Genomic DNA, 57387 nt, shown 5'->3' with positions numbered 1-57387 from the left:
GTACAATCACTGTTGCGATAATTACATAAATAAGTGCTGAGTTTTGTTTTCCTTCAAATACAACTTGATGGAATAAACCTGCAAGTGATCCACCTAAAATTGGACCAACTACTGGAATCCATGCATACTTCCAGTTTGAACCGCCTTTTCCTGCAATCGGAAGGAAGAAGTGTGCGATACGCGGACCTAAATCACGAGCCGGGTTAATCGCGTATCCTGTCGTTCCACCTAATGATAAACCAATACTTACAATTAAGAAACCTACGATAAATGGATTTAATCCATCTGCAAATTTATTTGCTCCAATTGCTAATATACCAAATACTAAAACGAATGTTCCAATCATTTCACTTAAAAGGTTTGTAAATGTGTTCGGAATTGCTGGGCCTGTTGCAAATACACCTAATTTTGTTCCTGGATCTTCTGTTTCTTTCCAGTGTGGTAAGTAATGTAAATATACAAGAACTGCCCCGATAATTGCCCCAATCATTTGTGCTGCGATATAACCTGGTACGTCACTCCATGGGAACGCTCCCTTAAATGCTAATCCTATCGTTAAAGCCGGATTCAAATGTGCCCCACTAATTGATCCAACTGCATACGCTGCCATAGCAACTGCTAAGCCCCAGCCCATTGTAATAACAATCCAACCAGAATCTTTCGCAAACGATTTCTTTAAACTTACACCAGCGCAAACGCCGCCACCAAGTAAGATTAACAACGCAGTCCCTACTAACTCTCCTAAAAATGCTGACATAGTATCCCTCCACAATCAATTTAAACGCTTCCAAATGTGATAGAGGTAAAATGAATGGCCATTCGTTTTTGTCAAAAGAAAAAGACCCACAGCTTTGCACGCTTCTATATAAATTTATATAGAAACAATGAAATGTGGATCTCTTCTTTTCTCCGTCACGTTTATTAACTTGTCTATAATGTTAACCTTTCATGAAAGCGGTGTCAACAGAATTTTTTCACATTTTCGTCACTTTTTTTGGTAATGTTTCCATAGTTCTTTTTTTGATGTCGTAATTGCTGTCGCACCAGCATTTAAAGCTCTTTCAACATCTTCCACTGTACGAATGAAACCACCCGCCAAAATCGGTACACCAGTACGCTCTTTCACTTCAGCAATCACATCCGTTAGCGCACCAGGAAGCACCTCTATATAATCCGGCTTCGTCTTCTCTAGCAAATTACAGCTCTTTTCCATCGCGCTAGAATCAATTAAAAAAATGCGTTGAATTGAGACGACACCCTTTTGCTTCGCCTTCATAATCACGCTCGCCTTTGTCGAAAGTAACCCGTACGGTTTATATTCTTGGCATAAAAACTCCGTCGCATGCCCATCACTTTGTAATCCATGGATCAAATCAACATGTAAAAACACCTTTTTACTATGCTGCTTCGCAAGTGACACAACACTCTTCAATTGACCGACATGAATATCTAAAATAACAATATACTCATACGAACTATGTAATAGCTTTTCCAAATCTTTAATTTGCCTCACTGCCGGCAAAATCTTTTGTTCATGAAATTCCATTCTAAATGTCCCCTTCTTTATGTCATCCTATCCTTTATAGTACACAATTTGAGTAGAAAGAACAGCTAGTGCGGGGAAATTATTTCCTCTATCTATATATTTTCTTCAACTTATCAGAAGCCGTGCCACCTATAACCATTAATATGAGGGGTAAAAAATTCATTACATACGGTGCATCTGCTACAAGTGTAATGCTCGCTCCGGCAAACTTATTTAACATCCATACAACGATTTTTGTAACAAATAAAAATACGCCCATCATAAATAAACTATCGAAAAACACCTTCCATTTTGGATATGCTAAATGTTTACTATCTTCAATTACTTTCTGCGTCAACTCTTCATCACTCCTTAGCAGTTCATCAATCGTAATACCGAACAGATCACTTAAATGAATAATAATTTCAATGCTCGGATAGTTCTTTCCCGTCTCCCATTTCGAAACAGATTGTCTACTTACATGAATTTTTTCAGCCAAATCATGTTGCGACCAATTTCGTTTTTCTCGTTCTCGTTTCAAGCGTTCACTAAAAATCATACTGTGTTTATCACCTCTCTACGTCTAGTATGGGCAAATAACTGATGAAGAGTAAAGCTAGTTGTCGTTGCGTCGGCTGTGCAACTTATGCGTTACAGGTTGTAATGGCGCTATGTAGTGTGTATATGGGGTTCGACCGAGATACGTGTAAAAATAGGTCATATCCTTACTTTTATTTCCAGGAGTAATTTATCGAGCTTATAAATATAGTTTCGTCTATTTTGCCGAAAGAAAAATAAAAAGGGGCAATGTTAAAACATCTAGCGCTTAACCATAAATACACATAAAAAGAAACCAGGCGGTAGTGAATATCAAAAATATTACGGAAAAGTGTATATTAGGAACCAAAATTTTTGCGTAATCTTTATTTTTTTTCAATGCCATAGTTGAAGAAATAATGGCGCTAACTAATGGGAGCATTAAAACATAAATTATATATGTAAGATCACGTCCAGTATCTAAATATGGTTCACCAGAGTGAATATAAATAAGTTCATAATGATAAGCAAAATAAATATACAAGGCTATACAAAATATGAAATTTGCTCCTACGGCAATCCAAAAAGTTGTATTGTTTAATCTTTTCATCTCTCTACTCCTTATATGGTTTATAAACTACATTAGTGGAATAGGAAATTTTATAATTGGGGTCTCGCCAACATAACGCGAATTTCGTACGCTAAGGAATTTCTAAGTTGAAAAACTTGGTTTTACCGTATGTTAACAAAGTACCATAAACGACATTTAATGTTTGTTTTGGTACTCTGTTTTTGATAATGAGTTTTGGAACTGGTTTTTGACCGTATTTCTTTCAGTTATATTAGAACTAAATAGAGTTCCTTAAACGATCGTTTTCGGTTCTTATTATACAATCCTTGTAACATCATTGTAGCCTTAGCGTACAGAATTTGCGATTGGTGTTATCCCATAGTGAAAAAATCCTTAATATTTAAGGCTTTAAGCAATCACTTTGCTATCAACTCAAAGGCCTACTGTTATAGAAGTATATTAGGCTTTTATATATCAGCCTGAGTAACTGGAATGCTTAGTTCAATAAAAGCCAGATGATAAAAATTACTCCTATAACTGCTAAAGTTCCAAAAAAACCTACCAACATTTTTCCCTCAGGACCATTAATAAGCTCTTTTAAAACTTCTTTTGCTATTCGCTGACCTTTACCACTTAAAGATATCGAAAGAATAAAGAATATTACCACTAATACAAATGAAAAAATTATTAGTTCCATGACTTATGTACCCCCTAATTTATGCGCGCTATTAATTAACCAATAATTTCCTTATACATTATATCAGCTAGGGTACACGGAAGTATAACAAATTATTTTTATAATTTAATGTATTAATCGGAACAGCATTAATACAGGATAGTTCAAGTCGGAGGAAGGCACCTTAGGGTGTCTTTTCTTTATTTGAATTCGACAAAATATGACAATATACAAATAATATGTTTGCTACTATGAGTTGAGAAATCTTACATTTTAGACGCTGGGGGATACATAGTATGAACAATAAACTATTAAAAACACTTACTTGTTGCACTTTATTTATGGGATTAGCAGCATGTTCATCTAATGAAACCGCAAGTACTTCTAATGACTCTAAAGCTGAAGAAAAAGCGAAACAAGAAGAACAACAACATCAAGAGCAGGAACAAGCTCGTAAACAACAAGAAGCACAAGCGCAAAAGCAAAGAGAGGTAAAGCAAAAGAAAAAAGAGAAAGAAGAACCTAAATATTGTGGTTCTCCCGAAGCTGAAATCACGTGCGAACATCTTCAAAAAGAATGGGAGAATGAACAGAAAATCGAAAAGGAACTCAAAGAAAAAGAAGAACGTGAGGAACGAGAAGGTTTAGAGTATGCCAAAAGGAGAGCACAATCATTTGAAGATAAAGAACGAGAAAAAATGAGTTGTGACGACGCGAAAAATGTTCTTAAACAATTAAAAAATGCCGAACAGAATCCGGCTACAAGAGAGAGCATTGTAAAGTATCAAGAAAAAGTAAATATGTGTAGCTAGTAATAAAATAACTTAACATGGTAAAATAATATATCCATAAAAAGGGGATTCGATATAATATTATTTATATGAACTATTAAAATGTAGATAGGGGAAGTGAACATGGACAAGAAGCTAACGTATTGGCTCGGATCTATTATAGGGGTAATAGTACTTGCATCTGGCATGACTTATGGAATGTTACAGTTTGCTGAAATACCAATGGGTAGTGAGAAGCATGCTTTTGCAGAGTCTGATTATAAAGAAGCACCACCATCGAATGCAGCAGAAATTGAAGGTTCAAATGCACAACTTCACATCACTAAAAGTTCTACTGAAGAAGAAGTTATTTCAGCAATGCATAGCATGTCTCATCAAAAAGTAAAAGCAAATGACGGACGGGGAGCAACTCCTATGTCTAAAAAGAATGCAGAAAAAGTAAGAAGCATTCTAAACCAAAAAGATTTTAAGAACAAAGAAGAACTATTAGCAATCACTGAAAGATGGGTAAATAGAGATTTTAGTAAAATCGTAGAAGAACATAACTATTTCTGGGAACTTCAAGACGGCAAGATAGGTGAAGCTACAGAAATGGATCCAATAGAAGAGCAAACATTCTCTTTAAATAATTTCGGTGATGAAGTAACAGCTGCATTACATAAATCAGGAGATCTTCAGTACGTCGGAGAATAATAAACATCTATAAATTATAGTTAGAAGCTTTCCTTTTAATATTTACCTTGTCTAAATTTCTTCAATACATAGATGTGATTCTCAAGTCAGAGGAAGGCACCTTATGGTGTCTTTTCTTTATGGGGCACGGTAACGATTAGATCTTCTGGTTATAAAATAAAACAGGCTCCATAAAAGAGCCACCTTATCACGGACATATTATTCTACTTTTTTTCTTCTTTGTAATTCCATGCTATTTCTACTACTTCTTCGGGAGTCAATTCTTCATCATTCCAAAAAATTAAATCACTTGGAGCAGGGTGAGGTACACCAGAGTTATTAAATTGATGAACATAGTTACTGTGTTCATCTTCAGGTAAATCAAGATCATAAATTTTTTTTACAAGCTCAAGCAGTTCTGTTTTCGTCATTTTACATGTCATATTTTTCATCCTTCCATTCAATTTATAGCCCTTTGTTCCCGAAATGGTATGCGGGATCTAAAACGTTTTGATGCATTTTAGGAGATACAATTATTAGATTATCAAGATTATAGACATCTCCACCTTTATCAATAGGCTGTTTATGATGTAGTATATATTTATTATGGTTACCATAATGTTCTGTTCTTGGTGAGTAAGGTGCCTTACCTTTTTTCATAAGTTTTATATTCATAGGACTAAATTCTTTAGCATAGCTCGAATCAGAAAGTGTTTTCCAAAATTCCTCTCTAAAATCGTCAAAAGATTTGAATTCTCTTCCTACTAATTTTTCTCGAACTTCTTGCGGAATAATACCAATAGCACCATCATTATACATTAACTTCTTTTGGGTACCTAAACTTCGTTCGAGGTTAAAACTTGAGGTCACTGTACCTGGTGTCTTTCTTTTTACTGTACTTGAAGTTTTTGCGAACATATATGTATCTACTGGTTTAATAGTATCAACTTTATAATCTATCTTACCATAAGCAAGAGCTGGTTCTAAACGACTTCCTAACTGCAATTCTGACATAGAAGGTAAACTTCTTCCCCATTTCACGCCATTGCCTACAGCACCGGCACCTCTTGTGACAAGCCCAAAGAACGCTAGATTGGTCGCTCCGTATGCTACTGATTCCGTGATACTTTCTGCATCTCCATATTCTATGTTCTCCACATACCAATCTGATAAAACATTTCGTATAGCATACATCTCTTGGACTTTCTCGTCCAACTCATGTTTTAATGTTCCAATAGGATTATTCCACATGTCTTTCATAAATTCGTATTTATCTCTAAATTCCTCTTTCGTATCATCAATAGAACTCTCCACAAAGTCCGTAAGTCCATATTTTGCATCCTCAAATGTACCTTTTGGATCATCAATCAAGTGTCCAAAAAAGTCTAATGCTTGGTTTCCTACTTTCTTAAGTGGTTCAAAAAGAGTATCGCCTGCTGCTCTCCCACTCCCTCGCTGAAAGGCATCCCATAGCTTGTCCATCTGATTAAAATCCCCATAAGCCTTCTCATCCATTTCACGAAATGTTCTTGCAGCTTTCTTTACTTCAAGTTCAGTATGTTGTAAATGTTTAACTAAATCATCCATACTCCTCTTTTTTGAGAAAAATTCATCGAAAAACCGTTGATATGCCATGCCTTCCCAAGACATCTGCAATTCGAACGTGACTTGTAAAAGTTCTCGAATTACTCTTTCCATAGCTTCTCTATTTCCTGACATGGAATTCGCAGCTGCTTCTAATTTGTCTGGATCAACACGTACTTGCCCCAACTAATCCCCCCTCCTTTACTTTTATGTATAAAACTTCCAATATAAGTATAGCAAATTGATAGGGTTGGTCCAGGCATAATTCGTAAATGTGTACTTTTTAACATATTGGCGGGCTCATTATTATTAAAATTAAAGTGGTTCAAGTCGAAGAAAGGCACCTTTGGGTGTCTTTTCTTTATGCATAAAAAAGCCTTATCTTCCTATAAAAAGATAAGACCTTTATATACTACCTATTATCCGATTCTCCACCATAATACGCATACTTCCCAGGTGAACCATTATCTCGTATACTTGGATATGATTTTAGTTTATATTCATAAACCTAAACCATAAAAATATAAATAGATTACCAGGATTAGAATTCCCATAACAGTAACTAATAGGAGTTTACCATCCGCACCTGTAATAACTTCTTTTAGATTTTCTTTTGCTTGTTGTTTCTTTTCTCCACTTGAAAAAAGATAAATAATGAAATAAGTAACCAATAAGAAGAATGAGAATATTATATCTATCATTACTTATGTACCTCCCTAATGCGTGCTATTAATTTCCTTATACGTTTTAAACTAAGATATCTGAAATCATAATGTTAATAAATATATCCCCCCGATTAAAAGTGCCGCAGCAACGATTAATATTATTATTCCATCAGGACTATTAAGAATTTCTTTTATATGTTTTTTTGCTATTTGCTTAGTTTCTCCACTTGAAAAGAGATAAACAATGGAATGGATAATTAGTAAGAAAAATGCCGTAACTAACTCTATCATGGTTTATGTACCTCCTAATATATATGTACCTTTAATTAACCAATAATTGCCTTATACATTATACCAACTAGGGTACATGGAAGTATAACAAATTATTTTTATAATTTAATTTATTAAATGGCACCGCAGTAATACAGGATAGTTCAAGTCGGAGGAAGGCAACTTTAGGTATCCTTTTCTTTTATACATTAAAAAACTCACCATCCAACAGAGATGGCGAGATCCTTATATATTATTTAATATCTTGTTTTCTCTAATACTTTTCTTCTTAGTTAAAAATTTATTTGCGTCATAAACCAATAACCAAAAATTATTACAGCCAGTCCCATTGCAGCACCTAATAGTATTTGTCCATCAGTATCAGTCCAAAATTCTTTTAAATCTGCTTTTGCCTTTTTCCTATTTTCACCTGTTGAAAATAGATAACGAATAGAATATATAACTAGTAAAAAGAATGACTGGATTATATCTATCATGACTTATGTACCTCCTAATATATATGTACCTTTAATTATCGAGTAATTTTCTTGCACCTTGTATCAGCCAGAGTAACTGGAATGCTTAGTTCAATAAAAGCCAAATGACAAAAATTACTCCCATAACTGCTCCAGTTCCAAAAAAACCTACCAACATTTTCCCCTCTGGGCCATTAATAAGCTCTTTTAAAACTTCTTTTGCTATTCGCTGACCTTTACCACTTAAAGATATCGAAAGAATAGAGAATATTACCACTAATACAAATGAAAAAATTATTAGTTCCATGACTTATGTCCCCTCTCAAATATATATGTACTATTAATTAACCAATAATTGCCTTATACATTATATCAACTAGGGTACATGGAAGTATAACAAATTATTTTTATAATTTAATGTATTAATCGGCACCGCAGTAATACAGGATAGTTCAAGTCGGGGGAAGGCACCTTTGGGTGTCTTTTTATTAATTTTCGACATAATATGACAATATACGGATGTTAATTTTGATATGATTATCCAGGAATCTTACATTTTAGATGCTAGGAGGATACATAGTATGAACAATAAACTATTAATCGCACTCACAAGTTGCGTTTTAATTATGGGATTAGCAGCATGCTCATCTAACGAAACAGCAAGTACTTCCAAAGAATCTAAAGCTGAGCAAGAAGCACAAAAAGAAGCTGAAAAAGCGAAGAAAGCTGAAGAAATAGGGAGAGCGAAAAAGGAGAAAGAAGAACAAGAGGCAGCTGAAAAGCAACGCAAACAGCAAGAAGAGGCTACAAAAAAGGAACAACCAACAACTACTTCTGGTAACACTATTAAAGGCTTAAAAGACGAACTATCCATTGGTATGCCATTTAAAGATTATCTTGCTAAAAAGAAATCATTAAATGTAGAGAATCCCTTCAGTATTTCACTCGGAAAAGGTAATGTAGGTAGTGTTCTTCAAGCTCAGGATGGAGTATTAGTTGTATGTATTGATGGAGAAAAGATATTTGATTTAAAAACATTTAAAAATGTTGATGAAGCTAAAGAATACGAAAAGAGCTTAAAAGTAAAACAATAGATTCGATTCATATTTTTCAATGGCCAACATTACTTAATGTGGTAAAATATTATTCGGATGGAAGCCCAATACATATTATTAAAATTAAAGTGGTTCAAGTCGGAGGAAGGCACCTTTGGGTGTCTTTTTTTACATACATCGCATTTTTTAATAAAATGATATGGTTCATTTTATATAAAAATATTATAATATTAAATGGTTTCATTAGAATCATACAATCGGGGAGGATACACCATGTTGAAACATAAGATTTTTACGGAGTTTACAAACAGTATTTCGCTGCATATAGTCTATTGCTAGCTATGATTATGATGACTGGCTGCGAAGAAAAAGAAGATGCAGCGAATCATCGACATTTAATTTGTTTATCCTTATATAAGGAAAATACATATAAAAAGGTGGGAGAAATTTGAAAAAATTCTTGATGAGTTTTTCTATTTTATTAATCGCAACCTTATTATTCGGTTGCAGTAACGAAACATTCGATAAAGCGGTAGAGCAGGGAAAATTAGCACTGGCAAATAAGGAATATACAAGCGCAAATGCTTCCTTTGAAATTGCATTAAAAGAAAAAAAGGACGAGGAAGTTCAAACTTTGCAAAAGCAAGCATCTAAAATGGAAAAAGCGCTGATTGCAAAAGAGAAACTCGACATCGACAATGCAATTAAGTTATTCGACCAAGTTTCAACCATGAAAGACGGTTTAGAGACGGTGAAAAATGAGGCGAAGAAGGAGAAAGAAACACTCACTCAATATAAAGATAAACGTGAGAATTACAATAAAGAATTACAAACAGCTCAAGACCTTCTAAGCGAAAAGAAATTTGATGAATCAAAGGTGATATTGACAAAAGTACAACAAGAAACAACTTCAGATAAGATGTTCACGGAACAAAATCACAAGGTAACGGAACAGTTAGAGAATCTGGAAAAAGAGAAAAATGCAGCTGTGGAAGAAGAAAAACGACAAGAAGAGCAGAAAAAAGCAGCGGAGCAAAAGAAGAAACAACAAGCAAAAGAGCAGCAAAAGCAAATCGCTCAAAGCAGTAAACAAAAGCTCTCTCCTACAGATGCGGAAAACAAAGTTAGAAAAACTTTAAACATTACCAACAATTCTAAAGTTTACTGCGAATACGAAGGCGTTGAAGGTGAAGAGTATGTCATACATGTATATCAAATTGTGTCAGACGAAGAAGGCGGACATACAGCAACTTATGGTTGGTTCAATGTGAATTCTAATACTGGTGAAGTTCGTAAAATGTAATTTTAAATCAAAATGATTACATTTTTTATGGTGAAGTGGAAACCAGATGGGAGTCCAATACATATTATTAAAATTAAAGTGGTTCAAGTCGGAGGAAGGCACCTTAGGGTGTCCTTTCTTTATGGAATGAATAATAAAAATTATGATATAATAGAATTGTCGAAACACATATGTGTCCAATGGAATTGGCTTACCATTGCTGATGATGACTGGCTTACTAATTATTTCATTTTCCGTTTTTTGTATTATTCGTGATTTTAAGGGAGTGAAGCCTATGACAAAAATTAGTAACTTTTTAAATCTAACATACGCTACTAGCGCAAGCATCATCACATTTATGACAGCCATTCCTTCTTATAGGTTCTAACCTACTGACGAACTTGTGAAACTCAAGCGAAAAGAAGGATATATAATATTTCTATCAAGTCGGAGGAAGACACCTTAGGGTGTCTTTTCTTTATGACAAAAGACCCACACAATGTGCAAGTATTCTGGGGTTCAGCCGAGATACGTGTAAAAATGGGTCATAGACTGGTTTTTATTCCCATGTTATGACCCGTTTATCTTTTATACAGGTATATTCTCTTCTATTGGTTGTGGAATGTTTTGTAAATCAATCACATAATCGCCAAAACGTTTTATATGTTTCGTCATATATGGACTTAACATCACCAGATCTTCTCGTGAGAATCGATAACCTTCTCTTTTGAGTTGCCATAAAATCATGGTAATATCAACGACATTTTGAAAAATGACTGCATTGGCAACGAGATCATTATATTTAATACGTTTTTCTTGTTCTACTGGATCATTTTCAGTAATAATCCCATCCCCACCAAAGAATAACCACTTTGAAAAACCATTATATGCTTCCACTTTATTTGTACTAGCTGTAATTTGCTCTCTTAATTTCATATCTGAGATATATCTAAGAAGAAATATCGTTCGAATGACTCTGCCTAGCTCTCGAAATGCTTGGTACAGTCGATTCTTTTTACTATTACTTCTCAGTTTTCTAAGAAGAGTTGAGGGTAGTATCTTTCCAACTTTTATAGACAAAACAACTTGAAATAAATCTTGCCAATGAGTCTCAATTAACTTCCAATCGATTACATCACTAAATAAAGGATCTATATGTTTATATTGAATATGTTTGCTTGGTCTAAAAAATTTTAAGTCCTTCCAATTCCTAATTCTAGGCATTAAATTGATTCCTAATAGATAAGAAAGTGCAAAGACAGGAGTAGACTGACCTTGTGTATCAGCATGAATCGTATCGGGTTGGATATCTGACTTATTTTTTAGCAATCCATCAATAATATAAACAGCTTCCCAAACCCCACAGGGGATAAAATGGCTAAATAGCGCAATATAATTATCCGAAACATGATGATAAGCTATTCCTCCATAGCCCCCATATCTGATGTGGTATTCTGACAGTAAGTTTTCTTCATATAAATCGTATTTTGTTCCATCAGCCGCGGCTGTTTTTCCACTCCCCCATAGCTTTGGAAGGCTAAAGAGGTTGTATGGATTTAAAATGTCTTGAATTGAGGCATCTAATTTTTGGGCACTGATATGTCTACGATTCACAAAAGAAATCATATGAGGTGTTACTATATTTCGCATATGTTTAGCGGTTTGGGCTGATCCTAAATTACAGCCATATCCAAATGAAGTAATAATATAACGTTCAATTGGATGCTCTAATTTAGGTTCAGATCCTGAAAATGGGCCGAAATGTCTTGTACAATGAGTCCAGTGTTCAACGTTACAAAGTATATCGAGAATTGTTCGTTCCGGTAGTCGTTGTATAATTTCTTTTTCTAACATTTTACTACTCTTGGAAGACTCTTTTCGTACCAAACGTTTCAGGATTGGTTCTCCATCTTCAGTTATGATAACTTGTCCATTATTAGGATAGTTTAGGTCAACAGTTTTTGCAGCGGATGTGAGCCAACTTTTTAACCGATTAACAAAATCAGTAGGTGAGGAAGGTAATTCTAGTTCATTACAATAATCTTCAACCATCGGTTGGCATTCTTCCCATGGAAGTAATTAATGAATATCTAAAGTGGCGAATTTCTTTAGAACTTGGAGACAAAGCAAGGGAAGGAATAAAAAAGCAATCTTTAGATTATTATTTGAATGAATTATCACAAGTTAGAGAAAATACACTAACATATCTGAAATCAAAACAAGATAGCTGGTTATTCGAGGAAAACAAGTGGGATAATGGTGTGCCTTATAATAATTACTACTTGTGGTTTCACGTTATGGAAGACGAAATTAATCATCGTGGACAAATAAGAACAATTAAGCGATTGATGGGAATGAATAAATAAATCTTATTCAACCAAAGGATGCTTTACTTGAGAAAGTCACTAGAAGAGTCAAATGATAACCATGAACTGCCCCCAATTGCTAGGTTTTGTTTAACAATTGGGGGCAGTTCATTTATAGCGCATAGGTAATAAGCTTTTTGTTAATCATGAGGTAGATATTTTTAACTAAAAAACCAATAATGGAAATATATTACAGTTTATGACCCGTTTTTACACGTATCTCGGCTGAACCCCTATATTTCATATGCTATGCTCCTATAATAATTTCCCGAACAATAATCGTGCTTCTTAACATTGTCGCTTTGTGTCGGTAAGTCGATATATTGAAAAAATCGTTGATATATTTTAGGAAATAAAAAGTGGATAACAAGACGTTATCCACTCTTCTCAAATTATAATAAAACTGAATCTTTATCACTATCCTGATTGCCCTCCTTATCATTCTCCAAAAAGAAAATCGTTTTGTTGACTTCTCAACTTATACTAGGAATTTAATGAAGAAATACAATTAGAACGAACAAAAAACCCTGTAAAATTTCTTACAGAGTTTTTTGCCAACTATTTATTGTTTTGCATAACGAATACGAACATTATCATCCATATGATAAATTTGTAATGTGTTTCCATCATAGTTTTGTAATTTATACATCATACTATCATTTGTTAACTTTACTTCTTGACCGTCTTTAACTGCTTTTGTTACTTTTAAGGATAACTGGAATGACGGAACATCTACCGCATATGTCCCTGTTAAGTAGTTATCTTGATTCGGATAAGAACCGTTCGCATAGGACTCAAATGTTTTATCACCTTTTAATACTAACGTAGTTTTTATGCCACTACCGTAATCAATACCCCAGTTACCAATAATCTCAGTCCCATCTTTGATGTTCTTCTGCATGTTTCCATAACTAATTCCTAACTCTTCACTTGTACCAACTGTACCTACAAATACCCCCGTTTTAGCTTGGCTTTTATCTGTTTGAGCCTGACTATCAGTATTTGGGTTTGCCTGTGTAGAACTACTTGTTGTACTAGTAGATTTTTCTGTGGCTGTATCACCTTTTATTTCGGATCTTAACTTATTGAATGTAGGTTTCCAAATACGTTTTGCTTCCTCTAGTTTTGCATTTGCTTTATTTAAGATTTCCTTATCGGTCTCTAAGCTGAAGCCTTTATCGTTGAATAACTTCTCTATTTCACCGAATGTCTCTCTTAGTTTACCTGTCGCTCTTTCAATCTCTTTTTGTTCTTCTTTATGTTTTTGCGGTGCGTAAATCTTCTCTATCTTATCAAATACTTTATAGATGTCTTTAATACTATCTAATACCTCAGCTTTTGATTTACTTCCATTTCTCAAATCTCTTACAGAAGCATCATAGTAATCAAATCGTCTTAACATATCCTGTTCAATATCTAATAAATATTGTGCATAATCTTCATCTAAAACTCGAACCTTTTGAACATCTTTACTTTCTTCTTTCGAATTAGTTGATTTTTCTTTCGTTTCAGCAGCTTTTGATTTACTCGTTTCTTCTGTCTTTTCTTCTTTATTTGCCGAATCTTTTACTGTAACACAACCACTTAGTAATATGGCAACTGGAACTGCAGCAGCTATTAGTTTCTTCACTTTCATACCTCATACCCCTTTAAGTCATTTATTCTTAGTTGGTTTTGCTACCGATACTCTTCGCTGCTTCTTCAAACAGTTTTGAACCTTCTTGTGCTTTACTTAATGATTGATGCATTTTACTCTCGTCTTCTTGGTCTAATGCATCAAAGAGAAGTTGAAAACAATCCGCATACAGTTCCATCGACTGCTTTATCTTCGCCTGTTCTCCCTGTAATTCAGGAGGCGCTTGTAGATTCTTCAGTTTCGTTGCGGTTGCCTTTGCTCCACCTAAACTCAGTTGTACTTCACTTTTCTTTTGTTTGTATGATTTTACGTCTGAATCTGCTATTCCTTCAATTAATTTCATTGTATCTTCAATTTGAGTGGCACTGTTTATAATATCTGCCTTGTATCTTTCAACATCTGAACCAGTTACCTTACCAGTTGAAGAAGTAGAATTATTTGAAGAAGAACTTTGTTGACTACTTGATGAACCACTGTTTGTACCTTCACCTTTCGCTACAGATAAGCTATCCTCTTTCTTGCTATCAGTTGACTTACTCTCTTTTTCAGCAGTCTTACTCTCTTTCTCTACCTTTTGCGTTTCTTCTTTCTTTGGTTCGGCTTTCTTACTATCAGTTTCAATTGTAATACAACCACTCAATAACATAACTGGTAACGCTAAACTTACTAATTTCTTTGCTTTCATGATTACTAATACCCCTTTATTTGTAAAATTCAGTGCAAACAAGTTAATATACTTAACTAATAAATTCCCCCCCGAATAATTTATTAGAATCTACTATCCATAGATTTCCTGTATATTCATAATCTTTCCATATATATTATTTTACAGAGAATTACATATTTGGTCAAAGAGATTTATGAAGTCTTCACAGGGAAATTTACTAAACGAAAAGAAATTTTATTCACAAAGAAAAGAAGCTAACAATAAATTGTTAACTTCTCAGCTGAAAGTAAAATATTATCTTTCCTTATCTTCTAATATCTAGGTTGTGATTGAATATTTGTAAGATAAACATCAAACATATCAATGATTTCAAGAAATCTATCAGCTTCACGGAAAACATGGTCTGCTAATAATGGATGAATGATACTCTTTATTTTACATTGCTCAATTAAATCACGTGCTGTTTTCTTAAAATCCCGAAGAGATGCAACCGACACACGATTTTGATCTAAAAATCGATCTAAAAGTGGGACTGTTTGAGATTGTGGTTTCATAGATTCTAAGTCAATTGCTTGATACATCAATTCATCAAAATCATTGCTAAAATTCCGCGCTGTGTCTACAAGCTTTCTTTCCGATGGATCAAGAAGATGACCAATAAATTTAGCATGATCTGCCATAATCCTTAAAAAGAAAACATTTTCTTTAATAATAGCATCAGGAAGAGCATCTAATTTACCTTCATTTAATTGTATTAAACGTTTTCTAAAATAATCAGCCTCCCTACTTGTATGGTCAACTAACAGCGGAAAATTATTTTGTCCTGGCAATTTACATGTGAGAATTAATCCTAAAATTTTTCGTTTAAATCCCCAAATATTAGTTGCGGCTTGTTGTACTTCTGAATTAAATCTTTTTATTTGCTCAGGATCTGTTTCATTTGTATAGGAATGCGCTATTTGTTCGATATGTTCAAACAATCGATAAAATTGATTCGCCTCTTCGATTAGTTGAGTATCCTCACATCTAAACCCTAAGCGAAGAAAAAAAGAATGCTCCTTCATGATTCTAGACCAAAAACGAATTTCATTTAATGAACGCTCAACAAACATTACAGATGTAACACCTGTATCAGGATGTAATGATGTTTCATCCCTATGCATTGTTAATCCCCCCCCAGTAAATACTGCGCTAGTTCCATTCTTATGAGTAAAAAAATATATAAATACCATCAATAAAAGTTCATGATGAATATCATATACATGTAAAATTAAGCTTAGCTTGATGAACATATACTGCTCCTCCAGCAAAAAAAGGCTACCAGCTAGATGTAAAGTTCTACTAGTTGGTAGCCTTTCAAAATTTCTATTAAAGCAATACCGAATCCTTATCACTATCCTGATTCCGTTTCTCTCGCTCTTCTTCTAAACGTTTCATATACACTTCGCCTTCTTTTTCGATAAACTCATTATCCATATCTTGCTCTTTTTTTGAAGTATATAAAACCATGTAGCCACTTAATACGATCCCGACGATTACAAGATACACCCACCATGGTAAAGTTTCCACTGTACTTCATTCCTTTCCTTAGACAAGCCTTATTAGTTTCACTGTATGAGGAAAGAAGTGGATTTATGCTTAAAATTTATTGTGGATTCTTCGCGAAGAACGCTTGTACATATTCCATAAACTCTATTGGTTCCTGGCGAAACGGTGCATGGTATCCTTTTTCAATGATATGGAACGTACTATTCGCAAATAGCTCATGATACAGTTCACCATTTTTCCAAGAAACGCTCTTATCGTGTCGTCCCCATATAATTAAAGTCGGCACCTTAATTTTATCGGCTTCCATCGCAATGCGGCGCTCTCTCATTTTCGTCAGTTGATCATAATGCTCTTTATCATCGCGACTATTTTTCACTGCATTTTTATTATAATCTGTAATCTCTGTTACAGTTTGTAAGTCCGTTGATAGCGGCGGCACTTCATAGCTTTCTTTTTGCTGGAAAGACTCGATCCCTGTAGAATCCGCTAAAACGAGATGCGTTACTGCATCCGGATATAAATACGCTAAATTTAGAGACATCTCTCCGCCCATCGAATGACCAAGTACTGCGAATTGATCGTATCCGAGTTTCTTCATTAACTTATAATATAAATTCACTTGCGCAGGAAACGAATACTGAAAATCAACCGGCTTCGAAGAACGTCCAAATCCTAAAATATCAACCGCTATAATCGTGTGGTCTCGTGCAAGTTCTGGATAAATATCACTAAACCCATCTGAAGAACCACCAAATCCGTGAAGCATAAGTAAAGGTGGCTTCCCCTCACCAATTTGCTTAAAGTAAATCGTCTGCCCATCAATCTGCGCCATACTCTCTTTCGTATTCAGCTTCATCATAACAGTATTTTTCACTTCTCCAACCTTTGCAATCGGCTTATCAACGAAGTTACATACGATTAACAAAACGAGCACAATACCGCTAATAAAATAAAATTTAAACCGTTTCAAAATTCACGTCTCCTTTCTCTTGTTGCTATTTAAAGTTTTTACATTATTTGGTTGTTTTATGATTAATTTTAATTGTAACTATGTTAGTTACAATTAAACTAAAAAATATTACTTACTTCTATTAATGATGGCCGTTTTGTAACTATTATAGTTACACTTTTAAAGTAAGTCAATTCTTTTCTCTACATGGCCTAATAACAAAGAAAAGGACTTCTTTTTTCTATACTTCTCTATATCAAAGAAAAGGACTTAATATGACTTCAGTCCTTTTCTTTGTTATTATAGTTGGCTTACTCCGCCGCCGTCACCTTTATTATTTACTGGCGCTCCACCATCTCCTTTATTGAAATTGGCTGGCGCTCCTCCTGTATCTCCTATATTAACGTAGTCTGGTTTTGCTGGTGCTGGAACATCACCGTGCTCCGCTTGTTGTACAAAAGAACTATTTAAACCGACAGATACAATACCAACTAACACTATACCAGTTACAGTCATACCTATTTTTTTAAACATTATTTTAATGCTCCTCTCTCTATCTTCTTCTCTTTTGCCTGTAATGCTTTGTAAAAATAATCACTTGCTTTCATGTAATTAGCATCCTCACGAAACTTTATTGCAAGTTTTTCCACATATTCCTGAGTGTAACTATATAAAGATTCTTTATCAAAATAAGTAATTCCTTTAAGGATAATCTGCTCTAATTCTTTAATAGGAACATTACCATTTACTGCTTTTAAAATACTAAAATGATGTATATACTCTTCATTTTCTAACTCCATACAAATATTTAATCCTCTATCAATTAATTCTTCAGCAATGTTTGTTTCTCCCAGTTTAAAATGTTCCCTAGCTTGTAGGAAAATCGCTTTGAAATGCGCTGGGAATTTCTCTGTTACTTCCGAAAGATGTCGAATAGCTAGTGCAGAAAGGTTTTGACTTGCGTATAGCCATCCTAAATTATGACGTACCCTTAAAAGCAATATAGCGTTATCCTGTTTTTGTAGAATATCTATCGCTGAATTTAGACACTCTTCTGCTTGTTCATATTGCTTTATTTGTATGGCAGTTAGTCCTAAAAGATTTTGAGATAAAGCAATATTCATATCTTGTCCTGCTTGTTTTGAAAAAATTTCTTTAGCTTTATTTACATATTTTATTGTATTCATTGGTTGCCTTGTATTGTAGAAAAATGCAGAAAGACGATAACAGAATTCCCCATATTCTAATTCATCAGGAATATATTTTATTAGTGTTTTGGCCTTCTCATAACATCTACTTGCATCATTGTAATTTGATATTAGAGTTGCATGCATTGCCTTAAAAAATAATAGTAATATGACAAACGATTTTCAGACGTTTTATAAATTTCATCAATTTTATCAAAACTATTTTTAGTAATTTGTAAGCCATCCGCCAGCACTTTATATCTAAAATCTAATAAAGAGTAATATAGCCATAAATCCCCATCCTCTTTTACATTAGAAAACTCACTCTCGATATCTTCCTTCATTTCCCTAGCTTTCTCTATATTTTGCTGCAACATTACACGATACCAATCATCTAAAGAATGTTTCATTTGCTCCCGCGTTACTACATCTGCTCCCATACACTCGCATCCCCTTTTCTCTAAACTTACAAAATTAGGATTTTTATACAATTATCCGAATTGTATATTATCACCTCTTTTCTATGTATTGAAAAACAATTGTCAGAAAATTTATAATTTAAATGAATTATACTAAAGTTTTCCTTTTTGATAACTTGAGAAACAATTGTCAGAAAACTTAATGGAACAAATAAAAAAGCAAGCAATTTCAGCTATCAGCTAAAACTACTTGCTCTACTATCTCTACTTTTACTCTTTAATAAATTCCTTCGTACTTCTCACTGTATCAATTGGACGAACTAATTTTTCGATTTCTTCACGTTTTGGCTCTAGGAATGGAGGTAAAGATAATTTTTCGCCAAGTGTTTCGTATGGCTCATCTCCCATAAATCCTGGGCCATCTGTTGCAAATTCAAATAAGATTTGTGGTGCAACTCTTGCATATAATGACTCGAAGAAGTGACGATCTACATAGCCAGATGAAGGGAGTCCTACGCTACTGATTCTCTCGATCCATTCTTCTAATACAGCACGATTTTCTACGCGGAATGCGGCATGGTGCACTGTACCAAAGCCTTGTTGTGCTTCTGGAAGAACCGTATTATGTTCTACAATAACAGATGCACCATTTCCACCTTCGTTTACTTCAAATAAATAGAATTCTTCTTCTTGCGCAATCTCTTTAAATAATAGAACTTTTTCTAACACTTCTTTAAAGAAACTAAAGTTTGAAATGCGGATAAATACAGGGCCTAAGCCAGTAATTGCATATTCTAATGGAACTGGACCGTTTTGCCACGGTGTACCTGATTCTATCCCGTTATCTAATTCATCTGAGATTAATTGATAGTGTTGGTCATCAAAATCAACGAAAGAAAGAGTTTTCTTACCAAATTGCTCTTTAATGCCTGTATGTTCCACTTCAAGACGGTCAAAGCGTTTCACCCAATACGCTAACGCTGCGTCAGTTGGAACACGAAATGAAGTTTTTGAAATTTCATTTGTACCGTGTACTCCTTTTGGAACACCTGGGAAGTCAAAGAATGTCATATCTGTTCCTGCACTACCTTTATCATCTGCAAAGAATAAATGGTATGTTTGAATATCATCTTGATTTACTGTTTTTTTAACTAAACGCATTCCTAAAACGTGAGTGAAAAACTCATAGTTCTTTTCTGCACTACTTGTAATTGCTGTAACGTGGTGAATTCCTTTTAATTGGTTCATTTTATATTCCTCCAATGGTTTTAAAGTTATATTTTCTCTTCTATTATTTCTCTTCAATAGGTACTAATTTCGCTTCAATCTCTGCACGCTGCTCTTCTAAGAACGGCGGTAAATCAAGTTTTTCTCCTAAATGTTCTACATCTCCATCAACTGTAAATCCTGGTCCATCTGTCGCAATTTCAAATAGGATTCCGTTTGATTCACGGAAGTATAAGCTTTTAAAGTAGAAACGGTCGATAATGCCTGAAGAATGGAAACCTTTTTGTATTACCTGTTCTTCCCAGTAAGCAAGCTCTGCATCGTTCTTTACACGAATTGCTAAATGATGAATACTACCGCGGCCTGGCTTTTCAGTAGGACCATCTAAATATTTCACAACGATTTCTCCGAAGGCTTCTCCTTTAATAGACTGGAAAACCGCTTCTTCATCGCTTCGGCTAATCTCTGTATAACCAAATATGTCTGTTAGTGTACTCGCCAGTTTATCAAGTCTACGAACTGTCATTTCCACAGAGCCCATTCCTTGAATTTGATGTTCAGCAGGAACTTCTGATTTCTCCCAAGTTTCCCAATGCTCTACTTTTTCTCCGTTTGAAACGAGTAGTACTAACCGAAGACCTTCAGCATCCTCAAATTGCAAAGCAGGACGATTTGCATATGTTGTCATTTCACTATGTTTCACATCAAATTTCTCAAAGCGTTCTTTCCAGTAATGCAAGCTATCCTCTGAAGGAACTAGTAATCCAATTCGAGTAATTGCATTCGTACCGCGGTACGTTTTTCCTACTAAAGGCATTTCGAAAAACGATAATTCTGTACCTGGACTTCCTGTTTTATCTCCATAAAATAAGTGATACATGGACGGATCATCTTGGTTTACTGTCATTTTCACACGGCGTAAACCAAGTACGTTTTTATAAAAATGGTTATTCTCACTTCCGTTTTTTGTAACCATTGAAATGTGATGATGCCCTTTAATTTCATACATTGATAATTCCTCCGCTTCATTTTACTAGTCAAGTGATACCTAAAAAATAATATGCTTCTTAGCTTTTCAATTTATTCTCATTATGTTTTTGTAAATTCATCTTAGTTTTTACTGAATAAGTTACTTCGTTTTTTAATCGAAAGCAAGTGAGTGTATGTTTTGCATATGACTCAATCGCTTTCGTTACTATCACTTTACACCTCAAGTGATTGAAAAGCAAGTGGAAAATCTCGAATTTGAGATTTTTTTTAGTTAAATAACATTTAGGGTGTAAAATCATTAATTTCTGGATAGCGTCACTATCCAGCTAAAGACTCAAAGCTCCCCATGCCCATCAAGCTAACAAGAATACACTACCCCAAAACGATAAAAATGAACTTCGTTGCTATAAAAGATAATTTTTTGTTCCGAGGGAATTATAGAATTTTATATCTTTACAATTATTTATGGGGAGTTAATTCATTTTTTTAAGAATAAGTAATTTCTTAAATAAAAGGTCACGTACCTCTTCCTTATGATTATTAATTTTTGGTGATTGATAAGAAATTTAATGAATGATTATTCGAATATGCTTTCGTAAATGTTAAATGTAGTTTTTGGATAATGTTTGGTCAAGTTGATACTAATACCCTCGATAAACGAAAGAAAATTAAGAGTGTTCCGAGAAAAAGTAATTAAAAAACGCTCTTAATTTATTTAATTGAGTTATCCTTTCATACAAAAATCTGATTATTTATGTAATTGAAATTCCATTAAAACGCTCATTTACAGAAGAACATTATTCAAGTGAAGCCCTCTATAATTCAATTACAACTCCTTGAAAGTTTATGATACTATCCTGATCACACTTTTTATATTTAATGTTTTAAGGAAAAAAGCTATACTATAAGCAAAACTAAAAACCAGAAAGGAAATACGAGAACATGGAAAATTATTTACTATTTATCCTTACAGCACTCCTTATTATAATGATGCCTGGTCCCGGTTTTGCTTTAGTTACAAAAAACACTATCTCTCATGGTAGAAATGGTGGGATAAAGACCGTTTTAGGAACGGTATCTGGAATGATGATTCATACAATAATGGCTACACTAGGACTCTCTGCTATCTTAATGAAATTTGCTATGCTATTTACATTAATAAAATATGCTGGGGCATTTTATTTAATTTATTTAGCTGTAAGGTCAATTAAAAGTGCCTTTTCTAAAAAAGAAGATATGTCAGGTTCAGTGGAAATAAACTCTAAGGATATTGGAACGGTTAAAAGTTTTAGACAAGGATTTACCACGGCAATCTTAAACCCAAAAACGGCTGTATTTTTCCTTAGTTTTCTACCCCAATTTATTGTGAGTAATCAAAGTCATTTCTTCCAATTTCTTTTGTTGGGATTCACATTTACGACTTTGACAGCAATATGGTATTTACTTTATATCTCTCTAATACGTCAATTAAGAACTTTTTTAAGAAAAGAAAAGGTGAACCGTACAATAGAGGGTATTACTGGCACAGTATTATTAGTATTTGGAGTTAGGCTATTTTTCCAAAAATAAATATGTAATAGAGAGAGTTTAAAACTTTCGGTTTTTCCAATAAATGAATCAATATAAAAAATATGGCTTTCAAACAGTAAAAAAGTTAACAAACGAGTGTGTTTGTGGAATAAGCTTCAATAAAATAACCAAACTTTTTATAAAGAATTGAATCGATTATATTAAATACAATGATTTAATCACCAATTCTGTAATTTTTCAAAATGTAGTAGATATCACTATAATTTTATGGCAACTAAAAAAGAAGGTTATGGCTTTTCACGCCAAGATTTAGAAAGGCTAAGTCCTTATATGACTATACATATAAAACGCTTTGGGGATTATGTAATTGATTTACAGAAAATCCCCCAACCAATAGAAGAAGCAATCCCTTTATAAACTCAATAGGTCATAGTTGGGAAAAAAGTAAATCTATGACCTATTTTTACACGTATCTCGGCTGTACCCCATATTGATATAAAAGCGTTATCCTTTCCTATGATTTCTCAGAAAGAATAACGCCTTTTTCTTTTTAGGGGGTATTTTGTCTAGTTAGCTTGATAGCGATGTGGTTCTACCCCTTATAAATGTTACAAAAATCTTTCAAATAGCTCTAACTTGCACAATGCTTTCCGTTAATATAATACGCTGATTCTGTGAAAATCGTAAATACAACCTCTACTTCTGGAAGTCCAAAATCCATTACATATGTAGTAATGGCCTTGGCAAATCGATCACGAATTTCCTGTCCACGCTCGAACCATTTCACTTCAATAAGAGGAAACGCTTCTATTTCTTCTCCATTGAATACAAACGTAGAACTTGGTAGTTCCAACGTAAAATTATCCGTACCACACTCACAAATCTCTGCGAGCTCTTCTACTAATGGCTTGCTTATGTGTTTTAATTGTTCAGTAGTAATTCCACGAAACACAACATGCGGCATGTGAATTCCTCCGTTAGATAGTTTTATATTTGCTCACATCATAGCACAATTTACTTTGCTACACTAGAATCTATTGATACATTTCAATGACATTCTTAAGAATGATCATATGTTATTGAAGCAATACACGTATTGTAACTATTTTATTTCATTTTCAATAAAAAACAGCCTCACTAAGTTTTTTACACTTAATGAGGCCATTTGATTCACATTATTAATTATGGAACGTCGGTTTATAGAACGAACGATTATCAAGTGCAAAGACACGCTCTGTGTATTCACCTGGTTTTGTGCGTCCTAATGCGCGGTCCATCATGTTCATTTTTGCATCTAAGTTATCGATGTAGTGCAGAATTTCTGCTTCTTTTACTAACGGTGGTTTTGGGCTACCCCATTCTGCTTTTCCGTGGTGAGAAAGAACGATGTGTTGAAGAATTAATACTTCTTCTGCATCGATTTGCAGCTCGTCTGCTGCTTTACCAATTTCGTTCACCATAATAGAAATGTGGCCTAGTAAATTTCCTTCTAACGTGTACGTTGTAGAAATTGGGCCAGATAATTCGATTACTTTACCAAGGTCATGTAAAATAACGCCTGCATATAGTAAGTCTTTATCTAATGATGGGTATAGAGCCGCAATAGCTTTCGCTAAATCAAGCATCGATACAACGTGATAAGCTAGTCCAGATACGAACTCGTGATGATTTTTCGTCGCTGCTGGATATTCTAAAAATTCATTTTGATGCTTATTTAACAAATGTCTTGTTAGACGCTGAATGTTCGGGTTTCTCATTTCAAATATGTATTGCGTAATTTTTTCAACCATATCTTCTTTTTTCACTGGTGCTTTTTCTACGAAGTCTGAGATGTCCGTTACTTCATTTTCATTCGCAACACGGATTTGTTTCACACGTAATTGAATACGTCCTTTGTAGTTTAAAATATCACCAGCTACTTTAACGATTGTTTCTGCTACATATTGTTTCTCAACTTCTGGCGATACGTCCCATAGCTTCGCTTCAATATCTCCACTTGGATCTTGTAAGATTACTGTTAAAAATGGTTTCCCATTGCTTGCTAAACCTTTTGTCGCTGTTTTAATTAACAAGAAAACATCGACTTGTTCACCAACTTCATATTCTGCAATTTTCTTTTTCATTCGAATTCCTCCACCATATCAATTACTTTTAGTATAGCACACTACAACTCATTTTCTTTACGCTTATGCGTTAATTTTATAATCTGTTTTTCTGTAAAATACGTTAATAAATGCGCATGGCATGTAAAGAAGATGACTTGTCTATCTTTCGCAATTTCCTTTATTAGTTCAATCGTACGATTCGTCCTTATCGCATCAAAATGCACGAAACTATCATCAATAATAAATGGGTAATCATGCTCAAACGTTTTCGCTAACGCAAATCGTAACGATAAATATAACTGCTCCGCTGTCGCTTGGCTTAGTTCATGACTGTAAAAACGAATACCATCATTACGTTCCACAATGAACGGTTCCGCCTCTGACGGTGAAAAGATTTTACTATATCGTCCGCCTGTTAAATAGACGAAATACTCTTCTGATTTTTGTAAAATACGAGGAAGATGTACTTCATGATAATATTGCTTCGTTTTCGTTAATACTGTCTTCGCGGCCGCATAAGCAGCCCACTTCTTCACTTGTTCACGCACTTGCGCTTTTTTCATTTCCCATTCGTGCAGTAAATCACCGTACGTACTACCTTCTTCTAAATTCGCGATTTCCATACGATGTTTCGCAATACGCTCTGTCAGTTCTTTCTCTTTCATAAGACAATTTTGCGCGGCCGTCATTTCTTGCTTTAATTTTTCATCATAACCGTCAGCCTCATAATGTTCAGCTAATGATAAACTCGTTAAACGCTGTTCTAACAGATCAATTTGCGGTAATAAACGCCCTACTTGCTTCTCAGCATCTTCACGTTTTTCCGCCAGCTTACCTGCTTCTAAAAACATCTCTTCATCTGTAGAATGTGCGATATGCCATAAACTATCTCGTTCTACTAACAGTTGTTTCAATTGCTCTTGCATGAACTCATATTCTTCTTGCCATTCCGCAAGCTTCTCTTTTAACTGCTTACAAGTTTGACGTTTTTCTTTCTCATTTTGCATACGGCTTTGTGCCTCGTGCAGTTTACTATACTCCGCACTACCGATAACAGTTTCTAGTTTATGTTCAAATTGCGAAATCATTTCATATAATGAAGATTTCCGCTCACTTTGTTTCTCTAACTCGCGATATAATTGCTGCATTTTTTCCATACGCTCAAACGCCGGCAATATGTGTGCATACGTATAAAATTCAGGGAACATAAAGCGCACTTTATACACATTTACTTGTTCGCTAATGCGGAACGTTTCTCTCTCCCATTCCTCATACGATGAAACGACTTTATCATAAGCTCGCTCCATTTGCTGTAACTTATACGACTCACGCTCAAATAATTTACGTATCTCTTCATCTTTTTCTAATTGATAACGAACTGACATCGCTTCTTCACTTTGTCTCCCACCAGCACTTTGCTGAAGAGTAAGAAGCTCTTCTTGTAATCCACTTGACGGATCTTTATATAAAACGAGAGCAAGAACGATCCCTACAAAAATAATGACACTAATAAATAAGAGTAGGCGGTTGTCCATAAATAAGCTTGTGAATAAAACGACTGTGTTAATAAGAAGTAACAGAAGACAAACTCTTTGCCACTGTTTTTTCTTTTGCACTGCCGCTCCTGCCTTCTCTTCATACTTGCGCTTCATTCTCTCTGCGCCCATACCGATAAACGCCGCATCTTGGAATGACTTTTCTTTCTCAACTAGCGTATTTCGTTCTTCATCCGCTAACATTTGGTGCTTAACCTGTTTTATATTTTCTTCTTGTTCTTCTAGTTGCTCTTGCGCTACTTTAAAACGCTCGTCAAGCTGTACTTTTTGCGTTTCTAGTTCGCGCGCCTTTTGCACCGTTTGCGTAATTAACTCTTTCGTTGCCAAACTCATATCAAACGAAAGAACTGTTTCTTTTTCAAAAGTAGCACCGATTTGTTGCTCTAATTCTGCCAGTTCTTCTTTTATATTCGTAATTGTTCCTGTCATATCACGCATTTCTTGGCGTGCATTTTCGTAAGACATATGCTGCATACGAAGTTCTTCTACATAACTTTCTTTTTGTAAAAACTCTTCATCTATTTGAATCGATTCAATTTCCGATTGCACATTCTCTATTTTTTTATGGAGCGAATCAACTTGTAATTGGAGCGGCTCCATCTTCGCCTTAATCGCTTCATAACGCGCCATCCCGTTTACAGGAAACTGCCCGCTCTCGTTTTCTAACACTTTCTCATGCGCACACTTTTCAATAACGAGAGGCTCTAGCGCTGCTAATATTTCATAATCTTGCTTTCGCTTTTCTGCACTCTCTTTTTCCGCACGAACTGAAGCAAGTTTCTCTTCACTTTCTTTTAACTGCTCCACTTGCTTTTCATACGTGCCAATTTTCCCTTGCCACTCTTTCATCTTCTCTTCAAGCTTCTTCATTTCTTGCAGTGACACGTTAATTTCTGGTTTACGACCGCTCGGCTTAAAGCGCTGATCCATTTCTTTTTCTAGCTTTTTATCTAGCTGTAATAACGCATCGCTTCCGACTGCGCTTGCCGAAAATAAATAATTTCCGATATCCGCTTCGCCTAGCTGATGAATATTTTGAAGACCGTGCATATCAAATGAAAAGACAGATTCAAATAAATTTTCATTCATCCCGCTTAATATATCGTGTAAAATTTCCTCGTTGGCCGTTTTCCCGTCTTCAAAATACACGGTCACCTCGCCAGCTGCCGTCTTTGGCAATCGCTCAATTTTCAAACGGCCGTACTTCTCTGTTTGTACAGTCATCGCACCGCCATACTTGCCGCCTTCTTTCGGCTCATAACGGCGCTGTCCTCTCGTTGGAAAACCGAATAAAATACTTTTCATAAATGAGCGAATTGTCGATTTCCCCGCTTCATTTTCACCGTATAACACTGCCAGCATTGACAGATCCATTTCCACATTTTCTAATTTTCCGTACCCATAAATATGGAGTTTTTCAATTCTCATTTCTTATCCCTCTCTTGCTGGAATAATTGCTCTAAAATAATATTTTCTGCTTCCTTTTGAATCTCTTTCTTCTCTTCTTCTGTAAAAGATTCAATACTATTACGCGCTACAGGAGATGTCCAAATCGTGCGTAACACGCCGTCCATATTGGTGAAAGCTTCTAGCTCTTTTAGCACACTACCGACGAAATGATTTTCCTCTTTCAAACGCTCGATTTCCGCAAAAGAAACCGTCTCATTTTTCCACTTCATCGCATATACAAAATCTTTTCGCTCTTCGCCCGCTGCTAAAATATGAAAAATCTCTTCCACACGTTTTTCATCACGTAAATAAGGAGAAAGTGGGCCTTGTCCTGTAAATACGACAGTAAGTAGCGTACCTTCCGCTTCTCTTCGGCACTCATTCATCGTACTCGATGCGCTCGTCATAAGTTCATCAACAGTTTCAAGTCCATCAATATTCACTTCTATCTCATCCCACACAACATCTGCCGTATGGAAAAATGAACATTGCGTTCCTTGTTTCGTAAGTTCAATAAGGTACGCACCTTTCTCACCTGTTTCCTTACGATGACGTCCTTGTATATTCCCTGGATAAATAATGCATGGCTCTTCTGATAAAATTTCACGTTTATGTATATGGCCAAGAGCCCAATAATCAAACTGCTTTTCTTTCAGCTCACGAATTTGAAACGGTGCATAGCGGTTATGCTCTGCATCTCCTTCCACACTTCCGTGAAGCATGCCAATATGAAAAGGCGCATCACTCATTTTCGTATACTGTGCTGTCATATTATCCGTTACCGCTTGCTGCAAATAACTAAACCCGTAAATAGAAGCTAGTAGCTCACCATTTTTATAAAATGATTTCTCTTCTACATAAGGCTCCGTAAACACATGAACATTTTCCGGAAACTCAATTGCTGCCCAGCTTCCACCTAAATGATCATGGTTACCGTGAATAATAAAAACAGGGATATCATACTGCGACAGTCTCTTCATTTGCTCGCGCACAAACACTTGCGCTCTCAAACTTCTCGTCTCCGCATCATACAAATCCCCGGCTAGTAATACGAAATCAACGCGCTCTTGAATCGCTTTATCAACAATACGCTCAAATGATTCAAACGTACTTTGCTTCATTCTCTCCCAAACAGACTGCGCAACATTCATTTCCATCCCTTTAAACGGACTATCCAAATGCAAATCAGCCGCATGTATAAACTTCACTTGTTTCACAAATAACGATCCTTTCTATCTTTCAAAAGTTTCATTTTATCAAAATTAAAATTGCTGAAAACTAATAATCATCGGGAATGAATAACTCCCCGATGATTAAAGTTTCACCTTATTGTAACACGCAATGTCATATATTTCTTTGCATATTCTAGTGATTTATGCCAAAATAGTTATAAGATTCTGATTTTTATTATTGGAGGGAATTTTCATGGGAGTATACGTTCTAACAGTCTTTGAAAAAGATGGTTCAAAAGCATTAGACGAATCATTCGAGGCGGCAACTGAAAAAGAAGCGAAAGCAAAAGGTGAATCTATTTTACAAGAAAAAGGATTGTATGAAAAAACACATCGTTGCACATCTTCTGCAGGTAAGCTCGTTTTATTCCAGCGCTAAAAAAAGAAGCGTCATCCGCTTCTTTTTACTCTACTATATCTTCGTCACACCACGTAAACACCACATCTAGAATGCGATTACCGATACGTACGCGCTTATTCCATTTTCCTGTTTGGATCTGATGTTGCAATTCTGCTTTCATCTTTTCCGTCCAGTCGTGAATCGTTTCACTACCGTTGTACGGATATACGCCTGGAAACTCTTCCTGCAGTAGATGCAAGCTCTCTGCATCAAAATGAAAATGGAAGAAGTAGTTTGCTGTAAGCGATGGTTCTTGCAATCGTAAAAAATGATCATCAACTTGCTTTCTATTCCTATAGAAAGTAAAGATATTCACTTTACCGCTCGTAATTTGGTCAATTTGAATTTCGTGCTTCTCTATAATCACGTCTTGCCCACCTCGTTATATACTACCTTTAGTATATATGTCTTTTGCAACAAAGTTAACCATTTTCGCGCGAAATTCATTTCCTTCATTATATTACCTGTACCTCCAAGTACAATCAGAACAAATAAAAACAAATTTGAAGGGGAGCGATCACATGTATTTCGGAAGCAAAGGTTGGTATGTAAAAGAACTTAAAAAATTAGGTATTCGCACTTACGAAGGTAAAAAACTAGAATCGTATCGTACGCATGTGTTATCTAGTTTACTTGAGAGAATGAAGAAGGCTTCGGCTTAATTGATGTAGGAAGCAACTACGGTTGCTTCCTTTTTATTTACTAAATAAAAAGAAAATCATTATACCTTAACTTTTTAACTTTACCGTTATACTTCCTTGATAGAAACCGCCCATTATCAACTGAATCTCTAGTACCAAATACTCTTCCAGATAATCATTTGTATATATTTTAAATTCTCCATACTTATTAACTCGTCCGCTTCCAACATACATATCACTACTTGTTATGACAATTGTTGAATGAGATTCTGCACGGCCCAATATACGATTATTACTATAGTCCAAAGCATCCACATTTATTTTTTGATGAATATTATTAACTGAATCTCTACATTTATTTTCACACAAATTAACATTGCTTTCTTCTGCCCTCGAAAGTGCTCGATTCCTGCTAGTCTTTTCTGAAGAGAAAGCAACATTCCCCAGCCAACTAAACCTATCAAATATAGTAATAGGTAGAAACATCTACGTTAACTCCCCCATTCTTCCAATACTTCCTTCTCATTTTTTTATCAACTACAGTCTTTTAATGAGCTTACAGCAATACGTTTTATGTTGGGATAAAAGAAAACAGCTTTGATTTTCCATTCAATTTCGCACTGTTAATTTGTACAGAATACATAGAATACTGTTTTTCACCCCAGATGCAATGACAACACTACACAAAAGAAACCACGGTCCATTAAATGTAAATCCATCTTCAAATATATTAATAATAATTATGTTGCCAATTATTAAGAGAACCCATGAAATGGAAAACTGTTTTCCATTTGTAATATATAAAATTTCATCCTCATAACAGACTGTAATTCCCCCACCTTGCCAAACACCAATAGCGAAAGAAAAAAGCGTAACTGCCAGTAACTCTGCTTGTAAATCTCTAGTCATTGGTTGCGGCGCCATATAAGTAATAATCCCTATCATCATGAGAAAAGTTATAATATCTATCCAGTTTAATTTTCTTTGTTTGCTTTGCAGCCAAATAAAGAAAATTACTACAGAAATTAAAAACAAAGTTGTCATTTAATTATTCTTCTTCCTTTCCTACATTGTTCTTAAATCGCTCATACTTTCTGAAGCATAACATGAGAAAGAAATAAAAAAATCGTACAAAAGGGCAAGCCTATAATGTACGATTGGGCATATATAATGTTTTAAAAATGAATTAACTTCCTTTCAATAGATACAGCTACTGCTTCTGACCGTGAATTAACACCTAATTTATTGTATATATTTGTTAAATATGCTTTTACCGTTCGCTCAGCTATTCCCATATCAAATGCAATTTCTTTATTCTTATATCCGCGCGCAATAGCTTTCAGCACAAACAATTCTTTAACCGTTAAGTTATTTTCTGCAACCTTATCAGCATGTACTTCTTTCCTTTTATACTTCACTATCTTTTCCATAATATTTGGTTGTAGTAAAATCTCACCTCGAATAGCCGCTTCCAATGTTCGAAACAAATTCTCTCGATCCGTATCTTTTAGCAAATATCCTTTTGCCCCTAACTCAATTCCCTTTAGCATTAATTCATCTTCGTTATAAGTAGTTAATATAATAATCGGCGTATGGTTTTGTTTTTCATTCAAAGCCTCAATTGTTTCTAAACCACTCATTTTAGGCATATTCAAATCCATTAAAATGACATCAGGTTTCTTCTTTTCTATGAAAGAAAGGGCTTCTTCTCCGTTTGCAGCCTCACCTATAATTTGAAATGAATCACTCGTTTCTATTATTAATTTCAGACCTTCTCTTACAACGAAATGATCATCTACAATTAATACGTTATGCTTCATGGCTATCTCCTTCTTTACTTATAGGCACTTGAATATACACTTTCGTACCTTTCATCTTTTCACTCAATATATGTATTTCTCCCTTAATCAATCGAACTCGCTCATTTAGACCAATTAAACCATAATGTCCAGGATTCTTACCGATATATCTAGTGTCAAAACCAATTCCATTATCTTCAATTTCAATAGTAAGTTTTTCAAGATCATCGATATATTCAACATTTAAATTTACATCTGCTGCCTGTGAATGTTTTGCGATATTTGTTAAACATTCACTAATTACATATAAGCAGTGCTCTTTTACTACGCTTGAAATATACGGTGGACTTTGGATAGTAAATCTCACATGTATAGACGTAGCTTCAGAAAAACGTTGAACCTCTTCTTTTACTGCTCCATTAAATGAATTAGTAGTATGACGCAAATCATCAATAACCAACCTTGCATCATGTAAAGTTTGTCTCGCTCTTATCATAGTTTGTTTCATAATCTCTTGAGATCGTCCTGTATTCCCTTTTTGCATATGGGCATCTATCGCTTCCAATTGCATAATTAAGCTTGCTAAACCTTGCGCTAACGTATCATGTAAATCTCTTGCCATACGCTGCCTTTCATTAGCTAATGTCAATTCTTCCACTCTCATATATGCGGACTCTAACTCTTGAATATAGCTCTGTATACGATTACGTGCATCAAATTGCTGCTTATTAATATAAGAAAAAGGAATAATAATTGCTAACACTAAAAGAAACATAGAGATAAGAATAGCTAATTTATTCACACCATAATTGATACTAATTGCAGCACAAAATATTGCATACATAAGAGTAAAAACTGCCATTACTTTAAATATATTGTTATAAACATATAAACTTTGGGCGATTAAAATAGGAGTTAATCCAACAAAAATCGCTATCGAAGCATTTGTTGCAATAAATGCAGCCAAAAACACAATGAAAAGTTGTACAAAAAAGAAGTACAACAATTGCCTATTTTTTAATGAACTCGCATACCAATGAAAAATAGTATGAATAACAATGACTATTGTAAAGAAAAAACTATCCATAGAGAAAATATTATTACGAAATTCTAAAAGTATTGAAGCTATATATACGAGTGTAATCCATAAAATAATAAACCTTCTTGGTATAAATACTACTTCCAATACATTTGTATCCAAATCTATATTTAAACTTATTTTTTTCATATCTGACCTCCACCATTACATTATACAAGATGCAACTTACATTTTGATAAAGTGAAGGCTTTTACATATAGCCCGACTCCCACAAATAGCGGGATAAGTCACTTATTCCTCTTCATCCTCATTACCAAATAAAAATATGAATTATTTTATATAGAAATACATTGATGTTTATGTAAGATTATTATTCAGCAATCCATACAATGCTACATAATTAATGTATATTTTAAAAGTTTGCACAATCAAAATCTCCTCAAAGTATAAACGACGACTTTCTGTTCCCTTTTATTTAGTGCTAATGAAATAATCATTTAAACTGAAAATGCTATAATAAACCCAATCAAACTAAGGGGGAAAATGACTTTGGACGGAAAACACATTCAATTTCACAAGTTCGGCAACCCAAAAGATGTATTACAAGTTGAATATAAAAATATAGAACCATTAAAAGATAATGAAGTGCTAGTTCGTATGTTAGTTAGACCGATTAATCCATCTGACTTAATTCCCGTTACCGGAGCATATGCCCATAGAATCCCATTACCTAACATACCTGGTTATGAAGGTATTGGTATTGTAGAAGATGTGGGAGCTTTTGTTTCTAGAGATCTTATCGGTAAACGTGTTTTACCGTTACGCGGAGAAGGTACTTGGCAAGAATATGTGAAGACGTCAGCTGATTTTGTAGTGCCTATTCCTGATTCCATTGATGATTTCACAGCGGCACAAATGTATATTAATCCTCTTACGGCATGGGTTACATGTACAGAAACGCTAAACTTACAACGTAATGATGTTTTATTAGTGAATGCTTGTGGATCCGCTATTGGACATCTTTTTGCGCAGTTATCACAAATTTTAAACTTCCGACTCATTGCCGTGACAAGAAATAATAAGCATACAGAGGAGTTACTACGCCTTGGTGCTGCATATGTAATCGATACTTCCACTGCCCCGCTTTATGAAACCGTTATGACATTAACAAACGGGCTCGGCGCGGATGCTGCAATTGATTCTATCGGGGGATCGGATGGAAATGAATTAGCTTTCTCAATACGTCCAAACGGGCACTTTTTAACGATCGGTCTTCTATCAGGTGTACAAGTTAACTGGGCAGAGATTGTCACGAAAGCAAAAGTGCACGCAAACATATTTCATTTACGACATTGGAATAAAGAAGTGTCACCATATAAATGGCAAGAAACGTTTCGTCATTTAATTCGCTTAGTAGAAAATAAACAATTACGTTTTATGAAAGTACATTCTACATACGACCTAACAGATGTGAAAACAGCGGTTGATATCGTGCAGTCTGCTGAGAAAGCTAAAGGGAAAGTGTTTTTGACGAGTTATTGACTACAGTTGAAGGAGTCTTTTTGATTGGCCATTTAAATAGACTAGATAGTACGTTTAGGAATACCTAATTGTAAGTATCTGGTATAATTCTATTAAAAGGTGAAAGGAGATTTTCACATGTGGCTAATCACGGCAATCGCGCCTGTTGTAATAGTTGGTGGAATTGTAGTATTTGTAATTAAAAGATTGGAACATAAATATAAGAACGGAAAATTAGGTAAGAAAAAATCTCAAAAAGCTCAACTGTTATTAGATAGTTTCATACCTATGGGAATGCTTGTCGGCTGTATGATCGGTTTGATTTTCGGTATGTTTTTTCCGGATTCCTCACTACTTTCCATTAGTTTAGGATCTGGAATAGGCTATTTATTTGGTTATTTCGCCTATGAAATTTATAGCAAGACAGGTAACAATTTTTCATAATCCAAAAAGAATAAGCGGGACAGTACATAGTCGTAATATACAATATATACTGTCCTTTATTTTTGCATCAACGTTATCACCTTACCTTCCACATCCTATACACCTTTTTTATTGAGTTTCCTCTCCTTACATTATTTATCATAAAGTTAACACTCTCGTTAAACATATATAAAGATTGTTGTATTTCTTACTTTTCTCCTTGAAAACAATATATACTACATTTGAAATAAGCGGGTACGTCTGCTTATTATCTAAATTCCCGTGCAATACCCCCTCACGAAATGCTAGGAGCAATCCTAGCATTTTTTACAATAACGTTTTGCTTATTTTTTGTACTTATAATACGCCATCAGCTCTTCTTCATTTTAACTGTAGTCATGAAACAAAAAAATCCCCTCAAAGCATGAACTTCAAGGGGGAGCCTGTTTTTTATTTACTTATATACGTACAGCTGTACCACTTACAGCAACCATTAACATTCCATCACGAACAACTTCGTAATCTACGTCAATACCAACGATAGCGTTCGCACCTTTTTGTTTTGCAAGTTCTTTCATTTCATCCATTGCGATATCACGAGCTTCTTTTAGCTTGCTTTCGTAAGAACCAGCACGACCACCGACAACATCACGAACAGAAGCGAATAAGTCGCGAACAATATTTGCACCCATAATAGCTTCACCATTTACAATATCGATATACTCAATAATTTCTTTACCTTGAATTCCAGACGTTGTTGTTACAATCATGACTGACACGCTCCTAATAAGTTGTAGTTTGAATAAGCTTTCTTATGTCTTTATTATGACATGGAACAAGTAACTAATCTATTGAATTACCTTACAGGAATGTGACAGTTTTGTAAGAATACAGCGACTATTTTGTTCACTAAAGCGCTTTAACATTAGGATACATAAACGATTCTCTATTTTCCTTCCAGTCCTGTTCTACTTCTTTAAAAGTTGGTCGCCCTAATTCTTCATTGTTTTTCTGTTTACGAAACCATTTCTTCACATACTGTTCTCCACTTTTATTTTGAACTATACAAAGGAAGCTATTACTACTATCCTTTACTATTTTTACAATCACGAAAAGACACCTCTTCCCTTTTAAATAACAGAATAGAACTTGATCTTTTACTATAAGCCCTTCCTCTCTTATAGTTATACGACTCCTCGGCCGCGCCAAAGTTGTAAGATCAAAAAACGATATTCACTATGTTTACATTTTTCATCATTGATATGTGAAGTACATATTATTTAAAGAAATCAGAGTTATAAGCATTGTGCTTATCAAATATTTTATAGATTTCTAACTTATCATCTAATTTTGCATCTACTAAAATTAATATATTTCCATCGTAAATGTATTCTTCATATTTTTTAGCATGTTCTTCGGGAATTCCTAATCCGATAAATGCTCCTATTAAACTTCCAGCTCCTCCGCCAATACCGGCTCCTCCAATAGCTGCTGCAATAGGTCCCGCTGCTACGATTGGACCCATTCCAGAAACGGCAAGTATACCAAGACCTGTTAATAAACCACCGAGTCCGCCTGCTACTCCTCCTGCCACAAGCCCTGTTGCTGAAAAGATATCCGCTTTATGTGCAGTTTCATGATTCACTTTTTCACCCGATTTTTCTTCCAGATGTTCAATTTCCTTTTGATCCTTCGCAATAGCTGAAATATTATCCGCCGAGTATCCTTTATCATTTAATTCATTAATAACACATGCCGCATCATCAATTGTTCTAAAAACACCTACTATTTTTCTATCTACATCCATAACTATTAACCTCCTAAAGTTTTATATAATGTATCTTTATCTTTCTTCATTTCTGTATACACTAATCTTTTTATTAACATAACCATTTACGAAAAAAGCGAATAGTAAAAGGATTACAAGCGAACTACTTAACAAGTAAATTAAATCAAATGTAATATCAATCATCATTTCATTCATGTATACCACGCTCCTTTTTATTTAAAGTAAAAGTATATTTTTATAGACTAGAAATCTTATAATTCATCTTCAGTCAATCTCTTTGTAGTATATGTATACCCTTCGTAACGCTTTCTAAACGTAAAAAACTATAATTATATTTTTTTACGTTTATATGTTTAACATTTTTTAAAACGGGTATGTTTATATTGTTATGCTTACTATATGGAAAGGAATATTTTGATGAACGCAATCCAATCTACTACTATTCTTTATAATGAAACACCTACAATAACGCAGATTCATCATTTTTATGCTTTAATGACAACATTTCAAACGAATGTATTTATAAGTAAACATGGAACACTTACTTCTATTAAAAACTTAAGCACATTAGTATCCTTTTTCCTTACTGTAAAAAAGAGAGAGCTTGTATTATTTATCTTTGAAGGAATAGATGCAAAAAAAGCTTTAAGAACACTCTTTCCTTCTTAAAAGTTATATGATCCCCCTATTCCCTCGATTGTTACTTTTCATATATAGTTTTATATTTCAAAATGATTTCCTCTATGAAAAACGAGCCCCCTAATACAATAGGGGGATTTCTAGTTTGGCCTTATGAAAACTGATATAATATATATTACGTTTTTCATTCTTTACAATAGAAAACTTTGAATAACCTTGAAGGTAGGAATTTTTAATGAAATCGAAAGCAAAATTTAGTATCCGCTACAAAATTATGGCTGGTTATTTAGTTATCATTTTGTTCTTACTTATTTCTTTCATTATGCTAAACAATGAGATTTCTAGTTTACAAAAATCTCGTAATTTTATTATTGATCACGATTTTAAAGTTCTTAATTTAACGAATCAAGTGGAGAAAGAATTGCTAACAATTGAAAATAAAGCGAAAGGATTTGTCACTTCTAATGATGCAAATTACGTGCAATCTCTTAACGCTGCGGAAAAGGATTACGAAAAACATTATCAAGATCTTTTGGCTCTATTAGAGGATAACCCCTCTCAACAAGAAAAATTAAAACAGATTAATGAAAACATTACTAGTTGGATTAATAAAGAGATTCACCCATTCATTACAAATCACAATAGTAATAACGTACAAGCAATCGACACGACTCAAATTCAATCATTACAATCGCAGCTAACTAACTTCCGTAGTATAGAGGAGCAACTAACGAAAAAAAGAGCTGCACAATTAGATACTGAAAATAATAAATTAGAGATTTGGTTATACAGTTTATTGTTCTTACTTTCTTGTATTTCTATTATCATTTCACTCTATATTTCGAATTCCATTACAAAAACGATTAAAAATGTAATTCAAGTTATTAAATCCATTTCTTCGAAAGAAAAAATTACGGAAAGAATTCATGTAAACAGCCATGATGAAATAAAAGATCTAGCTCACACAACGAACCACTTACTAGACGAAATATCGAAAAGAGAGTGGTTGCAAACCGAGCTTGCAGAATTAATTTTAATGTATCAAGGTGTACCTTCTATTGAGATGTTGGGTAACAAAATTCTTAGTGGAGTTATACAAAAAACGCAAACTTCTTGCGGTGCATTTTATGTACGTGAAGAAATTGAAGAAACTGTCTACTATGTGAAGAAAGCTTCTTTCGCCGATCAAGGTGCTGATATTGGGAAACAATCCATTAAAATGGGTGAAGGTTTCATTGGACAGTCTGCTTTAGAAAAGAAAAGTTTTATTCTCAGGGACATACCTGAAGAGTTTCGTTACGTTACTACTGGATTATTAGAAATACGCCCTAAAAACCTACTAGTCATCCCTATCTTATTTGAAGATGAAGTAATCGCAGTAATGGAGTTAGTAAGTGTAACTGAGATTTCAGAATTGCATCAAGATTTAATTCAACAAACTGTTGATAATCTAGGTTTAACGATCCATAGCATTATAGGACGTATGCGAATTCAAACTCTTTTACATGAATCACAAGCAATGACAGAAGAGTTGCAAGTTCAATCAGAAGAATTGCAAACGCAAGCTGAAGAACTACAAATGCAAGCCGAAGAATTACGAACAACGAATGAACAATTAGAGTCTAGAACTGAAGAAGCTGAACAAAAGACAGCTGACTTACAAATTACTAAATCAGAATTAGAAGAAAAAGCAAGTGAGTTATTACGTGGCTCAAAATACAAATCAGAATTTCTAGCAAATATGTCACATGAATTACGCACACCGTTAAATAGTATTTTACTATTATCTGAAATGTTAAAAGAAAATCATGATAATCATTTATCCGATGATGAAATTGAATTAGCAACCGTCATTCATTCATCAGGGAAAGATTTACTTACTTTAATTAATGATATATTAGATTTATCTAAAGTAGAAGCCGGAAAACTTGATGTCATTTTTGAAGCAACGAACATAAGTGATATGGCAGCAAGTATGCAGCAAAACTTTTTACATATCGCTGCACAAAAAAACGTTGAATTTACTGTTGAAGACAGTGACACGATTCCTGATCTGTTTTATACAGATGCAAAACGGATTGAGCAAATTATTAAAAACTTATTATCCAATGCATTTAAATTCACGGAAAAAGGATCCGTTTCTTTACATTTCGATTCGATAGAAACAACCCATTTAAGTGATGAAATGCAGTCTATAAGTAATGATTGGATGACAATTTCGGTAAAAGATACTGGTATTGGTATCGCAAAAGAACAGCATCAACTCATTTTCGAAGCCTTTCAACAGGCAGATGGAGCAACGATTCGGAAATATGGTGGTACAGGCTTAGGGTTATCTATTTGTAAAGAGTTTGCTAGATTATTAGGTGGTTGGATTACGTTAGAGAGTAATGTAGGAGAAGGCAGTACTTTCACGGTATATATCCCTAACCTTCCAAATGGATTAAATGATATACAGGTATCCAGTTTAGAAGTCGCAGCAACGATAGATGACGTTATTCCTGTTGAAGTGGTTGAGGAAACTATAGTGACTCCAGAAACAGATAACGTCTTCCAAGAGAAAACCATTTTAATTGTCGATGATGATCACCGAAATATATTTGCATTACAAAATGCATTAGAAAAACAACATGCCAACATTATTACTGCACAAAACGGTATAGAGTGTTTAAAAATACTTAAAAACAATACAAATATTGACCTTATCTTAATGGATATTATGATGCCGAATATGGATGGTTATGAAACGATGGAACATATCCGAATGAACTTAAGTTTACATGAAATACCTATTATCGCATTAACTGCGAAAGCAATGCCAAATGATAAAGAAAAATGTTTATCTGCTGGCGCTTCAGATTATATAAGTAAACCATTAAATTTACATCAACTCTATTCAGTAATGAGTGTATGGTTAATAAAATAAGTGAGGTTTAATTTAAGTGGAAAATAAGTATTATAATTTTGATCCATCCGTCGATATGGATAAGCGCACGAACTTAGAAATTGAATTACTATTGGAAGCGGTATTTAAACTATCTGGCTTCGATTTTCGCCAATATGCTCGTACATCTATTTATAGAAGAATTTGTAATCGAATGCAGATTTCTAATATACCAACCATTTCAAAATTAATTGAAAATGTAATTCATGAGGAAGGCTTTTTAGAACAGTTATTAAATGATTTCTCCATTAACGTAACTGAAATGTTCCGTAACCCTAACTTTTTTAAAGCGCTAAGAGAGCATGTCATTCCTGAATTAAAAAAGTATCCTGAAATTAGAATTTGGCATGCTGGATGCGCAACCGGTGAAGAAGTATTATCAATGTCTATCTTACTTCACGAAGAAGGATTAAGTGAAAAAGCTGTTATTTACGCAACAGATATGAATACAAATGTGTTAGAAAAAGCAAAACAAGGCATCCTTCCGTTAAATAAAATGCAAACTTATACGAAAAACTATTTACAAGCTGGCGGTACACAAGCATTTTCTAACTATTATTCAACAGATAATCGCTTTGCTTATTTTAATCCATCTCTTTTACAAAACATTATTTTTGCGCAGCATAATTTAGTAACTGATCAATCTTTTAACGAATTTCATATTATACTTTGCCGTAACGTTTTAATTTACTTTACAGGTAAACTTCAAAACCAAGTACAGCAACTATTTTATGAAAGCTTAGGTCATAATGGATTCCTATGTTTAGGAAATAAAGAAACTCTTCGTTTTTCAAATATAATGCCGCATTATATCCAGTTTAATCCGAACGAACAAATCTATCAAAAAATACAATAAAAGCGTATGAAATCCTCTGTTTGGATTTCATACGCTTTTTATTTCGCATTCGTTTGTATCATAATGAGGCACATATCATCTGATTGTTCTTTCTTCTGTTCTTCCTTATAAAACCCTTCTATCTCTTCTTCTAAATCTCCCCATTTTCTTTCTGTAAAAGCACGTAATTTCTCTTCAGACTCAAATTCATCATTTGCAATTGCTTCAAGAACACCATCTGTAAACAATACGATTTGAGCGTTCTTCTCAAAAGGTATAACTGTCTTTTTAACTTTTATTTCATCAAAAAATCCTACCGCGCAACTCCCGCGATTTAGTTCCACTACATTCGCTTCATCCACTAAAACGTATCCAGAAGGATGTCCTGCATTTACATATTCAATTGTTCTCTTTTCTGTATCCACTACTAAGTATATCGCTGTAAAATAATATGGAATATTGTCATTCTCATTATGTAAAAGAGTCATATATTTATTTAAGTCTTTAATGACGAGTTCTGGATCGATTAAACATTTAATCGTTTCACGTAATACAGACGAAATAAACATACAAACTAATGAAGCAGATATACCATGTCCCATCACATCCAATAATATAATACCGTAGCGGTTTTCATCGATTTTATACCAATAATACATATCTCCAGCTAGTTTGAATGAAGGTAAATAGCTTGCTTCAATTTTTATATGATCTTCTCTTAATGGGCTACTTAATAAGTTTCTTTGTACTTGTGTAGCTAAATCCAACTCATTACGAAGGTTTTCTTCTTGTTCTTTATGCCAATTTAATTCCGATTTCAAGCGTAATGCTACACGCATACGCGCTAACAATTCAACTTTATTTATCGGTTTCGTAATATAATCCATTGCGCCTATATCAAGCGCTTCAGCTAATTTATTCGCATCTTCTAAAGCTGTTACAAAAATAATAGGAATATCTTTAAACTTCTCCTCTTTTTGTAATCGCCTACAAACTTCAAGTCCGTCAATTTCAGGCATCATAATATCTAATAGTATTAAATCAATTTCATTATGCCTGGAAGAATCTTCTCCAAATTGAATGTATTCGAAAAGCTCTTGTGCAGAATTAAGCGATACAAGATCCTGATATCCGGCTTGTTTTAAAATTTTTTCAATTACAAAGATGTTAACCGGATTATCATCGACAATTAAAATGGACACAAGTTATTTCCCCTTTTCTTATATAAAATGTACATCGATTATCATTTTCTATTTTTCTAGTATTACATACTCAGTTACAAAATGAAAATTTCCTACTCAAACATATTTTTTATACAGAAAAAGAACAAACCCCCAGAAATGAGAGTTTGTTCTTTCACTCTATAAAGTGAAACTTTAATCAGTGGGGGTTTTCTTCATCCCCCACTGATTATTAGTTGAACCAATCGGACTTTTATGGGAATCAGTGGGGGTTTTCTTCATCCCCCACTGATTATTAGAATCGGACTTTTATGGGCAGCCCGATCCCCACCTAAATTCTTTGCTTTCACTAAATTTTGAGGTGGGGGTCTTACTGCCCATTAAGGTGGGGTAAATTTCCACTTTTAATTTAACACCATTGCTTTATCACTTAAAAGACGATCTAACTCTTCCATATGATTTGTTTCATCTGCGATCATATCTTCTAACTTTACAACTAACTCTGTCATATTTAACTTCGCTGCCTGTTCTTTTCTCATTTCATAACGCTTAATTGTTTCATATTCTGACTTCCTAGCTTCTTCTAACATTTCTCTAACATCTTCTACTTGTTTCACTGGTAAAGGGATCGTAGTAGGTGTACCACCTAACGTCTTAATTTTCTCCGCTAAATATAGGGCATGTCCTTGTTCATCACTAATTTCAGATTCAAAGAAAGGTTTTAACACTTGTCTATATATACCAGAAACTGTAGCTGCATTATGGTTATACATAATAATTGCCGAGTATTCTCCTGCTAAATCTTCATTCAATCCTTCGATTAGTTCTTTCACATCGTGTGACATTTTTATATCTCCTCCTATACTTAATAACTACCCCTTTTCTCATGTTTTAAACATAATTCTTTAAAATTTTTTATGTATCTAAAAACGCCGCTTGCTTCAATTTACTTATCGCTTGTCTTTTAATACGAGAAACGTGCATTTGTGAAATACCTAATCGTTCCCCTGTATCCTTTTGATTTAAATTTTCACCAAATATATAATGAATAACACTCTTTTCCGTATCATTTAATACGTTAAAAATATCCTTTAAAACGAGACGTCTTTCTGTCTCTTCATATCCTTGCTCTACCTCACCTACAGATTCAATTCTCGCTACCGAACTGCCATCAGATGAGTTTTCAACTACATCATCTAAGGAAGATACTCTATAATTATTTTTCGCATCCATAATTTCTAGCACTTCCTCTTCGGATAGTCCTAAATGATCTGCAATCTCTATAATCTTCGGTGAACGTTGCAGGTGATCTGTTAGCTCCTCTATCGCAAGTTTAATCTTCCCGCCTAAATCTTTAATTCGCCTTGGAACATGAATACCCCAAGTTTTATCACGTAAATACTTTTTCATTTCCCCTACTATCGTAGGTATTGCAAAAGGCTCAAAAGCATTCCCTATCGAATAATCATACCTTCTTATTGCGCCTAAGAGCCCTAACATTCCTACTTGTATAATATCCTCATGCATCGGCCCGCCTTTTGAATAACGATATGCAATGGAATGTACGAGATTTTTATAGTGATTAACTAATTTTTCCTGTGCTTCATCACATTGGTTTTGTTGGAAGTCTGCAATTAGTTTAATAACGTCTTCCTTAGTAAGATTCGTAGGTTGAGATTGGATTTCCATCATTCTCCACCTGCTCTCTTTGTATATATTTTGTCATTAAAACCGTCATGCCCTCATCATGCATAATTTGTATATCATCCATTAACGTATTGATTAAATATAAACCTAAACCATTTTCCGGCAAATGTTCTACTGGTTTACTAATATCATACGGGCCAACTTTACTTCTTAAGTTATTAAAATCAAAGCTAACCCCATTATCCGCAACCATAATTTCTAATCGATCTACATATAGCCCAAAGACAATTGCAATTTCTCCAACGTCTTCTTTGTATGCATGTTGTACAATATTTGTACATGCTTCACTAATAGCAATTTTCATATCTTCTATATCGTCATAAGCAAAGCCCATTCGATTCGCAACACCAGCCATTGTTAAACGAATAATAGCTACATATTCTGCTTTTGCAGGAATTTTCATTTCTATCGTTTCAAAATTCTCCATCATCCCTAGTCACCTTCTTTCTACTTTTTCAAAATCGGAATTCAAATTTAATATTTCTGTTAGTCCTGTAATATCAAATAATCTTTTTAACCTTTTAGATACACCAATAAACTCTAGTTTTCCATCATTTTTCTTAACTGCTTTTAATAGCGCTATAAAAACCCCTAAACCTGTACTATCCATATAATCTACCTTATTAAAATCTACGACAATATGAACCTCTTTTTCACTTGCAATAGGCATGATCTTATTTTTTAAATCTGATGCCGTATATGCATCAATCTCACCATTAAGTTGTACCGTATAACCTACATCATTTTGCAAAATATTTATTCCCAAATTCATCATTTCCGCCCCCTTATCTCAAACTACTACTATGTTAATTACCCATAAAAATTAATTTTAAACATATTTTTTTATTTTCATTATAAATAAATTTTCTACACCTTTCTCAGCTTAACACCTAAAAAATATTATCAAATGTTTAAACTTTATAAATTTGTGTATGTATTATGTATAAACATTATTTTTAGGGGGATCTATCTATGGAAGAGCACAACTTTAAAAAGGGAGATTTCGTTCAATTTTCTTATCGACACGATCATGCTACAAAATTAGTTGGTTCCATTATTAACATACTGACGAATACAATTGTAGTTGATATAGGCAATAGTGAGGACTTATCCCATATAGAACCAAGGCAGGTCGTAAAAATAAATAATTGTAAAAAAGTAACGATGGTTTAATACATAATAGAAAGTGTAATTTCAATGAGCGGGGGACCTTCACTTCCCCGCTCATTCCTATGCAGATTACATAAAAAAGCATCCAAATTAGTTTAATTGGATGCTTTTTTATGTATATTTATCACTCTATTAACTTTATAGCTATATATAATAAACTTGAGATTACTATTCATTATCATACTTACGCTTTCCGTAGCATTCTAGAAAAGAATGTAACGATTAAAATAAAGACGATTGCACCTAATAACGCTGGAAGAATAAAAATGCCTCCCCATTCAGGACCCCAATGACCAAATAACGCACTACCTACCCAAGATCCGATTAATCCGGCAATAATATTACCAACTATACCTAAAGGAAAGTCTTTTCCTGTAATCATTCCAGCTAACGCACCAATAAGTCCACCTACAATACACGTAATAATAAGTCCCACAATTAAACCTCCTATATTCGTTTTATATTGGATTTATCAAGCTTTGGTATGTAACCAAAGCTTGATAAACATGTATTATTCTTTATTATCCAATCCATCACTTATCTTTTGTTTCACTTTTCCCACTTTTTCTTTTATCGTTCCTTTTGTCTTCTCCCACTTCCCTTCATTTTTCAACTCTCTATCTTCTGTAACTTCACCAATTCCTTCTTTTACTTGGCCCTTTTTCTTTTCAACCTTACCAGTAATTTGTTCTTTTAGCCCGCTCTCACTCATGTTTCCCATCTCCTTTTCGTAATAGATTTATAGATTGATAGAATACAAATTTAAATAGAATACATGCATCTTCTTTCTTGTAACCATTCACCGACTCTTTCTAAATCCTTAACGAATAACAAGATTTTCCCTTCATCCAGTTTTTCTTCATAAAAGTTCGCTTCTTCCTCATTAAGCCCTAACTCTTGCATCTTATTTCTTAACTGATCTCCCGTGTTTTGAAAGACGTTAATAATGCTTGTCCCAAGTCCTTCCTCTTTTATCCCAATCGTATTCACGTCTGCATTGTCTGCGATTCTATCTGTCCTTTCTTTCTCATGTGTTAATACGTAAATATCTTTTTGGTCTATCCCTTTCTTCACTAGATCATTCGCCGCATTCATGACCTCTTTCTCCGTAATAAATTCATATACAAAAGATTTACTATACTTCGTTTCCATCTTTAACTTCCTCCTTTAAAATGAATTATTTGTTATATTATATGTAATACACCCATTTTCGAAATGTTAAACATAAAATATGAAAAAAGTTATGTGAATTTTTTCTATCCCAAAACTAGTAGAATAAATCTACTTACAATAACTACCTAAATTAACAGAAAATTTTTACGATTAAACGTAAGGAGGGATACTATGAAAAAAATCACTTATATATGCGCTCTAACCGCTCTATCTTTCACTTTAATAGGCTGTGCCAGTACCTCAGCTACAGACAAAGCTCCACAAGCTAAGCAAGAACATACACAAACTACCTTTCAATTAAACTCCTCAAATATTACAGACATTGAAATACTCAAAACAACAAATCATACTACTTACAAATCTCAAACAAGTAATGAAGAAATGGTAAAATCTATCGTTTCAGCAGTTCAAAAGGGTACCTCTAAACCAATCACATTAGATCAAAAAAAGAGAGATTCTGTGCATTCTACTATAACCGTTACATATAAAGATGACGCAAAAGAAGATTTTCTTGTGTGGGTTGATAATAAGGAGCAAATTACGATTGCTAAAGATGAGAAGAAAGATAAAGTTGAAGGTGTAACGGTGAACATTAAAGATGCTAAAATGATGAAAGATTTCTTTAAAATGTAAAAAGGATCTCCTTTAAGGGGATCCTTTTTCTCTTCATACAGCCTATCGAGTTCTGCTCCTTAGCATTCAAAGTAAAACTATTAATTATAACGTTTATTTACGCTGTAGTTATATACCTATTGTTGCTATTGCAGCAAAGTAAACCAAACTGGACAACCTAGATTTCAAACTGTAAGATTAGATGTTGGTGAAATCGGACAGCAAAGTATATATAGAAAATAGGTGTTAATTTTGAAAATCAATAAAAAATTTGAACCAATAATTTTTAATCTCTTTATGATTTTAGGTATATCTAGTATTATCTCTTTCGTCATGGTTTCAATGAATGTTGGATATACAGATTTATTTCTCAAATCATGGATGAAAACATGGGGAATTGCTTTCGTGCTTGCATTTTTAGCTTCTAAATTACTACCCTTTGTAGTAAAAAGGATAATGAAAATATTCACATTTGTTGAGAAGGATGCTTAAAAATAAAGTGATACACTACTCTGGTTCATTCCAATTTAAAGAGATTATTATCACAAAAACTTAACCTAGTAAAATGTTTCAACTCGAAGAAAGGTACCTGAAAAGTTGGCTTTTCTTTATATATTAAAAAAGCTCGCCTATTTCCGTAGGCGGGCTTTATCTTTATTACACAATAAGAAAGTATACTCTCTTTTTCTCTGAAATTTTATGTAATTGTACATATCCATGAACATACATGTATTTAATGTATTCCAATAAGAGATAGATAATGATAAAATAAAAGTGCAACAAGATGTTGCTTAGTTTTTAAATTTTATGGGAATAACACAAAAGCTAGGTTTGGTCGCCAAGTTTTTTCATTCCTATCGGTCATGAAATACCCCGGTTGGTCGCCGGGGTATTTCTTTTTTATTAACGTATATAGGTCTATTATGGACAAAATAAAATATAATCTTAGTAGAAGATAGAACACTGACATCTTTGCCGCTTCTAAATCACTTTGGTCTTGTGCGAAGAAAGTATGGTCAGTACTTTCAGCTCAGTGTTCGATCTACTTTAGTTTTTGAGTTGAGTGTTGCTAATCATAGCAGCACTTTTTTACATTCCAATTTGTTCTTTGATGAATTGAATTATATGTTTTACAAACTGGCTTTGCGTGAAGAAGTAATGAATATTTCTCAGTACTGTCGTCCACGATGCTAGATTACTTACGAAAGACTGGGATTCTGTCTTTTTGGTCGCCTTTTTTTTACGTTTTTTCATTCCTGTCCCTCCCTTCATAAGGGAAGGGCAAAGATGGCATATTTTAAAGAGTTATATAGAAGAGGACAAGCTATTCATTAGCAAAATAAAGAAAAGACACCCTAAGGTGCCTGCCTCCGACTTGAACCATCTTAATTTTAATAATATGTATTGGACTCCCATCCAACTATTATTTTACCATGTTAAGTTGTTTTTGTTTATTGAGAAATACAATAATTTATTTATGCTGGTCGTCTGTATGAGGTCTTTTTGTAGTCCCTGCAGCCATTAACAAAAGAACAATAGCCGTGATAAAACCTAAAAGTCCTTGCTTGAGCCAATGGCTAGAAACATAAGCTTTACTGTGTATTTATGAAATCTCATTATAAGCAACCTCCTAATGGGACTACACATAGATAGAAAAATAGATATCTACTTCTCTACCTATCTTAATGTTACTTGATAAGTGCTTGTTTTCATTATATATACAAGGAAATGAAACCGGCTATAACAATCAATGGAAGGATTACTGCGAGTTTATTTTTTAGAGGGACACGTTTGTCTGGGACGCCGGGGTGGATAACAAATGCAAGTAAAACAATTGCTCCGATAATACCTAAAAGTGTATGAATGATGATCATCCTCCTAAAAGAATATTATTATTAAAATTATATCACATTCAAACGCTTATAAAGTAAATATTTTACAATCGAACCCAGATGTTGCATTTTCAAATTCAAAAAATTCCCTCAAAGCATCAACTTTAAGGGAATCCATCCTACCATCTTCTCTCTTCATACAACCGATTTGCTTTATACGAGCAAAAGAAAAACATACATGTCGCAACGGGGATAAACGTCCAAAAAAGTCCTCTCATTAATGCAAATGGCGTTTCAAATAAGAATGACCATAGAAATGATACACCTTGCTTATCCCATAGTCCTGGCGTCAAGTATAGTTCTTTCGGATTTACAAATGCTCCTAAATTCATCGTATTACTATACATAAATAAAAATAATATCGGCAAATAACAGATCGCTAATTCTAAAAATGTTTTAGATAGACGTTTATACTTCCCTGCTCGTGACATTTGATCTGAAAAAATGTCATCTTCACTTTCCTCATTTACCTTTTTAAAATAGTACGTACCTGACCACCGATTACCAGCTATATGCTCCCAGCCACTATCTTCAAATAGTGTGCAATAATTAATAAAATCACTTTTTCTACTAAATACTCTATGGTCTATTTTAATCGTCGCATCTTCCGGTTCTGTATATCTAAATGTATAACCAAATGTAGTGCTTTCTAGTTGATAGCCTTTCCAAGCCATCTCTTCTAACCATTTTTCCTCTTTCTCAAAGTCTAAAAAGAATTTCAATCTCCACATCAGCGTTTCCCCCTAACTATACGTGTAATAAACTTTTTGTAACCTCAATAATGTGCTGCATTCTCATAAAGTCTAAACGTAATACTTCTTTCCCACGTTCCGTAATGACATACACTTTTCTTCGTTTATCTTCACTTTTTACCGATTCTATTAACCCTTGTTTTAATAAATTTTCAACCGCCCCATACAATGTACCCGCTGCGATTTTCACTTGATGATTACTCAGTTCCTCTATCTTTTGCATAATTAAATATCCATGTGCTGGCTCTAATAAAGCTAAAAGAACGTAGTACGTTGTTTCCGTTAATGGTAAATTTTTATCTCTATTCATAAAGACCTCCAATGTAACGATAAATATATAGTCAAACTATATAGTTAAACTGTATAGTTTTATTTTATACAGTTAGACTGTATATGTCAAATACAGGAATGACTTTATAAACCACAACAAAAACGCTACCTTTTTAAAAGATAGCGTTTTTGTTGTGGCTTATTCTTCGCTTTCATTTGCTCTTCGTCAATTATCCCCACTGATTATTAGCCCTCACTAATCAGGCTTTTACAGACAACCCGACAAATAGCGGGATAAAACTAAACCTTTAAAGAACCACGAAAACCTCTGGCAGCATAGTAAGAATCTGCTCCATTGTGGTACACAAAAACATGTCCGAAGCGATAATCACAGAAAAGTGCACCACCGAGCTCTCTAATATCTGAAGGTGTTTGTACCCAACTTGATGATTTTATATCAAAATTCCCAAGTTGTTGTAACTCTCGATATTGCTCTTCAGTCAATAATTCAATACCCATAGCATTTGCTACATCAATAACCGTATTTTCTGGTTGATGTTTTTTTCTTGATTCTAGCGCTTCACGATCATAACAAAGACTTCTGCGGCCTTTAGGACTCTCCTTTGAACAATCACAGAAAGTATACTCGTCCTTCTCTTTATCATAAGCAATAACATCTGGCTCACCACCAGTTACTTCCATTTCATTAAGTGACCACAATTTTTCAGGATTAGCAGCCAACTTCGCTTCAACTTTAGCCCATTCAAGATCTTCATGGCGGTTCGTATTCTTCTCAAAACGAGCCTTTAATACTGTTAATAATTCTTCTTGATGTTCTACCGATAACTCATTTTTATTCTTTGTCATATTAGTCCTCCATATTATGTGTCCTTATAATCATTTAAGTATATGTTTTATAACAAATCTTCTCAATCATTGTTTGCATGCAGTTTACAATAAATTATATAATTTGTTAAATCTCTTTTTCAACAATTTAAAAAAGCATCTGAAACAGATGCTTTCTCTCATTCTCAATATGTAAACGTAATCGTCACTAAAGAATATCCTTCTTTCGCATTATACGGCTCGGCTCTATAAGAAACACGGTTCGCTCCTTGCGGATAACCGATTTCTCCAATTACTTTTTTCACATCTTGCAATGCGCCATCCATTGATTGTTTATAAAGGATTTCAATCTTTGGTGACTTTTCATTATAACGTTGCTGCATTTTATTTTTGAATTCATTATAGTTGTTTGCAATGTATTCATTTCCTAAATAATTTAACTTTGTCTCTTTTAATATTTGCTGATATGCAGCGTTTTTCGTACCACCTGCCGCAATTTTATTTGTTAATGTACTATAATAGTTTGTTGTAGCTTGCGGATAGTCCCCGCGGTTCCACTCATGATTTCTTGCGATTTGTTCATCTGATAAGTTGAAATAAGAATACGTTACGCGGCCTTGTTCATCTGGCACTGGATCATCGAATGTTGTATCAAGGTGATACCATTTGTTTTCGATTTTCACCAAGTTCCAAGCATGAGGCTGACCGTCTCCAGTTCCTACTACAAAATGATTTTCAATACCAGCTTCTTTTAATAATTGATAGGTTAATAGCGCGTAACCTTGGCAAACCGCAGAACGATTTACGAGTGCTTCATATGCTGTATAAGCTTTATAAGACGTATCGTAAGAAACATGTTTTACGACATAATCATGAATCGCTTTCACTTTTTCATGATCATCCATTCCAACTTGCGTAATAGAAGAAACGATTGCCTTCGCCTGCTTCATTACATATTCTGTTTGTTCTTTCGTTTCACGATATGTAATCTTTAACGTAAACGTATAATTTCCAGGTGATCCAGAAAGTCCATATGAAACATTCGATCTATTATAATTTGTATACTCATTTTTACTTGCCACTTCTTTATAGGCGTTAAAAAGTGTATTCATCACTTCTTTTGTATTACTATTTTTCGTTTTATATGGAAGTGTAATATTCGTTTCGTATGCATTAATACGCTTTTGCACTTCATCTTTAAATGCTACTAATAATGCCGCATCTCCGGTATCTTGCACCGCAACCGCAGGCTTTTTATATTGCAAAGCATTATATAAAAACTGTGCATACTGTTCACGCGTTACCGTTTTTGCAGGTTCAAATTTCCCGTCGCCTGTACCAGATGCAATCCCGTTTGACTGCACCGCACTAATCGCACCTTCTGCCCAAAAACCATTCGGAACATCATTAAATGTATGCTTTTGCTTAGCTGAAACTTGAAAAGCATTTTTAATAATTTGCGCCATTTCTGCACGGCTAACAGAATCTTTCGGTCTAAACCCTCCGTTTCCATCCCCGTTAAAAATTCCTAATTTCGTTAACGTTAAAACCTCTTCTGGAAACAATGTAGATCCTGAGCGAATATCTCGATACGGATTGTTTAAAGTAGATCCGTCTTTTAATACATAACGAGCACCTTCATTACTGAACGTACCACCTTGCTTATTCGGTACTAACACACGATAAATTAAAGCTGCAACTTGCTCTCTCGTCGCAACATCACCGAAACCAAACTTCCCATTTCCATAACCAGAAATAATATTTTTACTCGCTAAATCTTGAATCGCTGGATACGACCAATGTGATGTAGGCACATCCGAAAAAACACCCGCCTCAGCAGCTCTCACGTCACTGCCATTTGTATATAGTAAAGCGCCACCAATAAGTGATAATGATGTAATTGATTTTAATAGTTTTGTGTACATAATTCCTTCTACCAATATCGTTTCTATTTATGTTATTTTTTGTCGAAAAATCTAAAAGAATATGACAAAATATATTATACAATTAAAACTTTTTGAAGGATACACTAAGTTTTGAAATATGCAAAAACTCATATTATTATATTTTTCCGTATTAATATTATGTTGTTTTACTTGCAAGTATATAAATAAAAAACTCTATAGCTAAATTTATACATAGCATCTGGAGCTTTTATTGAAACTAAATGTATTTCTTCCCTTTCAATGATTGATTCTTAAACCGGCTGTTTCTACAATCAAAATTTTAGTTAACCACTTTAAACATTTTAATACTTAGTTAATTTACTTATAATAATTTTCAACTTACACTTTAAACACTTTTTCTATTTTTAACAATTTTAATATGTAAACTACATTTTAAAAACCCATGAGATGCAGGTTGACAATTAGTATATTCTAAATTTGGAAATATGGTACATACACGTCCTTACAGGTTAATGAAAGGTGACGTTATGTTTAGAAATAAATATAAACTGGCATATTAAGCTATTGTTATTTTTCATATGATCTATCTTATATCCCTTTAAGTATAAGTTTAAATTGTTTTATAGAGGTAATCATTTGCGCAACCCGTTCGAAAATATAAATCTAAATTTGTTAGAAACAGACTAATTGGTACTAATTAATCTGTTTCTTATTGTTTAAATTTAGTACTAAAAAGAATACATTACAGTATAGCAAAAATACAATTTATAACCAAGTCGATTTACTTCTATATTCATAATAAATTAGCTCTCTATTTTCCCTCAATTAAACCAGCTTGTAATAATTTATCTTTGAACCTATGAAGTGACTCTTTAAGAGTATCAAATGGAGCATCAACTTGTTTCAATAAAATTTGCAACGCTTCATCTTCATTTTTTGTATTGACTAGGACCTGCCAAAATAACCGACCGGTCTCATTAAATGATAAATATTCTCCTGTATTTGTATTTAGTAATATTATATCATCATATAGTGTAGTTACTTTGACTTGCGGGCTTGGATTATACATAATTTTCCTCCTTCAAATTTTTAAGGTTTACCTTATTTAAACTTTGAAGCCAGATTTCTACCATGCAACATGCTATTAAGCTTGTAGCTAACCTGGCGGAAAGTTTTTTATTTCTCATCACTTCTCTTAATTTATCTGGGTGAATAACCCCATATTGTGCTAATAAGGAATTTTCCAATAATAATCTTATTTGACTTGAATTTTGTATAATGTATTGTTCATCCAACGCTCCCATATGATAATTATAATTTTTAGAAATAATTTCTGGTGGTAGCTTTCCGATATTCATTAATCGAAGTATCGGTTTATCAACCCACATTCCGCCAGTTGGAATATTCCTATATGGGTAAGGAATTCTTAGTGCTAGCTCTATTAATTCTCGACTAGCTAAAGGGTATATCATATGAACATTCTGTTCATATAGTTTATTTTGTAAAGAAGATTCAGTTTCATTATTAAGTACCTCAAGAAATGCTTCTTTCATATTCTTAGGGAAACTCAATAGTTCTGATTTTTCTCTTGCTAATTCAATAGCCTCACTTGTTAAAAAATCCTTATAGAGAAACATTTTAGGTGATATTTTTTCCCATTTTTCATCCAATACAAGGGTTGCCTTATTTGTCCCTATACTTTCTCGCCAATAACGTAGTCTTTCAACAATTGATAATGTATTAAATTGTTTTTTCATCGAAATGTCTGGTAATGGCCCAAATAAATGATCCCCAAAATGACCATTTGCAATAATTTCTATATTATATTCATTAATCTTTTGAGCAGTTAACTCAAATAATTTATAAAAACTATGTCCATAAGGAGTGTGGAACTTCCAATTTGGATTAATATAATTATTTGCTTTTAATACTGTTGAGACTTCTATTTCTTTTAAAGGAACTTTAAGATAATCTGCAATTAAGCGTGCATCATGAGTTTCATCCCCTGCATCTATACCTTGGAATGACCAATGAAATGCAACAACTGGCACTCCAATCTGTTTCAAACGACAAATAACAGAGGCTGAATCTATGCCCCCACTTAATTGAACTGCGATAGTCTCATTAGAACTAAATCGACTTCTAAATGTTTTGTCTACTAATTCATTTGCTTCCTCTACATAGCCCCAAATATTACGATATTTATTTCCTTTTTTGATTTCTAACTGATCCACTTTTTGAACTTGTATATTCCCCTGAGCGTAAATCAAGCTAGACCCTGGAGGCAGTCGGTATATATCCTTAAAGAAGCTCTGATTACTTGGCGGGTTATTATCAAAGCAAGCTACTACTAGTAAATCTTTTTGAATCTGATCATATATAGAACATTTATTATCCAATAATTCCAAAGGGTTTGTAGACCATCTTAAATTCCCATTATCTATCCTATAATATAAAGACATTTTACATAATAAACTGCGATACAAATAACTGCGCCCTCGCTTTTGATCATGAATGGCCAATAAAAACGATCCATCAATATCACGTAAAGGATGTGGCCCTTTAATAGCAAATAAATTCATAAGCTCTAACGCTGCTTCTCTTTCTTGTTGTTTAAGTAGTGAGTGAAACCACCCATTATTAATGCTAGAATGGTTCGCCCAAAGAAAACCATTCAGCATTAAATTTTTACTTATGACAGAAAAGTTTGGCGTAAACTCTCCTTGCATTTTTGTATCAAATCTCATCTAATCACCCTATCTCCCTAGGAACACGAAGCGTTTCCATACACAATTGTTTGTATGACAATTTATCATTAACTGGTACACCTTCCAATTCAACCCAAGCATGAAATTCAAAATCAAGTACAGACATCATGGTGCTCCGCCTCCCAATTACTACTTGAGTTGGTAAACCGACATACCGTAGTGCTGCACAAATTACAACTGCTCTCTCCAGGCAAAGAGCTTGTTTATGATTAATGTTTATACATCGCTGTACAAATGAATTTACTTTTCTTGCAAATAGATATTTTTCTTGTTTATTTGAAAAATTATAATTTGTTATCGGTTTAATTTTTTCTAAACACTTTAAAGATTCGTTTCCTCCTGTCTTTTTAAAAATAGACATAAACTTCAAGGTGAAAAATATCAAGCAAACTTTTGTGATTAAATTAACTCGTGGAACTTTATGAAAATAATCATCACCAGTCATTAGAAATTGATAGTATTTCATCGTTTATACTTCCTTTCTTTGAAGGATTATTGCTCTTAAATAAAAAAATAGATAGACCCAAACTCTATTAGGTCTATCTATTTTTTCTAAAATCCTCTTCCTCCATGGAATCCATCAGGAATTCTACCCGACATACCACCTGTAAGTTCTTCTAGATTGCCTTCTTTAAAAATTTCTGGTTCTTCAAAACTTACTTTCTCAATTGTTTTTTCTTGATTCATCTGTATCACCTCCTTGAAAATTTCCGGCACTTCATGGTATATTATAGAAAACTTAGAATTTAAAGTCAATTAATATAATTCCAAATAATTATATTAATTGACTTTAATAGCAACTCCTTTAGCAATTAATAATTTCTTAATAATCAATTTTTCAGAATGAATTATTATTTATAAAACACACCAAACTTTAAAAGACTCTATTTAAACAGGAAAATCCCTTCGTAATAACTATGTGATTCTACACCTAGAAAAATAAAATAAAGCCAAAAAACCTTTACTCACCAATGACTCAAAAGAAAGAGTCTTACAACAATCACTAAAATAGAATGAAGAAATATTCCTCCTTACTATAGAAGCTGTTATTTACACCATCAATATATAAAAGTAATTTCTATCGATGCAAGAAACAAATTGATTAATTATCTCGGTATTTTTAATACACATATACAATTTAAAGTTGATGAATTAATTAATATAAATTAATAAACCTTAAACTCCTTTCCATTTGTGAAAGAGGTTTAAGGTTTAAGGTTTAAGGTTTAAGGTTTAAGGTTTAAGCATTAAATATTTAATGTTTAATAGTTATTGAGAACACATTTTTAATATAGTTTTATAAAAGCAAAGATAACTCCAAGCGCATGTGCACCCGCATTTAGATATTCTACCAAAACCTCTTTCGCCAACTGTACCAGCGCACCCCATGCGAGCTACGATTTCTTTCGTATACTTAGATCCTTTTCCAAAGACAGTTTTCATGTTTTTTTTCGTTTGAAGCGTTATTTAACTAAGCGTCTACACATGGAGCAAGTGCTTCAACAAACGTTTTGTCATCAACTACCGCTCCTCTGTCAAACGACCTTTCACCGATAGATTGTATGCCATGAATTGCTGCTTGTAACATTTCAACAAATTCTTTCACTGTTAATTCACATTTTTCGCCTGCTGCTTTACTTCTATCGTAAAAGAAATAGAGGATATACAAAAAATAAATATCAACCTAAAGAGGTGTTAGTAATATGCAAAATAAAAAATGTGATAATTGTGGTTCTACTAATTTTAAAAAGGGGCGAGTTGGAAGTGCTTATCATGCGTATGTTTGTGAAGATGAATCTAGTAGATTCTTTTCAGGAGGGAAACGTTCCAAACTATTAACAACATTTTGTTTAAAGTGTGGTGAAGTGAAATCATTTAGAGTTGAAAAACCGGATACATTCAAAGAATAAAGTAAACTCAAGAAGATGTTGTTACTAACATGAAAATAGCATTATTTATATTTGAGCTAATAGAAAAAGAATATGATCTAAAAATGATTCAGATAAACTTATTGGAATACACAATAAAAAAACAATCATAATTTCGTAAAAACTATATTATTAAAATTAAGATGGTTCGAGTCGGAGGAAAGCACCTTTGGGTGTCTTTTTTTA

Annotated in this window: 65 protein-coding genes and 5 pseudogenes (1 of these 70 only partly in view); 18 read left to right on the top strand and 52 right to left on the bottom strand. The window is 33.8% G+C overall.

Annotated features, from left to right (window positions below; all coding sequences use genetic code 11):
- The 5 genes from glpF to DN394_RS17105 form a co-directional block, all read right to left on the bottom strand.
- Positions 1-757: the 5' portion of a glycerol uptake facilitator protein GlpF gene (glpF, locus tag DN394_RS17125; protein ID WP_097918416.1), read on the bottom strand. The gene continues 65 nt to the left of window position 1, outside the view; 757 of the gene's 822 nt are visible here — the first part of the coding sequence; the start codon lies at positions 755-757; its stop codon lies off the left edge, out of view.
- A 228-nt stretch (positions 758-985) separates the two neighbouring features.
- Entirely contained in the window at positions 986-1546 is a 561-nt protein-coding gene (glpP, locus tag DN394_RS17120) for a glycerol uptake operon antiterminator GlpP (RefSeq protein WP_000394295.1), read from the bottom strand.
- Positions 1547-1634: 88 nt separating this feature from the next.
- The gene (locus tag DN394_RS17115) at positions 1635-2084 is read right to left on the bottom strand and encodes a helix-turn-helix domain-containing protein (RefSeq protein WP_149294025.1); all 450 of its coding nucleotides are present in this window, start codon (positions 2082-2084) and stop codon (positions 1635-1637) included.
- A gap of 267 nt (positions 2085-2351) precedes the next feature.
- Positions 2352-2672, bottom strand: coding sequence for a hypothetical protein (locus DN394_RS17110; protein WP_149294024.1), 321 nt, complete (start codon positions 2670-2672; stop codon positions 2352-2354).
- Positions 2673-3129: 457 nt separating this feature from the next.
- On the bottom strand, positions 3130-3330 hold the full coding sequence (locus DN394_RS17105) for a hypothetical protein (protein ID WP_149294023.1): 201 nt from the start codon (positions 3328-3330) through the stop codon (positions 3130-3132).
- A 275-nt stretch (positions 3331-3605) separates the two neighbouring features.
- Here DN394_RS17105 and DN394_RS17100 point away from each other — a divergent pair, with 275 nt between their 5' ends.
- Positions 3606-4121 carry a hypothetical protein gene (locus tag DN394_RS17100; RefSeq protein WP_149294022.1) on the top strand — a complete coding sequence of 172 codons (516 nt, stop codon included), beginning with the start codon at positions 3606-3608 and terminating at the stop codon, positions 4119-4121.
- A 102-nt stretch (positions 4122-4223) separates the two neighbouring features.
- A complete protein-coding gene (locus tag DN394_RS17095; RefSeq protein ID WP_149294021.1) occupies positions 4224-4793 on the top strand; it encodes a PRK06770 family protein in 570 nt (189 codons plus the stop codon).
- 203 nt (positions 4794-4996) lie between these two features.
- On the opposite strand, the gene DN394_RS17090 is transcribed toward DN394_RS17095, so the two are convergent.
- The 6 genes from DN394_RS17090 to DN394_RS17065 form a co-directional block, all read right to left on the bottom strand.
- Positions 4997-5215, bottom strand: a complete 219-nt coding sequence (locus tag DN394_RS17090) for a bacteriocin immunity protein (RefSeq protein WP_000128276.1) — start codon at positions 5213-5215, stop codon at positions 4997-4999.
- Between the two features lie 22 nt (positions 5216-5237).
- Positions 5238-6542, bottom strand: coding sequence for a WXG100 family type VII secretion target (locus DN394_RS17085; RefSeq protein ID WP_149294020.1), 1305 nt, complete (start codon positions 6540-6542; stop codon positions 5238-5240).
- Positions 6543-6856: 314 nt separating this feature from the next.
- Positions 6857-7057 carry a hypothetical protein gene (locus tag DN394_RS17080; RefSeq protein ID WP_149294019.1) on the bottom strand — a complete coding sequence of 67 codons (201 nt, stop codon included), beginning with the start codon at positions 7055-7057 and terminating at the stop codon, positions 6857-6859.
- Positions 7058-7123: 66 nt separating this feature from the next.
- A complete protein-coding gene (locus DN394_RS17075) occupies positions 7124-7312 on the bottom strand; it encodes a hypothetical protein (protein ID WP_098150034.1) in 189 nt (62 codons plus the stop codon).
- A 272-nt stretch (positions 7313-7584) separates the two neighbouring features.
- A complete protein-coding gene (locus DN394_RS17070; RefSeq protein ID WP_149294018.1) occupies positions 7585-7788 on the bottom strand; it encodes a hypothetical protein in 204 nt (67 codons plus the stop codon).
- Positions 7789-7873: 85 nt separating this feature from the next.
- Positions 7874-8074, bottom strand: coding sequence for a hypothetical protein (locus DN394_RS17065; RefSeq protein ID WP_149294017.1), 201 nt, complete (start codon positions 8072-8074; stop codon positions 7874-7876).
- Positions 8075-8348: 274 nt separating this feature from the next.
- Between DN394_RS17065 and DN394_RS17060 the strand changes: the two genes are divergently transcribed.
- Both DN394_RS17060 and DN394_RS17050 read left to right on the top strand, forming a co-directional pair.
- Positions 8349-8861 carry a hypothetical protein gene (locus DN394_RS17060; RefSeq protein WP_149294016.1) on the top strand — a complete coding sequence of 171 codons (513 nt, stop codon included), beginning with the start codon at positions 8349-8351 and terminating at the stop codon, positions 8859-8861.
- A gap of 409 nt (positions 8862-9270) precedes the next feature.
- Entirely contained in the window at positions 9271-10125 is an 855-nt protein-coding gene (locus tag DN394_RS17050; RefSeq protein ID WP_149294014.1) for a hypothetical protein, read from the top strand.
- Positions 10126-10692: 567 nt separating this feature from the next.
- On the opposite strand, the pseudogene DN394_RS17040 reads toward DN394_RS17050, so the two are convergent.
- Positions 10693-12183 (bottom strand): annotated as a pseudogene (locus DN394_RS17040) (transposase); the annotation flags it as partial.
- A 2-nt stretch (positions 12184-12185) separates the two neighbouring features.
- Here DN394_RS17040 and DN394_RS17035 point away from each other — a divergent pair.
- Positions 12186-12470, top strand: a pseudogene (locus DN394_RS17035) (DinB family protein); the annotation flags it as partial.
- A 562-nt stretch (positions 12471-13032) separates the two neighbouring features.
- On the opposite strand, the gene DN394_RS17030 reads toward DN394_RS17035, so the two are convergent.
- The 9 genes and pseudogenes from DN394_RS17030 to DN394_RS16985 form a co-directional block, all read right to left on the bottom strand.
- The gene (locus DN394_RS17030) at positions 13033-14106 is read right to left on the bottom strand and encodes a DUF3994 domain-containing protein (RefSeq protein WP_149294012.1); all 1074 of its coding nucleotides are present in this window, start codon (positions 14104-14106) and stop codon (positions 13033-13035) included.
- A gap of 28 nt (positions 14107-14134) precedes the next feature.
- Entirely contained in the window at positions 14135-14791 is a 657-nt protein-coding gene (locus DN394_RS17025; protein WP_097993870.1) for a DUF7018 domain-containing (lipo)protein, read from the bottom strand.
- 293 nt (positions 14792-15084) lie between these two features.
- Positions 15085-15936: a DUF2935 domain-containing protein gene (locus tag DN394_RS17020; protein ID WP_149294011.1), complete on the bottom strand. Its 852-nt coding sequence runs from the start codon at positions 15934-15936 to the stop codon at positions 15085-15087.
- Positions 15937-16141: 205 nt separating this feature from the next.
- Positions 16142-16342: a sporulation YhaL family protein gene (locus DN394_RS17015; RefSeq protein ID WP_000449223.1), complete on the bottom strand. Its 201-nt coding sequence runs from the start codon at positions 16340-16342 to the stop codon at positions 16142-16144.
- 76 nt (positions 16343-16418) lie between these two features.
- The gene (locus DN394_RS17010; protein ID WP_000819463.1) at positions 16419-17291 is read right to left on the bottom strand and encodes an alpha/beta fold hydrolase; all 873 of its coding nucleotides are present in this window, start codon (positions 17289-17291) and stop codon (positions 16419-16421) included.
- Positions 17292-17570: 279 nt separating this feature from the next.
- Entirely contained in the window at positions 17571-17804 is a 234-nt protein-coding gene (locus DN394_RS17000) for a Phr family secreted Rap phosphatase inhibitor (RefSeq protein WP_149294010.1), read from the bottom strand.
- Positions 17804-18897: pseudogene (locus DN394_RS16995) on the bottom strand (response regulator aspartate phosphatase). The gene DN394_RS17000 and the pseudogene DN394_RS16995 overlap by 1 nt, the downstream one beginning before the upstream one ends.
- A gap of 249 nt (positions 18898-19146) precedes the next feature.
- Positions 19147-20124: a ring-cleaving dioxygenase gene (locus DN394_RS16990; protein ID WP_149294009.1), complete on the bottom strand. Its 978-nt coding sequence runs from the start codon at positions 20122-20124 to the stop codon at positions 19147-19149.
- Between the two features lie 43 nt (positions 20125-20167).
- Positions 20168-21112, bottom strand: a complete 945-nt coding sequence (locus DN394_RS16985; protein WP_149294008.1) for a ring-cleaving dioxygenase — start codon at positions 21110-21112, stop codon at positions 20168-20170.
- Between the two features lie 923 nt (positions 21113-22035).
- Here DN394_RS16985 and DN394_RS16980 point away from each other — a divergent pair.
- Together DN394_RS16980 and DN394_RS29825 are read left to right on the top strand one after the other, a co-directional pair.
- Positions 22036-22662: a LysE family translocator gene (locus tag DN394_RS16980; RefSeq protein ID WP_075310457.1), complete on the top strand. Its 627-nt coding sequence runs from the start codon at positions 22036-22038 to the stop codon at positions 22660-22662.
- Positions 22663-22822: 160 nt separating this feature from the next.
- Positions 22823-23040 (top strand): annotated as a pseudogene (locus tag DN394_RS29825) (Tn3 family transposase); the annotation flags it as partial.
- Positions 23041-23254: 214 nt separating this feature from the next.
- Here the strand turns inward: DN394_RS29825 and DN394_RS16970 are convergent.
- The 4 genes from DN394_RS16970 to DN394_RS16955 form a co-directional block, all read right to left on the bottom strand.
- Positions 23255-23587, bottom strand: coding sequence for a DUF1904 family protein (locus DN394_RS16970; protein ID WP_088290965.1), 333 nt, complete (start codon positions 23585-23587; stop codon positions 23255-23257).
- Between the two features lie 214 nt (positions 23588-23801).
- Positions 23802-24746 carry a 3'-5' exoribonuclease YhaM gene (gene yhaM, locus DN394_RS16965; RefSeq protein WP_000726645.1) on the bottom strand — a complete coding sequence of 315 codons (945 nt, stop codon included), beginning with the start codon at positions 24744-24746 and terminating at the stop codon, positions 23802-23804.
- Between the two features lie 41 nt (positions 24747-24787).
- Positions 24788-27712 (bottom strand): ATP-binding protein, encoded by a 2925-nt coding sequence (locus DN394_RS16960; RefSeq protein ID WP_149294007.1) that lies wholly within the window; start codon positions 27710-27712, stop codon positions 24788-24790.
- Entirely contained in the window at positions 27709-28950 is a 1242-nt protein-coding gene (locus DN394_RS16955) for a metallophosphoesterase family protein (RefSeq protein ID WP_097918423.1), read from the bottom strand. The genes DN394_RS16960 and DN394_RS16955 overlap by 4 nt, the downstream gene beginning before the upstream one ends.
- A gap of 208 nt (positions 28951-29158) precedes the next feature.
- Between DN394_RS16955 and DN394_RS16950 the strand changes: the two genes are divergently transcribed.
- Positions 29159-29344, top strand: coding sequence for a YhzD family protein (locus DN394_RS16950; protein WP_000539551.1), 186 nt, complete (start codon positions 29159-29161; stop codon positions 29342-29344).
- A gap of 25 nt (positions 29345-29369) precedes the next feature.
- On the opposite strand, the gene DN394_RS16945 is transcribed toward DN394_RS16950, so the two are convergent.
- Complete coding sequence (locus DN394_RS16945) at positions 29370-29732, bottom strand: hypothetical protein (RefSeq protein ID WP_097918424.1); 363 nt, start codon at positions 29730-29732, stop codon at positions 29370-29372.
- A gap of 154 nt (positions 29733-29886) precedes the next feature.
- Here DN394_RS16945 and DN394_RS16940 point away from each other — a divergent pair, with 154 nt between their 5' ends.
- Positions 29887-30027, top strand: coding sequence for a YflJ family protein (locus tag DN394_RS16940; protein ID WP_000273536.1), 141 nt, complete (start codon positions 29887-29889; stop codon positions 30025-30027).
- A gap of 66 nt (positions 30028-30093) precedes the next feature.
- On the opposite strand, the gene DN394_RS16935 is transcribed toward DN394_RS16940, so the two are convergent.
- The 4 genes from DN394_RS16935 to DN394_RS16920 all read right to left on the bottom strand — a co-directional run bounded on the left by DN394_RS16935 (position 30094) and on the right by DN394_RS16920 (position 33033).
- A complete protein-coding gene (locus DN394_RS16935; RefSeq protein WP_098085171.1) occupies positions 30094-30492 on the bottom strand; it encodes a hypothetical protein in 399 nt (132 codons plus the stop codon).
- A gap of 123 nt (positions 30493-30615) precedes the next feature.
- Positions 30616-31050, bottom strand: a complete 435-nt coding sequence (locus DN394_RS16930) for a hypothetical protein (protein WP_098704864.1) — start codon at positions 31048-31050, stop codon at positions 30616-30618.
- 131 nt (positions 31051-31181) lie between these two features.
- The gene (locus tag DN394_RS16925; protein WP_002087211.1) at positions 31182-31826 is read right to left on the bottom strand and encodes a response regulator; all 645 of its coding nucleotides are present in this window, start codon (positions 31824-31826) and stop codon (positions 31182-31184) included.
- Complete coding sequence (locus DN394_RS16920; protein WP_098857792.1) at positions 31816-33033, bottom strand: sensor histidine kinase; 1218 nt, start codon at positions 33031-33033, stop codon at positions 31816-31818. Before DN394_RS16920 ends, DN394_RS16925 begins: the two co-directional genes overlap by 11 nt.
- Before the next feature lie 354 nt (positions 33034-33387).
- On the opposite strand from DN394_RS16920, the gene DN394_RS16915 reads away from it, so the two are divergent.
- Both DN394_RS16915 and DN394_RS16910 read left to right on the top strand, forming a co-directional pair.
- A complete protein-coding gene (locus tag DN394_RS16915; protein ID WP_098704862.1) occupies positions 33388-34386 on the top strand; it encodes a zinc-dependent alcohol dehydrogenase family protein in 999 nt (332 codons plus the stop codon).
- 117 nt (positions 34387-34503) lie between these two features.
- Positions 34504-34809, top strand: a complete 306-nt coding sequence (locus DN394_RS16910; RefSeq protein WP_000266267.1) for a hypothetical protein — start codon at positions 34504-34506, stop codon at positions 34807-34809.
- 437 nt (positions 34810-35246) lie between these two features.
- On the opposite strand, the gene DN394_RS16905 is transcribed toward DN394_RS16910, so the two are convergent.
- The 4 genes from DN394_RS16905 to DN394_RS29005 form a co-directional block, all read right to left on the bottom strand.
- On the bottom strand, positions 35247-35558 hold the full coding sequence (locus tag DN394_RS16905) for a YbjQ family protein (protein WP_000637510.1): 312 nt from the start codon (positions 35556-35558) through the stop codon (positions 35247-35249).
- A gap of 139 nt (positions 35559-35697) precedes the next feature.
- Positions 35698-35898 (bottom strand): DUF4028 family protein, encoded by a 201-nt coding sequence (locus DN394_RS16900; protein WP_141545407.1) that lies wholly within the window; start codon positions 35896-35898, stop codon positions 35698-35700.
- 166 nt (positions 35899-36064) lie between these two features.
- Complete coding sequence (locus DN394_RS16895; protein ID WP_000382164.1) at positions 36065-36595, bottom strand: general stress protein; 531 nt, start codon at positions 36593-36595, stop codon at positions 36065-36067.
- Between the two features lie 36 nt (positions 36596-36631).
- Positions 36632-36772 (bottom strand): hypothetical protein, encoded by a 141-nt coding sequence (locus DN394_RS29005; RefSeq protein ID WP_001004564.1) that lies wholly within the window; start codon positions 36770-36772, stop codon positions 36632-36634.
- Positions 36773-36994: 222 nt separating this feature from the next.
- On the opposite strand from DN394_RS29005, the gene DN394_RS16890 reads away from it, so the two are divergent.
- The 3 genes from DN394_RS16890 to DN394_RS16880 all read left to right on the top strand — a co-directional run bounded on the left by DN394_RS16890 (position 36995) and on the right by DN394_RS16880 (position 41016).
- On the top strand, positions 36995-37246 hold the full coding sequence (locus DN394_RS16890) for a hypothetical protein (RefSeq protein ID WP_000991708.1): 252 nt from the start codon (positions 36995-36997) through the stop codon (positions 37244-37246).
- 205 nt (positions 37247-37451) lie between these two features.
- Positions 37452-40142, top strand: a complete 2691-nt coding sequence (locus tag DN394_RS16885) for an ATP-binding protein (protein ID WP_149294006.1) — start codon at positions 37452-37454, stop codon at positions 40140-40142.
- A gap of 16 nt (positions 40143-40158) precedes the next feature.
- Positions 40159-41016 (top strand): CheR family methyltransferase, encoded by an 858-nt coding sequence (locus DN394_RS16880; RefSeq protein ID WP_046957140.1) that lies wholly within the window; start codon positions 40159-40161, stop codon positions 41014-41016.
- A 38-nt stretch (positions 41017-41054) separates the two neighbouring features.
- Here DN394_RS16880 and DN394_RS16875 read toward each other — a convergent pair whose 3' ends face one another.
- The 5 genes from DN394_RS16875 to rsbV all read right to left on the bottom strand — a co-directional run bounded on the left by DN394_RS16875 (position 41055) and on the right by rsbV (position 44658).
- Positions 41055-42197: a fused response regulator/phosphatase gene (locus tag DN394_RS16875; RefSeq protein WP_046957141.1), complete on the bottom strand. Its 1143-nt coding sequence runs from the start codon at positions 42195-42197 to the stop codon at positions 41055-41057.
- Positions 42198-42580: 383 nt separating this feature from the next.
- A complete protein-coding gene (locus DN394_RS16870; RefSeq protein WP_000017750.1) occupies positions 42581-43021 on the bottom strand; it encodes a ferritin-like domain-containing protein in 441 nt (146 codons plus the stop codon).
- Between the two features lie 70 nt (positions 43022-43091).
- Complete coding sequence (gene sigB / locus DN394_RS16865) at positions 43092-43868, bottom strand: RNA polymerase sigma factor SigB (RefSeq protein ID WP_149294005.1); 777 nt, start codon at positions 43866-43868, stop codon at positions 43092-43094.
- Positions 43831-44313 carry an anti-sigma B factor RsbW gene (gene rsbW / locus DN394_RS16860; RefSeq protein WP_098109893.1) on the bottom strand — a complete coding sequence of 161 codons (483 nt, stop codon included), beginning with the start codon at positions 44311-44313 and terminating at the stop codon, positions 43831-43833. Before rsbW ends, sigB begins: the two co-directional genes overlap by 38 nt.
- 6 nt (positions 44314-44319) lie before the next feature.
- Positions 44320-44658: an anti sigma b factor antagonist RsbV gene (rsbV, locus tag DN394_RS16855; protein ID WP_001984225.1), complete on the bottom strand. Its 339-nt coding sequence runs from the start codon at positions 44656-44658 to the stop codon at positions 44320-44322.
- A gap of 197 nt (positions 44659-44855) precedes the next feature.
- Between rsbV and DN394_RS16850 the strand changes: the two genes are divergently transcribed.
- Positions 44856-45056 (top strand): hypothetical protein, encoded by a 201-nt coding sequence (locus DN394_RS16850; protein WP_000391007.1) that lies wholly within the window; start codon positions 44856-44858, stop codon positions 45054-45056.
- 181 nt (positions 45057-45237) lie between these two features.
- On the opposite strand, the gene DN394_RS16845 is transcribed toward DN394_RS16850, so the two are convergent.
- The 3 genes from DN394_RS16845 to DN394_RS16835 all read right to left on the bottom strand — a co-directional run bounded on the left by DN394_RS16845 (position 45238) and on the right by DN394_RS16835 (position 46205).
- Positions 45238-45489 (bottom strand): GlsB/YeaQ/YmgE family stress response membrane protein, encoded by a 252-nt coding sequence (locus DN394_RS16845; RefSeq protein WP_000522901.1) that lies wholly within the window; start codon positions 45487-45489, stop codon positions 45238-45240.
- A gap of 75 nt (positions 45490-45564) precedes the next feature.
- A complete protein-coding gene (locus tag DN394_RS16840) occupies positions 45565-45765 on the bottom strand; it encodes a CsbD family protein (protein ID WP_000004263.1) in 201 nt (66 codons plus the stop codon).
- A 50-nt stretch (positions 45766-45815) separates the two neighbouring features.
- On the bottom strand, positions 45816-46205 hold the full coding sequence (locus DN394_RS16835; protein ID WP_149294004.1) for a YflT domain-containing protein: 390 nt from the start codon (positions 46203-46205) through the stop codon (positions 45816-45818).
- 192 nt (positions 46206-46397) lie between these two features.
- Between DN394_RS16835 and DN394_RS16830 the strand changes: the two genes are divergently transcribed.
- Complete coding sequence (locus DN394_RS16830) at positions 46398-46859, top strand: hypothetical protein (RefSeq protein WP_149294003.1); 462 nt, start codon at positions 46398-46400, stop codon at positions 46857-46859.
- Positions 46860-47090: 231 nt separating this feature from the next.
- Positions 47091-47330: a DUF2798 domain-containing protein gene (locus tag DN394_RS16825; protein ID WP_060489138.1), complete on the top strand. Its 240-nt coding sequence runs from the start codon at positions 47091-47093 to the stop codon at positions 47328-47330.
- A gap of 597 nt (positions 47331-47927) precedes the next feature.
- On the opposite strand, the gene DN394_RS29000 is transcribed toward DN394_RS16825, so the two are convergent.
- The 10 genes and pseudogenes from DN394_RS29000 to DN394_RS28995 form a co-directional block, all read right to left on the bottom strand.
- Positions 47928-48092, bottom strand: a complete 165-nt coding sequence (locus DN394_RS29000) for a hypothetical protein (protein ID WP_000746319.1) — start codon at positions 48090-48092, stop codon at positions 47928-47930.
- A gap of 757 nt (positions 48093-48849) precedes the next feature.
- Positions 48850-49464 carry a DUF2812 domain-containing protein gene (locus DN394_RS16820; protein ID WP_149294002.1) on the bottom strand — a complete coding sequence of 205 codons (615 nt, stop codon included), beginning with the start codon at positions 49462-49464 and terminating at the stop codon, positions 48850-48852.
- Between the two features lie 13 nt (positions 49465-49477).
- Positions 49478-49792: a PadR family transcriptional regulator gene (locus DN394_RS16815; RefSeq protein ID WP_149294001.1), complete on the bottom strand. Its 315-nt coding sequence runs from the start codon at positions 49790-49792 to the stop codon at positions 49478-49480.
- Between the two features lie 260 nt (positions 49793-50052).
- The gene (locus DN394_RS16810) at positions 50053-50619 is read right to left on the bottom strand and encodes a DUF4256 domain-containing protein (RefSeq protein WP_149294000.1); all 567 of its coding nucleotides are present in this window, start codon (positions 50617-50619) and stop codon (positions 50053-50055) included.
- 164 nt (positions 50620-50783) lie between these two features.
- Positions 50784-52523 carry an S-layer homology domain-containing protein gene (locus DN394_RS16805; RefSeq protein WP_149293999.1) on the bottom strand — a complete coding sequence of 580 codons (1740 nt, stop codon included), beginning with the start codon at positions 52521-52523 and terminating at the stop codon, positions 50784-50786.
- Between the two features lie 793 nt (positions 52524-53316).
- Entirely contained in the window at positions 53317-53574 is a 258-nt protein-coding gene (locus tag DN394_RS16800; RefSeq protein ID WP_074615750.1) for a PqqD family protein, read from the bottom strand.
- A complete protein-coding gene (locus DN394_RS16795; protein WP_149293998.1) occupies positions 53567-55252 on the bottom strand; it encodes an asparagine synthase-related protein in 1686 nt (561 codons plus the stop codon). The genes DN394_RS16800 and DN394_RS16795 overlap by 8 nt, the downstream gene beginning before the upstream one ends.
- A gap of 4 nt (positions 55253-55256) precedes the next feature.
- On the bottom strand, positions 55257-55739 hold the full coding sequence (locus DN394_RS16790) for a lasso peptide biosynthesis B2 protein (RefSeq protein WP_149293997.1): 483 nt from the start codon (positions 55737-55739) through the stop codon (positions 55257-55259).
- A gap of 86 nt (positions 55740-55825) precedes the next feature.
- Positions 55826-55960 carry a hypothetical protein gene (locus DN394_RS29480; RefSeq protein ID WP_255451632.1) on the bottom strand — a complete coding sequence of 45 codons (135 nt, stop codon included), beginning with the start codon at positions 55958-55960 and terminating at the stop codon, positions 55826-55828.
- A gap of 599 nt (positions 55961-56559) precedes the next feature.
- A pseudogene (locus tag DN394_RS28995) lies at positions 56560-56924 on the bottom strand (DAK2 domain-containing protein); the annotation flags it as partial.
- Positions 56925-56976: 52 nt separating this feature from the next.
- Between DN394_RS28995 and DN394_RS16770 the strand changes: the two are divergent.
- Positions 56977-57183: a hypothetical protein gene (locus DN394_RS16770; protein WP_149293995.1), complete on the top strand. Its 207-nt coding sequence runs from the start codon at positions 56977-56979 to the stop codon at positions 57181-57183.
- Positions 57184-57387 lie beyond the last annotated feature (204 nt).

It is taken from the genome of Bacillus sp. BB081 (assembly GCF_008368895.1).
In the GTDB taxonomy this organism is placed as follows: domain Bacteria; phylum Bacillota; class Bacilli; order Bacillales; family Bacillaceae_G; genus Bacillus_A; species Bacillus_A wiedmannii.
Note: the sequence above shows the minus strand (reverse complement) of the source record. Positions and strands in the feature narration are given on the sequence as shown.

What these genes read in the sequence shown, in the direction of transcription:
- DN394_RS17110 (WP_149294024.1), bottom strand. Translation starts at nt 2,672, where the DNA reads ATGAAAAGATTAAACAATACAACTTTTTGGATTGCCGTAGGAGCAAAT.
- DN394_RS16805 (WP_149293999.1), bottom strand. Translation starts at nt 52,523, where the DNA reads ATGTACACAAAACTATTAAAATCAATTACATCATTATCACTTATTGGT.
- DN394_RS16850 (WP_000391007.1), top strand. Translation starts at nt 44,856, where the DNA reads ATGGAAGAGCACAACTTTAAAAAGGGAGATTTCGTTCAATTTTCTTAT.
- DN394_RS17070 (WP_149294018.1), bottom strand. Translation starts at nt 7,788, where the DNA reads ATGATAGATATAATCCAGTCATTCTTTTTACTAGTTATATATTCTATT.
- DN394_RS17000 (WP_149294010.1), bottom strand. Translation starts at nt 17,804, where the DNA reads ATGTTTAAAAAAATAGGTATGACTGTAACTGGTATAGTGTTAGTTGGT.
- DN394_RS16885 (WP_149294006.1), top strand. Translation starts at nt 37,452, where the DNA reads ATGAAATCGAAAGCAAAATTTAGTATCCGCTACAAAATTATGGCTGGT.
- rsbW (WP_098109893.1), bottom strand. Translation starts at nt 44,313, where the DNA reads ATGATGGAGAATTTTGAAACGATAGAAATGAAAATTCCTGCAAAAGCA.
- DN394_RS16915 (WP_098704862.1), top strand. Translation starts at nt 33,388, where the DNA reads ATGACTTTGGACGGAAAACACATTCAATTTCACAAGTTCGGCAACCCA.
- DN394_RS16810 (WP_149294000.1), bottom strand. Translation starts at nt 50,619, where the DNA reads ATGACAAAGAATAAAAATGAGTTATCGGTAGAACATCAAGAAGAATTA.
- DN394_RS17020 (WP_149294011.1), bottom strand. Translation starts at nt 15,936, where the DNA reads ATGCATAGGGATGAAACATCATTACATCCTGATACAGGTGTTACATCT.
- DN394_RS16905 (WP_000637510.1), bottom strand. Translation starts at nt 35,558, where the DNA reads ATGATTGTAACAACAACGTCTGGAATTCAAGGTAAAGAAATTATTGAG.
- DN394_RS17065 (WP_149294017.1), bottom strand. Translation starts at nt 8,074, where the DNA reads ATGGAACTAATAATTTTTTCATTTGTATTAGTGGTAATATTCTCTATT.
- DN394_RS16920 (WP_098857792.1), bottom strand. Translation starts at nt 33,033, where the DNA reads ATGAAAAAAATAAGTTTAAATATAGATTTGGATACAAATGTATTGGAA.
- DN394_RS16940 (WP_000273536.1), top strand. Translation starts at nt 29,887, where the DNA reads ATGTATTTCGGAAGCAAAGGTTGGTATGTAAAAGAACTTAAAAAATTA.
- glpP (WP_000394295.1), bottom strand. Translation starts at nt 1,546, where the DNA reads ATGGAATTTCATGAACAAAAGATTTTGCCGGCAGTGAGGCAAATTAAA.
- DN394_RS17060 (WP_149294016.1), top strand. Translation starts at nt 8,349, where the DNA reads ATGAACAATAAACTATTAATCGCACTCACAAGTTGCGTTTTAATTATG.
- DN394_RS29005 (WP_001004564.1), bottom strand. Translation starts at nt 36,772, where the DNA reads ATGAATGAAATGATGATTGATATTACATTTGATTTAATTTACTTGTTA.
- DN394_RS16870 (WP_000017750.1), bottom strand. Translation starts at nt 43,021, where the DNA reads ATGTCACACGATGTGAAAGAACTAATCGAAGGATTGAATGAAGATTTA.
- DN394_RS16790 (WP_149293997.1), bottom strand. Translation starts at nt 55,739, where the DNA reads ATGAAATACTATCAATTTCTAATGACTGGTGATGATTATTTTCATAAA.
- rsbV (WP_001984225.1), bottom strand. Translation starts at nt 44,658, where the DNA reads ATGATGAATTTGGGAATAAATATTTTGCAAAATGATGTAGGTTATACG.
- DN394_RS17090 (WP_000128276.1), bottom strand. Translation starts at nt 5,215, where the DNA reads ATGACATGTAAAATGACGAAAACAGAACTGCTTGAGCTTGTAAAAAAA.
- DN394_RS17100 (WP_149294022.1), top strand. Translation starts at nt 3,606, where the DNA reads ATGAACAATAAACTATTAAAAACACTTACTTGTTGCACTTTATTTATG.
- DN394_RS16890 (WP_000991708.1), top strand. Translation starts at nt 36,995, where the DNA reads ATGAACGCAATCCAATCTACTACTATTCTTTATAATGAAACACCTACA.
- DN394_RS16985 (WP_149294008.1), bottom strand. Translation starts at nt 21,112, where the DNA reads ATGTATGAAATTAAAGGGCATCATCACATTTCAATGGTTACAAAAAAC.
- DN394_RS16815 (WP_149294001.1), bottom strand. Translation starts at nt 49,792, where the DNA reads ATGAATAGAGATAAAAATTTACCATTAACGGAAACAACGTACTACGTT.
- DN394_RS16840 (WP_000004263.1), bottom strand. Translation starts at nt 45,765, where the DNA reads ATGAGTGAGAGCGGGCTAAAAGAACAAATTACTGGTAAGGTTGAAAAG.
- DN394_RS17105 (WP_149294023.1), bottom strand. Translation starts at nt 3,330, where the DNA reads ATGGAACTAATAATTTTTTCATTTGTATTAGTGGTAATATTCTTTATT.
- DN394_RS17080 (WP_149294019.1), bottom strand. Translation starts at nt 7,057, where the DNA reads ATGATAGATATAATATTCTCATTCTTCTTATTGGTTACTTATTTCATT.
- DN394_RS17115 (WP_149294025.1), bottom strand. Translation starts at nt 2,084, where the DNA reads ATGATTTTTAGTGAACGCTTGAAACGAGAACGAGAAAAACGAAATTGG.
- DN394_RS16770 (WP_149293995.1), top strand. Translation starts at nt 56,977, where the DNA reads ATGCAAAATAAAAAATGTGATAATTGTGGTTCTACTAATTTTAAAAAG.
- DN394_RS29480 (WP_255451632.1), bottom strand. Translation starts at nt 55,960, where the DNA reads ATGAATCAAGAAAAAACAATTGAGAAAGTAAGTTTTGAAGAACCAGAA.
- sigB (WP_149294005.1), bottom strand. Translation starts at nt 43,868, where the DNA reads ATGATGGAAATCCAATCTCAACCTACGAATCTTACTAAGGAAGACGTT.
- DN394_RS16795 (WP_149293998.1), bottom strand. Translation starts at nt 55,252, where the DNA reads ATGAGATTTGATACAAAAATGCAAGGAGAGTTTACGCCAAACTTTTCT.
- DN394_RS29000 (WP_000746319.1), bottom strand. Translation starts at nt 48,092, where the DNA reads ATGAAAAAACGTAAAAAAAAGGCGACCAAAAAGACAGAATCCCAGTCT.
- DN394_RS16830 (WP_149294003.1), top strand. Translation starts at nt 46,398, where the DNA reads ATGAAAAAAATCACTTATATATGCGCTCTAACCGCTCTATCTTTCACT.
- DN394_RS17030 (WP_149294012.1), bottom strand. Translation starts at nt 14,106, where the DNA reads ATGAAAGTGAAGAAACTAATAGCTGCTGCAGTTCCAGTTGCCATATTA.
- yhaM (WP_000726645.1), bottom strand. Translation starts at nt 24,746, where the DNA reads ATGAAAAAGAAAATTGCAGAATATGAAGTTGGTGAACAAGTCGATGTT.
- DN394_RS16930 (WP_098704864.1), bottom strand. Translation starts at nt 31,050, where the DNA reads ATGACAACTTTGTTTTTAATTTCTGTAGTAATTTTCTTTATTTGGCTG.
- DN394_RS17095 (WP_149294021.1), top strand. Translation starts at nt 4,224, where the DNA reads ATGGACAAGAAGCTAACGTATTGGCTCGGATCTATTATAGGGGTAATA.
- DN394_RS16925 (WP_002087211.1), bottom strand. Translation starts at nt 31,826, where the DNA reads ATGAAGCATAACGTATTAATTGTAGATGATCATTTCGTTGTAAGAGAA.
- DN394_RS16835 (WP_149294004.1), bottom strand. Translation starts at nt 46,205, where the DNA reads ATGGAAACGAAGTATAGTAAATCTTTTGTATATGAATTTATTACGGAG.
- DN394_RS16980 (WP_075310457.1), top strand. Translation starts at nt 22,036, where the DNA reads ATGGAAAATTATTTACTATTTATCCTTACAGCACTCCTTATTATAATG.
- DN394_RS16910 (WP_000266267.1), top strand. Translation starts at nt 34,504, where the DNA reads ATGTGGCTAATCACGGCAATCGCGCCTGTTGTAATAGTTGGTGGAATT.
- DN394_RS16960 (WP_149294007.1), bottom strand. Translation starts at nt 27,712, where the DNA reads ATGAGAATTGAAAAACTCCATATTTATGGGTACGGAAAATTAGAAAAT.
- DN394_RS16990 (WP_149294009.1), bottom strand. Translation starts at nt 20,124, where the DNA reads ATGAACCAATTAAAAGGAATTCACCACGTTACAGCAATTACAAGTAGT.
- DN394_RS16970 (WP_088290965.1), bottom strand. Translation starts at nt 23,587, where the DNA reads ATGCCGCATGTTGTGTTTCGTGGAATTACTACTGAACAATTAAAACAC.
- DN394_RS16950 (WP_000539551.1), top strand. Translation starts at nt 29,159, where the DNA reads ATGGGAGTATACGTTCTAACAGTCTTTGAAAAAGATGGTTCAAAAGCA.
- DN394_RS16935 (WP_098085171.1), bottom strand. Translation starts at nt 30,492, where the DNA reads ATGTTTCTACCTATTACTATATTTGATAGGTTTAGTTGGCTGGGGAAT.
- DN394_RS16800 (WP_074615750.1), bottom strand. Translation starts at nt 53,574, where the DNA reads ATGTATAATCCAAGCCCGCAAGTCAAAGTAACTACACTATATGATGAT.
- DN394_RS17075 (WP_098150034.1), bottom strand. Translation starts at nt 7,312, where the DNA reads ATGATAGAGTTAGTTACGGCATTTTTCTTACTAATTATCCATTCCATT.
- DN394_RS16895 (WP_000382164.1), bottom strand. Translation starts at nt 36,595, where the DNA reads ATGGATGTAGATAGAAAAATAGTAGGTGTTTTTAGAACAATTGATGAT.
- DN394_RS17025 (WP_097993870.1), bottom strand. Translation starts at nt 14,791, where the DNA reads ATGAAAGCAAAGAAATTAGTAAGTTTAGCGTTACCAGTTATGTTATTG.